Consider the following 57,436-nt stretch of genomic DNA (forward strand, 5'->3'; position numbering starts at 1 on the left):
AGCGGTTGGCGGCCGAGGGTCGCACGGTGCTGGTGTCGAGTCACCTTCTCTCGGAGATGGCGTTGACGGCGGAGCAGTTGGTGGTGATCGGTCGGGGTCGGTTGATCTCGGATTCGACGGTGGCGGAGTTCGTGGATCGTTCGTCGGAGTCGACGGTGCGCGTGCGTAGCCCACAGCTCGATGCGTTGCGCAGTGTGCTGCTCTCGCAGGGGTTGACGGTGCGTGAGGACGGTTCCGGTGTTGCGCCTGCGTTGGTGGTCGTTGATTCGACGACCGATGTGATCGGTGGTCTGGCTGGTTCGCAGGGAATCGTGTTGTACGAGTTGGCGTCTCAGCAGGGGTCGCTCGAGGATGCGTTCATGAAGTTGACCGGAGACGATGTCCAGTACCACGCATCCGGTGTCGATCCGGGTGCCGGAGCCCACCACGCAAACACACAGCAGGCTATGGGAGGTGCACTGTAATGGCTGTTCTCAGTGCTGAACGTATCAAGATCACCACGACCAAGTCCCCGCTGTGGTGCACGGTCATCATCATCGTGCTCGCTCTCGGCTTCGCGGCCATCATGGGCGCCGTTGCCAAGTCGGCTCTGACATCCTCGGACGTCCAGGGAGCACCTGACCTCGACACCGCCGTCGCCACGGCCGGGATCTCGGGTTTCGGGATCATGGTTCTCATGATCATGGCGGCCCTCGCGGTCACCAGTGAGTACCGCTTCGGGACAATCCGAACCACATTCCAGGCAGTTCCCAACCGTGCCTCGGTTCTGATCGCCAAAGCCGGCCTCATCGGTGCCTTCGGCGCGGTGCTGACCTTTGCCCTCGCCTTCGGGTCATATGCGGTGGCCAAGGCCATGGCCGGTACCGACGCCAGCACGGGGCTGACCCTGTCGACTGGTGACGACTGGCGTGCGATCTACGGCATCCCGATCTACGCGTTCCTGTGCGTGATCCTCGCTGTCGGCGTGGGATCGATCATCCGCCAGTCGGCCGGCGCTATTGCGTTGCTCCTGCTCTGGCCGCTGCTCATCGAGAGCCTGTTCGGACTGTTCGGCAGTGTTGGTGAAAAGATCACCCCGTTCCTGCCGTTCGCGAATGCAAACCACTTCCTCAGCCCGGGCGGCGGAAGCCTTGATTTCCACTGGGGTCCCTGGGGCAGCCTGATCTACTTCGCGGTCTTCGTTCTGGTGATTTTCGGAGCAAGTATTGTCATCGTGAATCGTCGCGACGCCTGATCTTGTCGCTCCCTCGGTAGGTGTTGTCGGGAGACCTACCGAGAACGAGGAGTGACAGCAGAGTAGGGACCCAGTACGAAAAACCATTCGTACTGGGTCCCTTTCCTGTGCTTCGGCCGATATCCTCCGAAGATGAGACTCTTCGGTGTGGTTGTGGTCGCAATGGCTGGAGCACTCGTGGTGGGTGGGTGCTCGTCGGGAAGTCAAGCAGCCGTCCCGACAGACCCGGTGGCATTCTCCGAGACCGTCACGGTCGACGCCGTGACCGGGCATCTGGAGCAACTCGAGAAGATCGCCGGTAACAACGACGGCAATCGATCGGCCGGAACCCCCGGCTACGACGCCAGCGTCGACTACGTGGCAAACCTCCTCGAAGACAAGGGTTTCGACGTCACTACCCCGGAATTCGACTTCAGCTCCTTCGATCCCGGCACCGAATCCCTGAAAGCTGCTGACGGCTCCGATGTTCCGGTGCGAGCGTTGACGTATTCCACGTCCACGGGACCGACCGGAATCACGGCACGCCTGGTGGCGATTCCCGCCGACGAGACACCAGGGTGCGAGGCCACCGATTACGACGGACGCGACGTGAACGGTGCCATCGTGCTGGTCACCCGCGGAGTGTGCCCGTTCGGCGACAAGCAGAAGATCGCCGCGGACCGCGGCGCGGCAGCGTTGTTGGTTGCCAACAACGAGGACGCAATGCTGGGCGGGGCTACCTTGGGTGAACCCGAAGACGCCCGAATCCCGACCGGCGGCGTGAGCAAGGCGTCGGGCGAGGCTCTTGCCGCAGCGCCCGGAGATCTCACGCTGATTCTCGACACGTCGACGGAAACGACGAAGTCGCGCAACGTGATTGCGCAGACCAAGACCGGCGCGACCGACAATGTGGTCGTCGTGGGCGCCCACCTCGACAGCGTGCCGGAAGGCCCCGGAATCAACGACAACGGAAGCGGCACCGCAGCCGTGCTGGAAACCGCGCTGCAGATGGGAAGCTCACCGAGCATCGAGAATGCCGTGCGCTTCGCGTTCTGGGGAGCGGAAGAAGTGGGGTTGGTCGGCTCCACCCGCTATGTGGAAGGTCTGAGCGATCAGGAACGGGCCGACATCGCCCTGTACCTGAACTTCGACATGCTCGGTTCGCCCAATGCCGGATACCTGGCCTACGACGGCGACAACTCGGATGCCGTAGGGGAGGGGCCGGGTCCCGAGGGTTCGGCGGGCATCGAGCGCACCTTCGTCGACTTTCTCGCCGGTCGGGGGATTGCGGCGGACGGAACGGACTTCGACGGACGCTCCGACTACGGCCCCTTCATCGAGATCGGAATCCCTGCGGGCGGTGTGTTCAGCGGCGCGGACGAGCGCAAGACACCGGCTCAGGCCGAGAAGTGGGGCGGCGAAGCGGAGGCGACCTTCGACCCGAATTACCACAGTGCCCAGGACAACCTCGCGAACATCGATCGCGACGCGCTCGCTGCCAACGCTTCTGCAGTAGCCTTCGGAGTTGCGACGTATGCCCAGGATTTGAGTGGGCCGAACGGGGTTCCCGTCGGCGATGCCCGAACACAGGCGAGAACCGAATGATCGACTGACCGAATGATCGACTGACGAGCGACCAGGAGGCCACTGTGCGAGAACCGCGGCAGCACACTGTCTGTAACTCTGAGTTACGCTTGAGTTATGGCTGATCTGTCCCCGGAGGACACCGACACGGCAGGTGCCTCTTCCTCCTCCGTTCGAGGCGTCGTCGACGTCGTCTTGAACTCTGCGGCAGAACTGAACCGTCGGCAGCAACTGATCGACGCGCTACGACGGCTGAGGCGGGCACTACCCGGTGATCCGGGATTCGGAGATCCGCTCTCGCTCGCCGGCCCCGGCGGTGCCCGCGCCGTGGCCCGCGTCGCTGACAGATTGCTCGATCAGAAGCCGGCAGCCACTCGCGAAGTGAGTCTCGGAGCACTGCAGGTATGGCAGGCAGCGCTGGAAAAGATGGGCCGCGGGCGCGGTGATCAAGAACTGACCATCGTCTTCACCGATTTGGTGGGCTTCTCCACCTGGTCGCTCGAAGCCGGTGACGGCGCCACACTGACACTCCTGCGTGCGGTGGCGCAGGCCGTGGAAACCCCGATCACCGACAACGGCGGACACGTCGTCAAACGGATGGGTGACGGTCTGATGGCCGTGTTCATTCGCCCGGACGCGGCCTTGAAGGCGGTGTTCACCGCGCAGGACGCGCTCGCGGAAGTCGACCTCGACGGATACACCCCACGCATGCGCGTCGGCCTCCACACCGGTACCCCGCGCCAGATCGGCGACGACTGGCTCGGCGTCGACGTGACCATCGCCGCCCGGATGATGGGCCTGGGCGGCGACGGCAACATCATGATGTCGGCGACAACGCTCGAAGAACTCGAGGCCGGCACCCTCGAGGATCTCGATCTCACGATCCGGCCGTGGCGGCGAGGGTTCTTCGCGACCACACCCAACGGGGTCCCAGTCGATCTGGGTATCTGGCGCGTACGCCGGAACTAGCGCACTAAACCTGAAGCCGCCAGAGCGGGGACACCGGACCATGGCCCGCGCCGAGGTCGTACGACGCCTCAAGGCACTTGGTCACCCACTCCTTGCCGAACGCCACCGCGTCCGGAACGGAATAGCCATGTGCGAGAGCGCAAGTGATCGCAGCGGCCAGCGTGTCTCCGCCGCCGTGATCGTTGCCGGTGTCGATCCGGGCACTGCTGAATTCGAGGAAACGGTCGCCGTCGAACAGCAGGTCGGTCGACAGCTCCGAGGTACGAAGGTGACCGCCCTTGACGACGGACCATTGAGCGCCGAGCGCATGCAGCGCTTCTGCTGCTTGGCGGGCGCTCTTGTCGTCGACGACCTCGATGCCGGTGATCAACCGGACCTCGTCGAGGTTCGGAGTGACCACCGTGGCAGCCGGAATCAAGGTGTTGCGGACCGCGTCGAGAGCTTCTTCGTGCAGCAGCGGATCACCGTGCATCGACGCGCATACCGGGTCGACCACGAGCGGGATCGGTCGGTCGCGGCCGATTCCCACCTCGGCGGCGACTGCGGCTACCGCTTCGATGATCGTCGTCGACGCCAGCATTCCTGTCTTCGCCGCACCGACGCCGATGTCCGAGACCACGACGCGCACCTGGTCGGCGACGATCTCCGGCGGAATCTCGTGGAATCCGCTGACTCCCACCGAATTCTGGACCGTCACAGCGGCGACGGCCACGCAGGCGTGCACTCCACACATCGCCATCGTGCGGGAATCGGCTTGAATACCGGCTCCACCGCCGGAATCGGTTCCGGCGATGGTCAATGCCCGAATCGGGGTCTGTCCGGCGGGGGTCAGGGGCAGCAGCTTCACGACGACGAGCCTACCGATCGGACCTGGGGAAACGGCATCTCGGCCCCACCCCTCGCGCAAACGACCTCGCGAACTGCGATTGCGATCCGGTCGCTTCCGGTGCAAAAATTGGTCGAATCCGGGACAGCGTCGTCGGTAGCTGATTCTATGAGTGGCATGGATCACAGTTATGGAGAGCGTGCGAGCGCAGCTGTCGCCGATCGCGCAGGTGCACATCGTGCCGTGGAGGTCGCCGCAATGAACGACACCGAACACTCGAAGGCCGGAACCTCACCGGAAGTCACGCTCGTGGACAACCCGTCGCACGAACGATTCGAACTGCTCTCCGGCGACGAGTTGGTCGGCATCCTCGGATACCGCGACGAGGACGAGATCCTGGGCAGCGGAGCCGAAGCCGGCGACGTGGTCGCCTACATGCACACCGTCGTCAAGGAAGAGTACGGCGGGCAGGGACTGGCAGCCGTACTCGTACAGTTCGCGATGGACTGTGCCCGTGAACGTGAATGGTCGGTACGGCCCGTGTGCACCTACGTTCAGCGGTACCTCGGCGAGCATCCCGAGTACCTGGAATTGCTCGTCGAGGACTAGCCGCCGGCAACTACGAACAGACGATCAGGCTCCGAGATTCACGATCACCGGAGCGTGATCGCTGGCGCCCTTGCCTTTTCGCTCGTTTCGATCGATCTCGGCAGCTTCGACGCGGGCTGCGAATGCCGGTGAGCCGAGGATGAAGTCGATTCGCATGCCCTGCTTTTTCGGGAAGCGAAGCTGCGTGTAGTCCCAGTACGTGTACACGCCGGGACCGGGGGTGTACGGGCGAACGACGTCCGCGAACCCGGACTCGGTGAACGCCGTGAACGCTGCTCGCTCCGGCTCGGACGTGTGGGTCTTGCCTTCGAAGAACGCGGGATCCCAGACGTCGTCGTCCGTGGGAGCGACGTTCCAGTCGCCGACCAGGGCGATCTGCGCATCGGGATCCTGCTTGAGCCAGCCCTCCGCGTCGTCGCGCAGCTTGGCCAGCCAATCCAACTTGTAAGCGTAATGCGGGTCTTCCAGCTCACGGCCGTTAGGGACGTACAGGCTCCACACCCGCACACCGCCGCAGGTGGCACCGATCGCACGTGCCTCGCGGACCGGGTCGGCCTCGGGATCCTTGTCGAACCCGGGCTGATCCTCGAAGCCGATCTGTACGTCGTCCAGGCCGACGCGCGAAGCGATGGCGACACCGTTCCACTGGCTCAAGCCGACGTGAGCGACCTCGTAGCCGATTTCCTTGAAGCGCTCGTACGGAAACTGCTCGTCCTTGCACTTGGTTTCCTGCATTGCCAGGACGTCGACGTCGGATCGACCGAGCCAGTCGATGATCCGGTCGGTACGGGCACGGACGGAGTTGACGTTCCAAGTAGCGATGCGCACGAGGGCAAGCCTAGCGTCAGCCGCCGACAGGATCGGTGGCGTATCGGTAGCGGTGGTGTTCGACGAATCCGAGCCGCTCGTAGAGCGCGATCGCCGCGGAGTTCTCGACCGAAACCTGGAGGTAGGCGTGCGTCGCACCGTTCCCGCGACCCCAGGAGAGCAGATCTCCGCAGATCAGCGACCCGATTCCGTGGCGTCGGTGTTCGGGGGCGACGTGAATGCCGGTGAGTCCGACCCAGCGCTTGTGGTCGGGCGCCTCGGTGAGCGCAGCGCGCCCGATGGCAAGCGTCGTATCGGTGTTTCCGATCGCGCCGAAAGTTGCACTGCCCACGACAGCAGTCAGGACCGCCTCGACGTGCGCCGGGTCGCCGTGGGCGTCGTACGTCGACAGCCAGTTGTGGTCGGGACGGTCGGCAAACGAGGTGACCGGAGGGCCGAGGGGCAGCGTGACATTGCCCAGATCGGCGGCCATCACGATGGTTTCCTTCTCACTGGTCCACCCGTCCGGAGAGGTGCCGAGGCGATCGGGGAGGAGCAGCAGGGTCGGCAGGCCGCGGTCACCGAACCACTGGCGTATCCGTTCGACAGTGCTCGCGTCGAAGCCGGCAACCGTCCCCGCACCACCGAGCGGCAAAGCCGAATTGGCGCGGCCGGTGAAACCGTGACCGGCGCGTAGCAACCAACCGTCGATCCACGCCTGTTCGACCCCCGGCCATGCCGCAGCGGCCGCCGTTTCGAGGTTTCGAATCTCACCGATGCGAATCGGGCGGGCCGAGAGAGTCTTCAGTGCGATCACCTGATCGGCGGAGACCTGGACCAGTCGACCGTCGCCGGCGCGGACGGCGATGGGATCGGCACCTTCGAGGATGCCGATGACGTCGGTCATGGGATGCGAATAGCCGGGTGGGAGCTTGTATCGCAAAACCACCCGGCTACCGACCGAAATGTTGCCGTTCAGAGCAGAATTCTCAGTCTTCGTAATCGTCGTCGTCGTGACCGAACGGATCGTCGACGGTGCCCGGCGTCCAGGTCAGACCGGGCTTGCCCCAACCGGACCGCTTGATGATCTTCTTGGCGGCGCGTGCATTACGGCCGATCAGCACGTCCGTGTACAGGAATCCGTCGAGATGGCCCGTCTCGTGCTGGAGCATCCGCGCGAAGAATCCGGTGCCCTCGACCTCGATCGGGTTGCCGTCGGCGTCGGTGCCGGTGACCTTCGCCCAATCGGCGCGGCCAGTCGGGAACTGCTCGCCGGGAACGGAAAGGCAACCCTCGAAGTCTTCGTCCGGGTCAGGCATCGTCTGCGGGATTTCGGAGGTCTCGAGTACCGGGTTCACCACGACGCCGCGTCGACGCTCGCTGGTGCGGTCGTCACCGGGGCAGTCGTAGACGAAGACTCGGAGGGGAACACCGACCTGATTTGCCGCCAGACCGACGCCGTTGGCAGCGTCCATCGTCTCGTACATGTCTGCGATCAGTTCGGCGATCTCGGCCGGGGACTGAGTGACCGGCTCTGTCGCCTTGTGCAGTACCGGGTCGCCGACGATTCGGATGGGGAGGATAGCCATGCGGACAAGGATAGTGCGGCGCGCCCGCGTAGTTATCACGGCCCGCACACTCGATCATGGTTCAATGGTTGCTGAAGAACAGCGATGTAATTCGTTGCTCGGTCGGAACGTGGGCCGCGGGGGAAATTGTGAGTTACCTTCGGGGTCAGGGGACCGGGTAGCTCACGGCCGCGAGAATATCGGTCGGAAAAGAACACCGGGCATACGAGTCTCGCTGACGCCGAGCACAGCAGTCGAGGAGTGACATGGACGGCGCAACCGCGCGTAGTCGGAACCAGTCCGAAGGCACTGGCGCCGACGATTCGGTAGTAGATACAGCTGGCATGCACGAGGTCGGCGAAGACGGCCTCACCCGCCGCGAACACGACATTCTCTCCTTCGAGCGCCAGTGGTGGAAGTACGCGGGCGCGAAGGAAGAAGCCATCAAGGAGTTGTTCGACATGTCGGCAACCCGCTACTACCAGGTTCTCAATGCGTTGGTCGATCGCCCCGAATCCTTGGCGGCTGATCCCATGCTGGTCAAGCGCCTGCGTCGTCTGCGTGCCAGCCGTCAGAAGGCCAGGGCCGCCCGTCGCCTCGGCTTCGAGGTCACCTGAATCACGCGTACAGATGAGCGGGCTGTCCACGCACTGGCGATAAGGTCGACATCGTGAGTACCCCGAAAGAGCAGCCGTCCGGACCTCCGCTTCGCGCAATCGCCATGGTGTTGATCGCTCTGGCGATCGTGTTCATCGGTCTCGGAGCAGCCTCTCTGGGTGGATCGAGCGACGGTGGATCGGGCGACGAGAACACTGCAGCAGAGCAGACCGAATCCTCGGCGCCTGCCACGACGAGCGCCCCCGCTCCGGCCCCTGCCACCTCCAAGCCGGCAGCGACGACGCAACCCGCTTCGGGCGAGACCACCACCACGGCGTCACGGCCCTCGGGAGCTGCGACGACCACGAGTTCCAGCTCTGCGAGCGGCACCGACACGTCGAATGTCAGCGTTCGAGTACTCAACAACAGCACCGTCTCCGGGCTGGCAGCAGGCACCGCCGAGGAATTGACGGCAGCAGGTTGGAACGTCGAGGAGACGGGTAACTACAGCGAGGGCACCGTCAGTACGACGACGGTGTACTACGGATCGTCCGCGGCGGAGAAGGCAGCGGCACAGAAGATCGCAGCTGAACTCGGAGTCACCGCAGAGCCACGATTCGCCGGCATTGCGAACGCGTCACCTGGCGTGATCGTGATCGTGACCTCCAACTGACCGGTCGTGAAGGTGGAACTGACCCGTCGGTTCCAGCTACTACACGCGCCGTTATGATCAGAAGCACTTTCTCGCCACCTCAAAGGAGCGGTTCGATGGCCCCCAGCAGCACCCGGCGTATGTCCTGGCGCGTCGTTGCCCCTGTAGTCGCGATTGCCGCTTTCGGCTTGACCGCTTGCAGTAACAGCGAAGAGCCCAGCAGCGTCCCCGGCACGACTCCTCCGGTGTGGACCGGTGCAGCCGATCCCAGCGCGCACGAAAGCGCGGGCGGCCACGGTTCGGAGACGGCGCACGCCGGCGCTTCTGCCGAGACGGTCACCGCGACGCTGAACGGCACCGACGGCGCCAAGGTCGGAACGGTCACGTTCGCCCAGGAAGGCAGCGACGTCAAGGTCACCCTCGACGCCAAGGGCCTGACCCCCGGATTCCACGGATTCCACGTCCACCAGGTCGCCAAGTGCGAGACCAATTCCGTAGCTCCCAGCGGCGGAGAGCCGGGTAACTTCCTCTCGGCAGGCGGACACTTCCAGGCTGAGGGCCACACGGGCCATCCGGCCAGCGGCGACCTCACTTCGGTTCAGGTACTCGAAGACGGCACCGCCACGCTGGTCACCACGACCGATGCATTCACCGTCGACGAACTGGTCGCCAACGGTGGAACATCCGTCATGATCCATGCCGGTGCAGACAACTTCGGCAACATCCCGACGCGTTACGCGCCGGCACCGGATCAGCAGACCCTCGACACCGGTGACGCCGGCGGACGCGTCGCTTGCGGTGTCATCACCAAGAGCTGACAAACTCACCTGAGTTTTGCATCACTTCAGGCGACTACCACGCAGTAGCCAGCACGGTGTTTTCACCGACACTGTGATTGGATTCTCTGCGTGGTAGTTCCATTTCCAGGTTCGCCGCGCCCGACGCTGGGCGTGGAGTGGGAGATCGCGCTGGTCGATCGCAAGACCAGAGATCTCTCCAACACAGCAGCCGAGGTGTTTTCGGCGGTCGAAGAGCTTGCCGGCTCCGAAACCCCGCACATCACCAAGGAACTACTGCGAAATACCGTCGAACTCGTCACGGGTATTCACTCGACGGTCGGCGAGGCGATGAGTGATCTCGACAGATCACTGGATCTGCTTCGCCGCGCTGCGAATCCGCTCGGCGTCGACCTCATCAGCGCGGGCACGCATCCGTTCGCGCAATGGTCGACGCAGTTGGTGACCCGGACGCCCGACTACGACGAACTCATCGAACGCACGCAGTGGTGGGGTCGGCAGATGCTGATCTGGGGCGTGCACGTTCACGTGGGTGTCTCGTCCGCGGACCGCGTTTTCCCCATCATCAATGCACTGCTGCAGCGCTATCCGCACCTTCTGGCGCTGTCGGCGTCCTCGCCGATGTGGGCCGGAGTGGACACGGGCTATGCGTCCAATCGCGCGTTGATGTTCCAGCAGTTACCCACCGCAGGTCTTCCGTACCAGTTCGAGAACTGGGCCGAGTACGAATCGTTCATCGACGACCAGATGAAGACCGGTGTGATCACCAAGATCGGTGGCATGCACTGGGACATCCGTCCCGCACCGAAGTGGGGAACCATCGAGGTCCGGGTGTTCGACGGCGTCTCGACGCGCGCAGAACTGGGTGCACTGGTTGCGCTGGTCCACTGCCTCATCGTCGATCTGGATCGCCGATTGAGTGCCGGTGAGACTCTGCCGAACATGCAGCCGTGGCACGTCAAGGAAAACAAGTGGCGCGCAGCAAGATACGGACTGGACGCCGAGATCATTCTCGACTCCGACGCGAACGAGTGCCTCGTCACTGACGATCTGGATCGCCTGCTCGACGATTTGGCACCGATCGCGGTGTCGCTCGGCTGCGCGGACGAGTTGGCATCGGTGGCGGACATTCCCCGTCGTGGTGCGTCCTACCAGCGTCAACGCCGCGTTGCGGAAGCGACCGGTGGCGATCTTGTCGCGGTCGTCGACGCCTTGGTCGCAGAGCTGGGCACCTAGCAGGCTCACCGCGGGAAGGGCAGTTTCGCGGACTGAAAATCCGGGCATACCAACCGTTTGTCCAGTGGGTGTCCATATTCGGTTCACATGCCGTTTACTATTGTCCGGTGTTGATAGACAGTTGGTCCCAACGAGGGGACGCACCCGGACAATCTGATCGTTCGTGGTCGAGTTCTCATCGACTCCTTCTGATCGGCACAGCAGCATTGACCGCCCTGGTTCTGGGCGTGCAGGCGTTCGCGTCGTACAAGGGTTATCTCGGTCCGGTGGAAAGCCTCTTCGGTGACTACTTCCTCGTTCCCCGTTCGGCGACGATGCCGTGGGTCGGCCTCGCTCTCGCGCTGGTCGGGCTGAACAACAAAGAACGCATCTACGCGGTATCCGCGGCCGTCGTCATCGACGTGGTCGTCGGCGCGATCCGCTGGTTCTCGGGTGGACCGCTGACGATGGGCACCGGCGGCACCTGGGTTCTGACAGCCATCGCGGTGTACGCGGTGTGGAAGTTGTCCGGCGAGCGTCGACTCAGCGTTCTGCACGGCGTCGCTCTGGGCGCGTTGCTCATCATCGCGGCCAAGGTTGCCGAAACGTGGCTGGAGATCACCATTCTCGTCGGCACCGATGTCTGGGACGAGTACGTATTCCTCGCCGACCAGGCTCTCGGGAACCCGTCGTGGGTGATGGGTCAGATCGTCGACGCCATGGGCCCCGTCGGTGCCGCAGCGCTCGACTGGATCTACGTCGAACTACCCGTCGCAGTGATCGTGGTTGCTCTCTATCAAGTACGCAAGGGATGGCCGTCGCATCACCTGCTGCGAACGTTCCTGCTCATCGGGCTGATCGGCCCGATCTTCTACGTCCTGTTCCCGGTGGTCGGGCCGGTGTTCGCCTTCGGTCCGCGTGGTTTCGGATTCCAGATCGGTGACTACTGGCCGAATATCGTGCCCAACTTCGACTTCGCGTCGCCGTCGTCGCTGCCGTTCGATGACGCCGCACCGCGAAACTGCATGCCGAGCCTGCACACCGCGTGGGCGGTCGCGTTGTTCATCCATTCGCGCAGCGGACCGTGGTGGATTCGCAGCCTGGGATCGTTCTGGCTCGTCGCGACCCTGACGGCGACGCTCGGATTCGGCTTCCACTACGGCGTCGACCTCATTGCCGGTGCGGTTCTGTGCCTGACGCTCGATGCGGCGCTGCGGGATCCGGAGCGAGGTTGGGGTTGGTTCCGAGTGCGCCTGTTGATCGGCGGCTCGGCACTGCTCGCGGGATTGTTGCTCTCGTACCGGTTCGCTGCAGTGCAGATGGCCGAGTACCCGGCGATCTTCGGGCCGCTGCTGATGGCTGTCCTGGTTCTCATGTCGGTGGCGTACTTCGCCACCTTCTTCGCCCGCCCCGGCACCGCTCTTGCAGTGTGGGGCGAGCGCGACGGTGAGTGGGATGCCGCTACAGGAGAGAGTCCGGGTCTTCCAGCTCGTTGATCTTCATGAGGTCGTCCTCTTCACGCTGTTCGCGGTAGGCGACGCGTCCGACGCTGTGCGCGATGACGGGCGCGGTCAGCAACGTGAAGATGCCGACCAGTACCAGCATCCAGATGTCGACGCTGCCACGAAGCAGGAACACCGCACCCATCAGAACCAGAACAAGTCCGACCACCTGAGGCTTGGTGGCCGCGTGCATACGACGCAGGGTGTCGGGGAAGCGAACGATTCCCACCGCGGCGGTCAGTGCGAGCAGCGCGCCGAGGAAGATGGAGACGGCCCCGATCGTGTCGAGGATGTTGCCGATCACTGGTCACTCACCCGGAAGCGCGCGACGGACACGGAACCGATGAAGCCGACCAGCGCCAGCGCCACGATGGCGGGAACGATGGTCGTGTCTTTGCTGTACGCGGCCCAGACCGCGAGTCCACACATCGAGACCGCGATGATCGTGTCCAGAGCGACGAGGCGGTCGAGTGAGCTCGGACCGTCGAGCAGTCGGAACGTGGTCAGTACTGCGGCGATCAGGAGAATCACTCCGGAAATGATCAAGATCGTGGTGATGAACCCGTTCATGGTTGGTCCTCCTGCCGGGGTGCATCGAATTCGTAGTCGCGCTGGTGCCAGGGGCTGGGCTGCCAGTCCGAATCACGTTCGAACGACGCGATGAACAACCGCTCGAGATCCTCCACCGAGCGGTAGAACGCACTGACGGCTTTCTGCGATCCGACGTCGAGCACATGGACGTAGACGATGCGTCGGTTCTGGTCGATCTCGAGAACCATGGTGCCCGGGATCAGGTTCAGAACGTCGATGCACAGCGTGAGAACCAGGTCCGACTTGATTCCGAGTTGGTACCGCAGAACTCCGGTGACCGGCGGCGGCGACGGACGGATCGCCAGCCAGGCGACCTGGATACTCGACACGATCGCGTAGTACACGATCATCCACAGCAGACGCAGAATCGACAGCAGATGCACCCGGCCCTCGACCGGTACGCGGGGGAGGGGAAGCAGGACCATGATGATCAGGCCGACGGCGAGTCCGCCGAAGATGTTGCCGAAGCTGATGTTGCCCCACAACAGGATCCACACGACCATCAGCCACAGCAGGATCCCGACGCGGAGTACCTGTTCGCGTTTCATCGCGGAGCCTCCTCGGTATTCGGGACATCAGTGTTCGGGACATCGGTGTTCGGGACGGCTGCAGGGTCGTCTGCAGCGACGGGAGCTCCGTCCACCGGCACGGGTCGGTGGTTGCCGAGAACCGCGTCGATGTAGATGGACCGGTCCTGCAGATCCTTCGCCGCTCTGTCGCTGATGTCGATGATCCGGCCCGCGAACACCGTCAGCGCCAGGCCGACGATGACGAGACCGACCGTCGGGATCAGCATGAAGAGCGGAATCTTGCCGACGTCCTCGCGGTCGACGAACGCGATGTCCTCTTCGGATTCGTCGATCAACGCTGACGGGCTGACGTCGGCGAGGTCACCTTCGGGTGCGTCGGCGCGGGCTCGCCAGAATGCCTTGGTCCACACGCGGGCGACGGCGTAGAGCGTCAGCAAGCTGGTGATCGTGCCGCCGGCGACGAGGATCCAGGCCAACGCGCTGGCGTCGGACGCACCGGCTTGCAGGAGTGCGACCTTGCCGATGAAGCCCGAGAACGGCGGAATACCACCGAGGTTCAGGGCCGGGATCAGGAAGACGATCGCCAGGATCGGGCTGGCCGCCGCCAGACCGCCGAGACGGCGCAGCGACGACGACCCGGCTTGTCGTTCGATCAGACCCACGACGAGGAAGAGCGTCGTCTGCACGATGATGTGGTGGGCAACGTAGTAGATCGCGCCGGAGAGCCCGGACGTCGTGGACAGCGCGATACCGAAGATCATGTAACCGATATGGCTGACCAGTGTGAACGAGAGCAGACGTTTGATGTCGCTCTGCGCGATGGCACCCATGATGCCGACCACCATCGTGAGCAGGCCGCACACCATCAGTACGTTGTCGAGTTCTCCCTGCGGGAACAGCAACGAGTGCGCGCGGATGATCGCGTACACACCGACCTTGGTGAGCAACCCCGCGAAGACGGCGGTGATCGGTGCGGGCGCGGTCGGATACGAGTCGGGTAGCCACGCCGAGAGCGGGAAGACCGCGGCCTTGATTCCGAACGCCACGAGCAGGACACCGAAGATGGCCGTTCGTGTGCCCGGCGGAATGTTGTCGAAGCGCAGGGCCATGTCGGCCATGTTGAGGGTGCCGGTCGCCGCATAGGCGAAGGCGATGCCCGCCAGGAAGATCAGCGAAGACACCATCGAGACCATCACGTACGAGATACCGGCCCGGACGCGGTCGGCGCTGGCACCGAGCGTCAGGAGCACGAAACTCGCGGCAAGCAGAACCTCGAACCCGACGTACAGGTTGAAGAGGTCACCGGCGAGGAACGCGTTGGAGATACCGGCAGTCAACGCCAGATAGGTCGGCAGGAAGATCGAGACCGGCTGGGCCTCGCTGCCGTCGCGAATACCCTGACCGATCGCGTAGATCATGACGGCGAGCAGCACCACCGACGAGACCACCAGCATCATCGCCGATAGACGGTCGACGACGAGTGTGATGCCGATGGGCGAATCCCAGCCACCGACCTGAACAGCGGTCGTCCCGTCGCGGTCGGCGAGGTAGAGCAGCAGGCCGGACACAGCAACGACGCCGACCAGCGCGATCAGGGTGATCACACGCTGGAAGCGAGGCCGCCGACCGACGACCAGCGTCGCGGCTGCGGCCAGCATCGGGATCAGGACGGGTAGGGGCGCAAGGGCTCCCATCAGGTTGTCCGAGATGGTCATGCGCCTCCACCTCCTTCGATCTCGGTCTGGCGAGCGTCTTTACGCCGCTTCTCGGTTTCCTTCTTACGAGCCAGGTCGGTGGCCCAGTCGGGTACCGGTTCGTCCTCGAAGTCGCCGTCGTGGAGGTCGTCGTAGCATTCGATGTCCTCGAGGTTGACCAGTTGTTCGAGGGGAATAGGGTTTCCGTCCTTGTCGAATGCGTCGCCGCCGATGCTCGGGGCACCGGTGACCGGGTCGTCGGAGCGGTCGTGGTCGGGAGCGTCGGCCGGCAGGCGACGCTTGAGAACCTTGGTGTCCTCGGGATCGTCCTCGACGGCGTCGGCGGTGTTGATCTTGTAAGACCGGTACGCCAGTGCCAGAACGAAGCCGGCGATTCCCATCGTGATCACGATCGCCGTCAGGATCATGCCCTGGGCGAGCGGATCCGCTATCTCCTCGTGGACCGAATCTCGGCCGACGATGGGCGGATTCCCGTCCGATCCACCGACGGTCAGGATCAAGAGGTTGATGGCGTTGCCGAACAGGAGCAGACCCAGGAGCATCCGGGTGATGCTTCGTTCGATCAGCAGGTAGACACCGGCCGACGTGAGGACGCCGATCAGGATCAGCATTCCGATGTTTGCGCTCATGGTGCTTTCACCTCGATTTCTGCGTCGAGGCGGGCGCCGAGACTTCGGAGTACGTCCAGGACCAGGCCGACCACGATGAGGTAGACGCCCAGGTCGAAGAACAGTGCGGTGACCAGTTTGACGTGGCCGATCAGTGGGAGCGTGAACTCGAAGACGGCCGACGAGAGTGCCGGAGCTCCGAAGAACAGCGACACCAGGGCGGTACCTGCGGAGAGCGCCAGGCCGAGGCCGAGGATCTTGCCCGCGTCGATGGGTACTGCTTCACCGAGTTCGTAGCGGCCACCGGCGAGGTAACGCAGCACGAGGGCGAGGCCCGCCGTCAGGCCTCCGGCGAAACCTCCGCCGGGAGCGTTGTGACCGGAGAAGAAGAAGTAGATCGACAACACCATGATGGCCGGGAAGATCAACCTCGTGGTGACCTCGAGAACCAGTGAACGGTGCCGCGGATCGATCAGGTCTCCGCCGCGCAGCCACGTCGTATCGGAGTTGGCGGCAGCTTTGTCCACGATGACGGAGGGAGCGTCGGCGACGCGCGGCGCGATACCGAAGCGGCGGTTGCGGAACACGAGGCTGGCGACGCCGGTCGCTGCGACCAGCAGCACGGAGATCTCACCGAGCGTGTCCCATGCGCGGATGTCGACGAGTAGGACGTTGACGACGTTCTTGCCGTTGCCCAGGTCGTAGGCCGCGTCGGGAAGCAGTTCGTAGATCGGACGAGTGTTCCGGGCGTTGGTGGCGAATGCCGCGATGGTGGTGACGGTGATTCCGACGGCGACGGCGAGTGCGGCACGCGGCCACTTGAAGCCGATCGCCTTGCTTTCGTCGACTTCGGCGGGGAACTTCCGAAGTACGAGCACGAAGATCACCAGCGTCAGTGTTTCGACGAGGAACTGGGTCAGAGCCAGGTCGGGCGCACCGTGCAGCGCGAACAACACACCGCAGCCGTAGCCGGTGAGTCCGACGAGGATGACGCTCGCGAGTCGGTTGCGCATCAGCGTTGCAGCGATGGCGGCCGAGATCATCATCAGCGCGATCGTGAACTGGATCGGCGAATCCCACATCCGTAGGTCGACGCCGGCGTCCTTGGTGTCGATGATCAGCAGGAACAGCGGCACGACGACCAGCGTCGCGAGAATCGTCGACTGCGTGCGGGGGAGCGAACCACGCTGAGTGGCGCCGGTCAGGCGCATCGAGATGGTGTCCATGCCACGCAGGGTCGCGTCGTAGATACGGTCGGCGTTGCCCAGCGGCGGGTGCTCGAAGTGCAGTCGGCTGATCTGACGCTGTGCGATGTAGAGCGCGACACCGCCGGCGATGACGATGCACGTGAGCAGCAGCGGAGTGTTGAATCCGTGCCACAGCGCGAGGTGGTAATCGGCGTGCGGGCCAGGGGCCAGCGTGGTGGAGTACGGCGTCAGCAACTTCTCGAGTTGCGGCGAGAGAATGCCGGCGGCCAGACCGAGAACGGCGAGCAAGCCGGGCGCGAACAGGAACAGCCAGCCCGGCTTGTGCATCTTGCTGACGGCCGGGCTGGGCTTGCTCAGGGTCTTGCGTCCGAAGGCGCCCCAGATGAACCGGACGCTGTAGCCGACGGTCAGGATCGAGCCCAACACGATCACCGTGACGACGGCGATGGACGACCAGTGGCCGAGCGCGTTCGTTTCGAGAACCGATTCGAGTGCGGCTTCCTTGCCGACGAATCCGAGTAGCGGTGGCAGACCGGCCATGCTGGCGGCAGCGAGGCTCGCGATGATCGCCAGAGCGGGTGCCGCCTTACCCAGGTGAGCAAGTTTGCGCAGGTCACGGGTGCCGGTGGTGTGATCGATGATGCCCACCACCATGAAGAGTGCGGCCTTGAACATCGCGTGCGCCACGACCATCGTCATGCCGGCCAGGGCGGCGTCACGCGTACCGATGCCGACCAGGACCATCATGAAGCCGAGTTGGCTGACGGTTCCGAAGGCGAGGACGAGTTTGAGGTCGTATGCGCGCATGGCTCGCCAACCGGCGAGGATCATCGACAGCAGACCCAAACTGATGATGGTGATGCGCCACGGCGGCGAATCGGCGTACCCGGGAGCCAGGCGCGCGACGAGGTAGATACCGGCCTTGACCATCGCTGCAGCGTGTAGATAGCCGCTGACGGGGGTAGGCGCGGCCATCGCACCGGGCAGCCAGAAGTGCAGGGGCACGATCGCCGATTTGGAGAGCGCGCCGATCAGGATCAAGACGATCGCGACGGACGGGAGCCACCCCGTCGGCGGGTTCGCGACCAGTTCGGAGAGGTTGTAGCTACCGCCGACCTGGCCGAGGATGATCATGCCGACCAACATCGCGAGACCACCGGCGGTGGTCACGAGCAGTGCCTGGGTCGCGGCGCGGCGACTGGTGGCGCGTTCGGCGTAGTGACCGACCAGCAGGAACGACAGAACCGTCGTCAGTTCCCAGAACACGTAGAGAAGTAGCATGTTGTCGCTGGTCACGAGCCCGAACATGGCGCCGGCAAAGGCGACCATCTCGGCGGCGAAGATGCCGAGTCGAGGTTCGTCGTCGTTGAAGTAGCGGGCGCAGTAGATCAGGATCAGCGTGCCGACACCCAGGACGAGCACGGCCATGATGGCCGAGAGCGCGTCGAATCTGAAGTCGATGTCCATCGACAGGCCGGGAACCCAGGTGATGTGCAGCGACTCGACGGTGCCCCATTTGTCGATGACCCAGCCGAGGCCGGCGAGGGGGACTATCGCGAGGGGGAAGAAGCCGTTTCGCCCTAACCTGCGCACCACAAGCGGAGCCAAGAGGGCGGCAACGGCATGGGCAAGCAAGATAGCGAGCAAAAGGCACTCCGTCGTGTTGTCAGCGGGCGGCGGGGTGTCCGAACAAAATCGAACCTATCGGAATAACGAGACAATTCACCTAGTCGGAGAGGTTGTCTTTGCGTACATATTACCGGGCGTGGCAGTTTCGATGTGCAGCGAGTCGATTCGGACATCATCGGCGCTCGCTGATACACGTAGGTTGGACGACGTGAATTCGTCTACTCCCACCACGATCATCCGTACCGCTGCCCTTGCGCACATTCGCGATCGCAAGCTGATCCAGACCCGCTCCGTGGGCAAGACCGCGTTCTACATGGCCGGCGGGAAGATCGACCCGGGCGAGACGCCCGAGCAGGCGCTGCACCGAGAAATCAGGGAGGAACTCGACGTCGATCTGGTCGACGGAACGGTCACGTTCCTCGACGTTTTCGAGGCTCACGCCTTCGGTCATTCCGCGGACACCGGCCTGCACATGAGCTGCTATCTGGCGGAGATGGCCGGAGACCCGCACCCGACAAGTGAGATCGCCGAGTTCCGCTACTTCACGCTCTCCGAATACGCGGCGATGGACGAGGTGGCGCCGGGATCGCTCAAAGTGTTCCATCGTCTGGCGTCGATGGATCTGATCGACTGATCGGCGGAGGAACGGACCGACTGATCCGGCCCAGGCGCAGACTCGTGTAGGCGCAGACGGCCACGATGATCAGCGCCACGGCGTCGAGTATCAGGATGTCGGTCGAGATTTCGAACGGACCGACCGTCGTGATGCCGTTGAAAGGCTTGTTCTCGTCCAGCGGGGTGTACGCCGTCCATCCGTAGTCGAACTGCGGGTAGACGAGCAGTGCCAGCGCCGTCGGGCCGAAGATGACACCCAGTCCGACAAGGGCTCGCGACGCTCCGGTCCGCGGTGGCTCTCGGTACATCGCGCTGGCGATCGCATACGTGACTACCGCTGCAGTGAAGGCGACAAGAAGATCGCTGATCGTGAGAACGTCACCGATCTTCGGCGACGGCGACGTGGCGTAGCTGACGATCCCGGCGACCGTCACCGTCAGGAGCAATCCGTAGCCGACGACCCGCGAGGGAGCGATCGCGCCGATTGCTGCCGCGGCGACGATGACGACTCCGATCACGACGGCGGTGGAGGCGGGGGTCTTCGACCACTCCATCGCCTCGGTTGCGGGACGGTTCGCCGACACCGCCGCCAGAGTTGCGACGGCTGCGGTACACATCAGCAGGATTCGACTGCCGTCGCCCAACACCCGCGCGCAGATCACCGTGATCACCAGCGCGACGAGCAGGAGGGGTACCGCTGCTGAGACTGTGCTGATCTCGAACCACCAATTCGCCGCGACGCCGAAGAGCGTGAGCACCGCCGCGATCGTCACGGGCCGAACGGCCATCCGTTCCTTGGGGTGGTCCTTGTCGAAGTCGTGGAACCAGAACGCGGCGACGCAGGCGGCTGCCAATGCAAGCGCGAGCAGTGTCGCTCCCACTACGGGTGGTTGAAACTGGTTTGTGTTGTCGGCGATGTAGTCCGCGTATCGCCGAGGAATTGCGTCCTCGTCGAGCAAGGAATCCGAGACATGCACGGCGACAATCGTTCCCGCGACCGAAGCGGCTCGGACCCGCGGAGCGGCGGCAACCGTGACCGCGCCGACGGCGACTCCCGCACCGACGGGCGAGAGTGCCTCGAAGTTGTGATCGTAGAGCCCGGGCAGTTCGAGGAGGAGCCCACCGACGACCGTCATGGCCGCGGTCCGCAACCGGCAGCGGGCCATCATCGCGGCTGTCCCGACCGCGACCACAGCCAGAACGCCGGCGCCGATGGTCGAGATCGACCAGAAGCGATCGCCCGTCGAAATCGACGTCGACTGGCTGTTCACGAACGGTGCCAAAGCGACGACGGTGACGACGAATGCCGTCACACCACTCAGAGCGACGAGCAGCGTCCTGCGGGCGATGGGCACTGCTCCAAAATAGTCAATCCGGTACCAGTTGCACCGCAATAGCAGGTCTCAGTCCGGTGACGGTGTGTCAGTCGACTGGCTCCGGTTCGATCCGAGATTCCGCAGTGTCGACGGGAGGGTGGGCTCGTCGGAGGATCGCCGCGCCGCAGAAGCCGATGATCAGGGTGAACAGAACCGCCGCGCCAACGGTCTGAGCGGTGACGTAGTCGACGGTGATGCCGACGCCGCGTCCGAATAGTCCTCCGTCGCCGTGAGGAGGGACCGCATCGATGTCGAGTTGGCCTTGGATGTATATCGACGTCATCATCGGTAGGAAAGAGAGTTGATCGGTGAGGATGGCGATCGACGAGAAGGTCATCGCGGCAAAGGGAATCGCGAGTCCGAGCGTGGCGTCGACCAGGCTGCCGGGAGCCAGGGAACCGAACAGCAATCCGGCAGCGAGGCCCAGTGCGGCGATCTTCAGTGCGATTGACCATGTTCCGTGCGCGGAATCGAAGGGCAGTAGTTCCGACAGCGGAACCGCAACCAGGACGACGATGGCCACGAGCCGAGGAACTCGCTTGTGCAGTCGCAATCCGACGGCGACCGGAAGGGCCGCGAAAAGCACCATCACCCAGGGGGACTTCAGCTGACCCCAGTGACCGGATCCCTTCGCGATGTCGACGAACAACGGAGCGGACGCAGCGGCCAGTGCGGTTGCCGCCCAGAGGAACTTGCCACCAGCACCGGAGGTGTCGCCGAGACGGTACGCAGCGATCCACGTCAACGCGAGCGCAGCGCCTGCCGCCAAAACCATGACGAACCAGGCGGTTGCCTCGGATGCGTACTGCTGGCGGTCGACCACGGCGCCGATCACGCGATGCCCGATTGCCAGCGCTGCGATCACCACCAATGCGATGCGAATTTCGCCCGTGTCGGGTTTCCGGATCCGGAAGCCGGCCTGTGCGGTGACTGCGCAGGCGACCGCTGCTGCGGCTGCGGCACCGATCAGCCACCACGACGGCTCACCCACCGAAGACGTACTCATCCGGCCTGTTCCACCGGCGAAGGTGCGAACCGCCAGGAAGGTGGCAAGCACACCGAGGAGTACGGCGTTCTTCGTGGCAGTGCGATCCCAACTGACGGCAACTGCGCAACCCAGAATCGCGCCGGCTGCAACACTTTTGACGATGATCAAGGCAATCAGCAGGTCCAGCGACGCGACCTCGGGTACGACTGCCCGAACGATCGCGATGACGGCGACGCCGACGGCGATCGCGATCCAGGCTGCCCGACGGGAACCGCGACGCTGAGAGAGGGCGCACGCGAGCACGGCAACCACGGCGCCGAGTCCGACGGCAGTCGGTCCACTGCTGATCCAACGATCCACTTCCGACGGGGAGGCCACGATGGCCCAGTCGCGAAGAACGGGATTGGTCAGGGCCAGCGCCGCGAGTATCCCGGACAAGAGTGCGGCGACGGTGGTGAGGATCGCTCGAAGGTCGAGTGGCATCGGGCCAACCTATCGCGGCGCCGCAACATCGGTTGTGGGTGGCGTGAGTGCCGGAAACCAGATGTCGGTGAGAACGTCTGCTGCGACGTCCGCACCCGCGGTGATTGCGCCCTGTTCCGCCCAGCGAATGAAGAAGCGCTCGACTTGCGTGAGCAGGAGTTCGACTCGGAGCTTCGCCTCGTCGTGTCGATTCTGCGGCCACCGGGCGAGGTACGACGGCATCGCGTTGGGCAGCGCGGAGATGCCTTCACGTGCCAGTGTCCGGAATTCGGGTTCGAGGACCATGGCCTCGTCCCACGCCCGCATCATGTGGTGGTGATCGCGGCACCAGTCGAGAGCGCGGTTGATCCAGCCGGCGAATTCTTCGCGCGAACCGGAATCGAGTACGTGGTCGAGATCCTGGAATATCGCGAGCGTGCTGGATACGACAGTGTTCGAGCCGAGGGCCTTGAGTATGTCGATCTTGCCGGGGAAGTGCAGGTAGAAGGTGGCTCGGCTGCAACCGACCCGGCCGGCGATGTCCTCGACGGTGACAGCCGCGTATCCGCGTTCGGTGAAGAGCGCGCCGGCGGCATCCACGAGGTCTGCGCGGGTTCGCTGCTTCTGCTTCTCTCGCAGCGTCAGTCTGCCGGAGGTATCTGTCATTACCGGGATCCTAGTGCCGCGGGGGCTCTTGCGGGACGGTTGCACGAGACTGGCCGTCTTTCACTTGACAGGCCGTTAGTGAAAGCTACTCTGTGGTGTAGCGCACAATCGACCGATCAGAGGACGCCATGACCATTTCGGACACAACACGCACACCTGACCTGCCGGCCGGATTCGACGTCACCGATCCTGCTGTCCTCGGGGAGCGGATCCCTTTCGAGGAGTTCGCCGAACTGCGTCGCAACGCACCCGTGTGGTGGTGTGAGCAGCCGCCGACGGTCGGCGGATTCCAGGACGAGGGCTACTGGGTGGTCTCGCGTCACGCTGACGTCAAAGAGGTCAGCCAGCGCAGTGATGTGTTCTCGAGCTGGGAGAACACCGCGATCGCGCGTTTCGCCGACGACATGCCTCGCGAGGCCGTCGAGATGCTCCGCCATCTTCTGCTCAACAAGGATGCGCCGGAGCACACCAAGCTCCGCAAGCTGATTTCGAAGCTGTTCACGCCGCGCGCGATCAACGGCATGCGCGACGAATTGGATCGTCGTGCGCGCAGCATCGTCGACACCGCTGTGAGCGAAGGCCCGGGCGACTTCGTGAAGCAGGTTGCCAGCGAGCTGCCGCTCCAGGCGATCGCGGATCTGATCGGTGTACCGCAGGACGATCGGGACAAGCTGTTCAAGTGGTCCAACGAGATGATGGGCTACGACGACCCGGAATACCAAGGTGATCCGGCAGTCGCGTCCACCGAGGTCCTCGGATACGCGTACCAAATGGCAGACGCGCGTCGTACCTGCCCGGCAGATGACATCGTCACGACTCTGGTCCAGGCCGACATCGACGGCGACGCTTTGAGCCCGGAAGAGTTCGGGTTCTTCGTGCTGATTCTGGCGGTCGCGGGGAACGAGACCACCCGCAACGCCATCACACACGGCATGATCGCGTTCCTGGACAACCCTGAGCAGTGGGAGCTGTACAAGAAGGAGCGTCCCAAGACGACAGCCGACGAGATCGTCCGTTGGGCGACACCCGTCACCGCATTCCAGCGCACCGCGCTCGAGGACACGGAATTGGCAGGAGTGTCGATCAAGAAGGGTCAGCGCGTGGTGATGCTGTACAGCTCCGCGAACTTCGACGAGGACGTGTTCGAGAACCCGATGACGTTCGACATCACTCGTAACCCCAATCCGCACTTGGGCTTCGGTGGAACGGGCGCGCACTTCTGCATCGGTGCCAACCTCGCTCGCATGGAGATCGACTTGATGTTCAACGCGATTGCCGACAACGTCCCGGACATCACCAAGATCGGTGATCCGCGCCGTCTGCGCTCGGGTTGGATCAACGGCATCAAGGAGTTCCAGGTCGATTACAAGAGCACAGGCTGCCCGGTCGCTCACTAGAGTCGGTAGGTGAGAGGTACACCCCACGATCTCGAGGAGCCACCGCATGACTTCGATCAACGACAAGGCAACTGCTCTACTGGCGTTGCACCAGCCAGGCAACCCGGTCATTCTCCCGACGGTGTGGGACGCGTGGTCGGCGAATCTTGCGGTGGCTGCCGGTTTTGCAGCCCTGACGGTGGGCAGCCACCCGGTTTCCGATTCCATCGGCAAGCCGGACAACGAGGGCATCACCTTCGAGGAGCTTCTCCACCGGATCAAGCAGATCACCGGTGCGGTCGACGCCCCGATCTCGGTGGACATCGAGGGTGGTTACGGGCTCGAGCCGGCAGTTCTCATCGACGGGTTGATCGATGCCGGCGCTGTCGGACTCAACATCGAGGACACCGTCCACAGTGAAGGCGGACGCTTGCGTGAGGCGCAGGAGCACGCCGACTTCGTGGGTGGGCTTCGCCAGGCCGCCGACGCCGCCGGAGTTCACGTCGTCGTCAACGCACGCACCGACCTGTTCGTGAAGCAGGTCGGAGACGAGTCCGATCGCGTCGATCGCGCCATTGCCCGCCTGAAGTTGGCAGCCGACGCCGGTGCCGACGTTCTTTACCCCGTCGGGCGGCATGACGACGCGACCCAGCGCCGCCTGACGTCCGAACTTCCACTTCCGATCAATGCGATCGGAATTCCGGACCAGGATGACCCGGCAAGTTTCGGGCCGCTCGGAGTGGCGCGTGTGAGCTTCGGTCCGTTCTTCCAGATGGCATTGGCCAACCGTGCGAACGAGATCTTGGGACGCTGGAAGTAAGAATGCAGACACTGATGTCGCCCGGCCCGCTTCTCGACGATCGCGGACATTTGGTCGAGACGGGTTGGGCCCCATCGGAAATTCGCAAGTATCGACGCTCTGCGATCACCGCTCCCAAGTTCCGGATCAAGGAGTGGGACTACTACTGCGTTCTCACTGCGGATTACGGCATCGCGTTGACCGTCGCCGACAACGGGTACATGGGCTTGCTCGGAGTCTCCTGGCTCGATTTCCGAACACCACACGAGATCACCGAAAACGTGATGCTGCCGTTCCCGATGGGAAGGCTCGGTCTGCCCGAAAGCGCGGACGACGGTGATGTGGTGGTGTCGAAAGGTAAAGCTCGCTTCGAGTTTCGCCATGTGGACGGTGGGCGCCACCTGATCGTCGACTACCCGGCTTTCGACGGTGGGCGAGGTCTTCATGCTGATTTGTTCCTGGCGAGTCCTGCCGATGACCGGATGGTGATCGCCACACCGTTTCCGAAGGCGTCCCGATCGTTTTACTACAACCAGAAGATCAACTGCCTGCCCGCTGCCGGGACCGTGCGAATCGGGATCGACGACTTCACATTTCGCTCGGAAGACTCATTCGGCGTTCTCGATTGGGGCAGGGGAGTCTGGACTTACGACAACACCTGGTACTGGGGTTCTGCATCCGGACTGGTGAACGGTGAGCGGTTCGGATTCAACATCGGGTACGGCTTCGGGGATACCAGGGCAGCCAGCGAGAACATCGTGTTTGTCGGAGGACGGGCGCACAAACTGGACAGTATCGACTTCGATATCCCGCAGGGAACGTACGACGGCGCTCCGTGGAACTTCTCGAGCAACGATGGTCGCTTCGAGATGACTTTCGAGCCGATCATCGATCGTGCCGCGACTTTCGACGTCGGGGTGCTGCGTTCGATTCAGCATCAGGTGTTCGGAAAGTTCTCCGGCACAGTGATCCTCGACGACGGTATCTCCGTGGTGCTTCGAGATCTCCTCGGATTTGCCGAGGAGGTTCGGAACCGCTGGTAAGGCTTACGTCTCCGCGAAGGCGCCAGAACACAGCACGAGCACCGAGGCATGGAGGTGCCTCGGTGCTCGCGTCTTCAGTTGGTTCAGTTCAGGCCGCTGTGGGTGGGCTGTTCCCGCCGATCGGCTGCTGATACGGGTCGATCGACATCGGCGGATAGAACACCGACTTCCGATCCGGACTGATCTCCACCCTCCACTCGGTGTGGTGCAGCGTCCGATGATGATGACCGCACAACAAGATCAGATTGTCGAGATCCGTTGGGCCACCATCGTTCCAATGAACGATATGGTGGGCATCGCACCACCCCGACGGTGTCCCGCATCCCGGAAACGCGCACCCACCATCTCGAACTGCCAACGCCCGCCGCTGCGGCACCGTCGCTGTTCTCGCTTCCTTACCGCAGTCGAGCGGAACACCGTTCTCGTCCAACAAGATCCGGGTGACGGTGCAGTCGCAGGCCAGCATCCGGGCGGTGTCGATACTGATCGGGCCCACCCAATCAGCCCACGCGAACCCGAGTTCCTCGGTCGACGGCAACAGATCTTTCAGAGCTTTGAGATCCGTCATGTCTTTCGCACTGGCGGTGACCGTGATGTGCGGTTTCACCCCGCCCTCGATCGGACCCAGCCCCGCCCGCTCGTACCGGCGCAGTAGTTCACAGAACCCGTCCGCACGCCGTAGCGCCGGCGTGCGAGAGTCCTTGACACCGTCCTTCTCCGGCGTCGGAGCCGACAGGCTCGACAACAACGTGATCAACCGTGCCCCGTTCACCGCATCCAAGTCACCCTTCACCGTCACCCGCCCGTACAGGCCTTTCGAGGCATAGAACTCATTGCGCTCAGAGTCTTCCCCGACCGGAACACCGTCCTCACGGTTTCCGTACTGCTTCTCGATCCGCCGGATCGCCGCCCGCACCGCATCACAATCCGCGATGTTCTTCGACGCCAATCCCAACAGGATCCCGCGAGCCTTGTCCACATCGGCCGGGGTCATGTTCTTCGGCGGATGCTGACAAAACGACGCCACCTGACGGGCCTTCAACGCATCCACATCACCGCGATGAAACGCATCGCCCACCACGGGTTCGAGCATCAACAACCGCGCCAACCCGACCAGCAGACTGCACTCACCGATCTCCAGATTCGTCGAACCATGTAACCACTGCGCGATCGCCCGAAAACCCTTCCCACCGAGAACCTCACGGGAAAACATCTCCCCGATCAGCAACACCATCCGCGACTGCAACTCGTGTCGGGCGCGCACCAGATCGAGAACCTCACCTTTGAGGTCCTCGCCATCCAGCTGCCATGCTTCCCGACTGTCCATGCCCAAATTCTAATCGAACAAAGTTTCGAATACAAGACTTCTATCTCGAAAACTGTTCCTATGCAATAATTTTCGACAATTACGATTTTTGGGACTTTTCGGATCTTCATTCGATGTGCGGCAGTCACGGCGAAGGAGGTCTGGATGTGTCGCGGTCGGTGATGCGGACGGACATTGTCGGCACTGTGCGACTGTTGTCTTCTTCATGACTTCTTGATCGCCGGAATGTGCGGGAGTGGTTTGCTCATGTCATGAAGATTCGGAAGTTGCACATAGAGGAACCAGACATCGATGTTGCGTTGGTGCGGCGATTGCTCTCGAGTCAGATGCCACAGTGGGCCAATCTGCCGTTGCGCTTAGTGGAGTCGATCGGCACCGACAACGTCATGATCAGATTAGGCGATTTGCTGGTAATCCGTATGCCCCGCACCCCAGGTGCGGCAGAGGGAATCACAAAGGAGCAACAGTTGGTGCCACATCTGGCTCCGTACCTACCGGTCCCCGTGCCCGTTCCAGTAGGTGTGGGTGAGGCGGCCTTCGGATACCCGTGGCAATGGTCGGTGCACCCGTGGGTGCCAGGGCGAAACCCTGTGCCCGGCATAGTCGATGACCACCTGGCCATCCAACTCGCAGACCTCGTCAACAGTCTACGTCGCATCGACACACTCGGATTGCGCCCACAGGGATCGCTGCATTCCTACCGGGCCGACCCGATTGAGCGACGAGATTCAGCGACTCGGGCGAGTATTGCAGCCTGTGGCGACCTGCTGAACGGAGCGCTGACGGAGGTGGCGTGGGAAAAGGCGCGCCACGTCATCGACTACGCAGGCCCAGCGGTGTGGATGCACTCGGATCTGCACCCGGGAAACATCCTGGTGAGCGACCGCAGCCTTTCGGCCGTGATCGATTGGGGTGGACTCGCTCTCGGAGACCCGGCAATCGACTGCCTGATTGCATGGACTCTGCTGACGCCGAGCACTCGGCATACATTCCGGCTTCGTGTTGACGTGGACGACGACACTTGGACGCGTGGCCGCGCATGGGCTCTGTCGATTGCATTGGTTGCCTTGCCGTACTACCGCGACACGAACGAGCAGATCACGATCTGGGCGAAACATGCGATTGCCCAGGTCATTGACGACATCCGCACTGAACCCTGAGACCACTTGCGCCGTCTCCGTTCTCGCAACGATCCTTGGAAATCGAGCAGAGAAGGTTTACGGCCTTTGTCCACGGCGTTCGGCGACCGATCAGCCGATCGCGCTCAGATCCCCGTACACCGTCCGGCCCTCCAGGAAGGTGGCGAGCACCGTGATCTCGGCCAGCTCGGTCGGCTCGACTTCGAGGGGATTCGCCGACAGCACAACAAGATCCGCGTAGGCACCGGGGAAGATGGACCCGATGTGATCTTCGCTGAACAGCTGCCATGCGGCGTTGACCGTATGGGCGCGCACGGCGGCGTCCACGGGGATCCGCTCCTGAGGCGCGACTACTCGGCCGCTGGGCGAAAGTCTGGTGACGGCGTCCTGCATATTCCGTAGCGGATTGGCGGGGGTGACGGGTCCGTCGTTGTGGAAGGTGAACCGCTGTCCGGCAGCGAGTGCAGATCCTGCTGCGGCCCAAACGGATCCGTATTCGGGGCCGAACAGGTCATCCACCAGAACGTCGCCCCAGTAGTGCAGGTGGTCGATGAAGATGCTGACCGTGACGCCCAGTTCCGCTGCGCGGACGAACTGATCCGGACGCATCGCGCCGACGTGTTCGAGACGCAACCGGTGATCGGGCCGGGGGTGCTCCTTCAGTAGCTGCTCCCACGCATCGAGAACCATGGTGATCGCGTCGTCGCCGTGGGCGTGGCATGCCATCTGCCACCCGTTGGCGAAGTAGGCGGAACTGATGTCGTGGATCTGTTCGCCGGTGTAGTTGGCGTGCCCGTGTGCGCAGGCGATCCCGAGCGCGCGGGTGGCTTCGGTATCGAGATACGGGAAGCTGGTGGCGATGTTGCCGACCCACGGCGAACCGTCGGACCAGACCTTGATGCCGATCTGGCGCACCAGGTCGTTTCCGTCGCCCGGCGACGCCTCGGTAGTGCGTGCGTCGTTGGACATTTCGTAGAGCCGCAGGCGGGTGGTGAGCAGTCCGGCGTCGGCTATTGCGGCCAGGGCGGGCCGCATCTTGGGGTCGAACGACAATTCGGCGATGGTGGTGATTCCGGCGGCGTTCAGTCGGGCGCATTCGGCCGCCACCAGTGCGGGGAAGTCGTCACCGATGGTGACTGCGTGGCCCGCGACTGCGAACACCGCAGGCATTTCGTACGCGGATCCGTCGAGTGCTCCCGTCGCGTCGTGGCCGTACGATCCGCCGATCGGATCGGGGGTATCGCGGGTGATGCCGGCCTGCACTGCTGCCGCCGTGTTGAAATACGCGACGTGACCCGAGTTGTGCATGATCACGAGGGGGTGCTCCGGCGCGACGGAGTCCAGCCAGTCGATGGTCGGGTCGGGTAGGCCCTTCTGCAGCAACGGGTCCCAACCATTCAGAGAAGCACCGGCAGCGCCTCGCGAACGAACAGTGTCGACGACGGCAGCAACTACGGCATCCGCCTCGGCGATCGTCACAGGCCGGATGTCGACGACGTCAGGCCCGAGCACGATCGCTTCTTCGAGGGGGTGACCGTGCGGCTCGATGAACCCCGGCAGAACAGTGGCACCTCCGACGTCGACGACGCGGGTATCCGGCCCCACCAGTTCCTCGACGTCCGTGCGCGCGCCGACGGCCGTGATCCGGCCGCCCGTCACGGCGAGCGCCTGGGCGCGTGGTGCTTCCTCGTGCATGGTCACGATGTCGCCGTACAGAACCAGATCAGCAGCCATGGTCAGTCCTTATCGGTTGTCCGCGTACGCCTGTAGGTGTGCCACCTGCTCGGGATCGAGTGAGGGACGTACCTTCTCACGGGCGGTTGCCACGTCCGCGGCCGTCACGTCGGCCGCGTCCATGCTCCGACGCATGGCGGCGAGTGCAGCCTCACGCAGGAGAGCCGAGCAGTCTGCTGCCGAGTATCCCTCGAGATCGACGGCCAGAATGTCCAAATCGACATCTTCGGCGAGCGGTACCGACTTGCCGGAAGCACGCAGAATCGCTTTGCGAGCCTCCGCATCCGGCGGCGGTACGAATACGAGTCGTTCGAGTCTGCCGGGCCGCAGGAGGGCTGGGTCGATCAGATCCGGTCGGTTGGTGGCGCCCAACACCACGACGTCGCGTAGCGGCTCGACGCCGTCGAGTTCGGTCAGCAACGCGGCCACGACGCGATCCGACACCCCGGAGTCGGAGCTTTGACCACGACGCGGGGCAAGGGCGTCGATCTCGTCGAGGAAGATCAGCGAGGGCGCCGAATCGCGTGCGCGCTGGAACAACTCGCGTACGGCCTTTTCGGAGGCGCCGACCCACTTGTCCATCAGCTCCGCACCTTTCACGGCATGAACGCTGAGGTGGCCCGAGCTGGCAAGGGCGCGAACGAGATACGTCTTGCCGCAGCCGGGAGGGCCGTAGAGGAGCACACCGCGAGGCGGGTCGACACCGAGGCGTGCGAAGGAGTCGGGGTGCTGCAGCGGCCACAGAACTGCTTCGGTGAGCGCCTGTTTGGTTTCGACCATGTCGCCGACGTCGTCGAGGGTGACGCTGCCGATCGACAGTTCTTCGGTGCTCGAACGAGACAGTGGCCGAATCACTTCGAGGGCACCGACAAGATCTTCCTGCGTGATCTCCGGAGAATCACCGGATTTGGAGGCCCGCGTCGCCGCCCGCAATGCAGCTTCACGGCAGAGCGCCGCGAGGTCGGCGACCACGAATCCGGGTGCGCGCGAGGCGATGGCGTCGAGTTCGAGAGTTCCGGTGGGCACGCGGCGGAGCAGGAGTTCGAGCAACGCCTTGCGAGTTGCGCCGTCCGGCAGGGTAAGTGCGAGTTCCCGGTCGCAGAGATCCTGGCCGCGAAGGCGCGCGTCGACGGTCTCCGGATGGGCGGAGGTCGCGACGAATGCCACGCCCGGGGTGGCGACGGCGCTGCGCAGTTGTTCGAGGATCAGTGCGGACACCGGTTCTGCGGTGGCCGGAAGCAGAGCGTCGATGTCACTGATCAGCAGTACACCACCGCCGCGCACGGCAGCAACGGCGTCGACGATTCGCTGCAGGCGGGTATTCGCCTCGGTGGCACCGACTCCCGGGCCGTCGAGTTCGACCAGTTTGCGCGAGGACAGGACCGAGCGGGCCAACGTGGCTTTGCCCACGCCGGCGGGGCCCGTGATGAGGACGCCGAGGTGCGGGGAGGCGCCGAGCGTACGGAGCAGTTCTGGTTCGTCGAGTGCCAGGCCGAGCCACTCGGTCAGCTTGGCCGCCTGCGCCTGCGCGCCGACGAGGTGATCCAGCGGGACCGATGGCGCGGGTTCGATCGCGACTGTCGCGGGACTGGAGACAAGCGCACTCGGTGTCAGCGCACCCGCTGAACCGGAACCCCAGTTGACCGCCGAATTCGGCTGGACGCTGACCGGACCACCGGCAGGTTCGACGGCCGTGACGGTGAGCAGTTCGGATGTCCACGCGACGCCGAAGGTGCGGGAAAGTGCTTGGGTGGCTTCGGAAGTACTTGTACCCGGGCCGAGATCGCGGGGGAGGAGCGAGACCGTGTCGCCGACGCTGACGACCTTGCCCAGAAGGGCTTGTCGCAGAACCGTCGAGCTGATCGAATTTGTCGCCATGGACGAGCCGGTGACGGAGACGGATCGCGCTCCGTACACTGTCACCGGACCGACCACGACGGATGAGTTCTCGGTCAGGCCGACGTTCGACATGGTGACGTCGTCGAGAAGGATCGTGCCTGCCGGGGTTCCGGTGGGCGCACGGCCCGCGACGGTCGCGGTGCCGCGGGCTCCCATGAGTGCGATGGCATCCCATTCGCGGATGCCCAACGCCGCCAACGCTTCGGGGTGCAAGCGCACGACCCCGCGGCGTAGGTCGGCGGCAGAGGTGTTGAGTCGAACGGTGAGGGCGAGTTCCGGCGAAGTCACCTCTCGAGAGTACGTCGTGGACTAGCGGGGTCGCCGCAATCCGAGACGAGCGGCCGAGCGGCGGCCACCGACGTTGGGTTGGCGTCGGATCGCGCGGCGTTCGGAAGGCTTGATGTCCCAGGTTTCGGGACGTGCTGCCACCCACCGCTTCGAGTGCACGGCAAACGGGATGTGCACCAGGTAGATCGCGATGAGAACGATCAGCAGGATGTACGGGTAGGTGATGAGTGCGGCCGCAGCCAACGTCACCAGGACGAGCAGGCCGGCCGCCATGTGCGGCGGCACGGATACCGACTTCATCGCCAGCGTCGGGATGCGGCTGACGATCAGTGCAGCCGAGAAGAGCGTCCACACGATGACGACGAAGTGCGAAGACCACCAGCCGTCACCCCACTGAGCCGTCGCGGCCAGGGGAGTGAGGGCGATGAGTGCGCCGGCCGGAGCCGGAACGCCGACGAAGTACTCACGTGCGTACGCGGGGACGTCGTCGTCGTCGAGCAGGGTGTTGAAACGTGCAAGTCGCAACACGATGCTGACCGCGTAGATCAACGCGATGATCCAGCCGATGCTGGTGCCGTCCAGCAAGGTCACGTACAGGACCAGGGCCGGGGCGACGCCGAAGGAGATGGAGTCGGCCAGCGAGTCGAGTTCGGCGCCGATCTTGCTGGTGGCGTCGAGCAGTCGCGCAATGCGGCCGTCGAGTGAATCGAGGACGGCAGCGGCGCCGATCATCGCGAGCGAGGTACCGGGTTGTCCATCGAGAGCGAATTTGACGGCGGACAGCCCGGCGCACAGCGCCAGGATGGTGATGACGGACGGCAGCAACCGCACCGCCTGGGTGCGCTTGGGCATCTTCGCGCCGGGTTGGGCTGCTCCCGGCTTCTTCACGGCTGACTTCATCTTCGGCGTCTTCACGGCAGTTGCGCGATAACTGTTTCAGCACCGATCGTGCGTTGCCCCGGCTCGACCAGGAGTGTGGTTCCGGCGGGGAAATACGTGTCGACGCGTGAGCCGAAACGGATCAGTCCGTACGTGTCGCCGATCGGCAGGACGTCACCGACACCGGCGTAGCAGACGATGCGGCGCGCGAGCAGTCCCGCGATCTGGACAACTGCCACGTCGTGACCGTCGGCGGTTTCGATGAGCATGCTGTTGCGCTCGTTGACCTCGCTGGCGTCGGCGAGATCTGCGGAGAGGAACTTGCCTGCCTGGTGAACGACCTCTTTGACCGTTCCACCGACAGGGCTGCGCTGGACATGCACGTCGAGAACCGACAGGAAGATGCTGACGCGCGGGCGCGGCTCGCTTCCGAGATTGAGCTCGGCCGGCGGAACGGCGTTGTCGACCAGCGCCACCTCGCCGTCGGCGGGTGCGACGACGACGCCGATGCGGTTCGGCGGCACCCGGTGCGGGTGACGGAAGAACGTGGCGCATGCGGCGGCGGTGGTCAGACCGGCTCGGCGCACCCACTTACGGTTGCGGCCCAGAGCTGCAACTCCCAGCGGGGCCAGCACGAACGGCAGGCCGGCGGGATGAAGTGGCGGAATCGCATGGCGAACCAGATCGACGATATGTCCGATCCCGGTGGGTTGCGGGGTTCCGGGGGGTGTGGGTCGGCGTGCCACAGGCTCCTCTAACTACTCGGTAGGTCTTCTGCTGGTCGCACTGACAGTACGGGGTGGTAGAGCATCCATAGATTACGTGAATGCGTTCTCCCCTACGGGCTAGTGCCACATCATGCACGTCCCTGCAGTGGCATCATGCACGTCCCTGCAGCGGCATCAAGTACGAGTAGTACCCGACACAGTCGCCCGTGCGTATCGCCAGCGGGAGCGTCGCACCGCTTACTCGGATCACCAGTTGCCGCCCCGGTTGGGCTGCGGCGGCGTCGCGCAGCCGCTGTCGGTCGACCAGTACGCGGAACCTCTCACGGGGATCCATTCCGCCCGGATCCACCCGCGCACCACCGTCTTCGCCGACGCTGACGACGGCACTGTCCCCGGTGCCGTTGAGCAGGGCGGCAAGGTGGTCGCCGCTCAGTTCGACGGCGTCGTGGTGCTCGCGCAGGATTCGGTGATCGGGGAACTCGCCGTCCTCGATCAGCGGGCTGGACACCTCACCTCCCGGATACGACGCACTCACCGTGCGCGCGGAGAAAGTCAGTGTCACGACGCCGGCGACATCGCGAAACAATCGCGCGAAGGCCACGGGAACGACAGCGGACACCGTCAGAGCGGAGTGAACTTTCACCTCGGCGACTGCGAGCCGGAACTGATCAGTGGTGACAAACGCAGCGACGCCGTCGTGAATGTCGAGGTGGACGCCGCGAAGTATCGGGAACTCCGATTCCTCGTTCACGGCGAACAGCACGGCGTCGAGTGCGCGTCGTAGATCCCACGAGTCGATGTCCACGCCGCCGGAGGCAGGTAGCGAGTCGATCAGGCGGTGGATTCGTCCCAGTTCGGCGCGGGCGTCGGCGAGACCGTCCTCGAGGTTGCGCAGATGGGCGTCCAGGCACGAATGGGGTTCCGGCCCGGTCAGGACGGCCATCATGTCGCGGATCGGAACACCGACGCGTCGCATACCGGCGATCACACGTGCGTTGCGGAGCTGATCGTCGGTGTACCAGCGGTAACCGGTGTTCGGATCGACGGAATGCGGGACGAGCACGCCTTCCTTGTCGTAGAACCGCAGGGCGCTGATCGGGAGCGCCGACGCCCGGGACATCTCGCCGATCGTCAGGAGAGCGGAACTAGTGGTCACGGATCAATTCTGCCCGCAGTCGCTCGATAGCGCCCCTGATCATCCGGCCGTAACCGTCGTCGGCGAGTGTGCCGACCGACGCCTCGGCCTTCGTCAGATGCTCGACGGCCTCGGTGTCTCGTCCGAGTTTGCGGTAGTCGGCAGCCAGGTTGAGGTGCAGCGACGGATAGAAACCGGCGACCTGCAGCGATGCGTGGTGTTCCTGGGCTCGCGCGTCGGTCAACGAATCGGCAGCGTCGAGGGCGCGCAGGTCCCAGCAGAGCTCTTGAGCCGGATCGTCTTGAACGTCGGCCATGTAGTGCGCGAGGGAGACGATGTGGAGCGCATCGGGGGCGGCGCTGATCTCTTCCCACACCTTCTCGAACGCAGAGCGAGCCCCGGCTCGATCGCCGGAGCTCGCCAATTCTTGTGCCTGCGCTATCTGTGTCATCACGGGATCCATGGAACGGATCCTGATGCCTCGACCAGGTCGAGGGTCAAGCAGAGGTGCGTGCAGCCGCCTCGGCCTCGCTCTTCACACGCTTCAAGGTGGCATTCATGCCTTCGACGAGCTCGACCTCGAAGTCGGCGTTTCCGCCCAGGACGGTCTTGACGAGGAACTGCGAGACCTTCGACGTTCCGGTGGGAGCCTCGCGACGCTCGGTCACTTTGGTGCCGGTAGCGGTCGGCTCGAGTTCGTAGGACCAGATCGTGCGGTTCTCCGCGATGCGGAACGCCACCGACTTGTTGGGTTCGAAACGAACGACCTTCGACGACGTCGGCCAGACCAGCAGGCCCTTGCGGTTGACGTTGATCGTCTTGGCACCCTCACGCACGGTCCCGCCGATTACCTTCATCACCTTGCACTGGGGGCTCCATTCGCCCATGCGCTGCAGGTCGGCGACGATTGCCCACACGTCCTGCGGTGATGCGTCGATGTCGATGCTTGCTTCGAGGGTGTTGGACACAGTCTCTCCAGTCGAGTTGATGCTACGTAAAGTTACAAACACTTTTGTCGATCGTAAGCGATCCGTCAATGGACCATGTGTGTCAGGTCACTGTACGGCCGTCCAACAGGGTCGTGCGGGAACACGCGCGGTGGTAGCGGACAATGGTTCGCGCACGTATGACGATCCATCCGACTGGAGTACCGAGAAGTGAACAGCGACGCCGCGACGCAGGATGGCCTCAAGCGAGGGCTGACAGCGCGCCATATCCGCTTCATCGCCCTCGGATCAGCCATCGGAACCGGACTGTTCTACGGCAGCGCCGAGGCCATCAAACGAGCTGGCCCGTCGGTGCTCCTGGCCTACCTGATCGGCGGTATCGCGGTCTACCTGGTGTTGCGAGCGCTCGGCGAGATGGCGGTCCGTAACCCGGTTTCCGGTTCGTTCAGCGAGTACGCGAACAAGCACCTCGGACCACTCGCCGGTTTCATGACCGGGTGGACGTACACGTTCGAGATGGTGATCGTGTGCCTTGCCGACGTCACCGCCTTCGGCCTGTACATGCAATTCTGGTTCCCGGACGTACCGAGATGGATCTGGGTTCTGGCTGTGGTCTTCTTCATCGGCGCGATAAACCTGTTGAGCGTCAAGGTTTTCGGCGAACTGGAATTCTGGTTCACGCTCGTGAAAATCACCGCCATCATCGCGATGATCGCCGGCGGCATCGCGATCATCGTGTTCGGATTCGGCGTTCACGACACCGATGCCGGAATCAGCCACCTCTGGTCGGACGGCGGGTTCTTCGCGACGGGCTTCGGCGGATTCGTCGCGTGTTTCGCGATCGTCATGTTCGCGTTCGGTGGCACCGAGATCATCGGTATCACCGCGGGCGAAGCCGAGGATCCGGCGCAGACCATCAGGAAAGCCGTCAACACGGTCCCGGTGCGCATCATTCTCTTCTACATCTGCACCCTCGCCGTCATCATGGCGATCATTCCGTGGCAGACCATCAACTCCGACAACAGCCCGTTCGTCCAGATCTTCGAGAACCTCGGATTGGGAACGGCCGCATCGATCCTCAACATCGTCGTCATCACCGCAGCCCTGTCGGCCATCAACAGCGACGTTTTCGGTGCGGGTCGCATGATGTTCGGAATGTCGCATGCCGGCCAGGCCCCGCAGGTGATGAAGAGAGTCTCCGCCAACGGCGTTCCGTGGATGACCGTTGTCATCATGACCGTTGCCCTGTTGGTGGGAGTAGTGCTCAACTACCTGATCCCGGACCAGGTGTTCCTCGTCATCGCCTCGCTGGCGACCTTCGCCACCATTTTCGTCTGGATCATGATCCTGCTCTCGCAGTTCCGTTCCCGCGCTCAGATGAGTGCAGACGAAACAGCGGCACTGAAGTTTCCAGTGCCGCTGTGGCCGTACGGTCAGATCTTCGCGATCGTGTTCCTGGCTTTTGTCATCGTGTTGCTCGGCGTCATCGCCGATACCCGAGTTGCGCTGCTCGTCGGCGCCGGATGGCTGGTTCTGCTGACGGGCGCATACTACAAGTGGGTGAAACCGGCTGTCAGCGCAGCGGATCGAAGTGACTCATGACGGTCGGCGTCTGAGCACCGGTCATCGAGTCGGCCACCATCTTTCCCGTCAACGGACCCAGGGCGATTCCCCACATCCCGTGACCACCGGCGACGTGCACGCGCGGCGAGCGCGTGGCTCCGATCAACGGCAAGCCGTCGGTAGTGCACGGCCGTGATCCCACCCATTCCTCTTCCCGCGCAGTCCAGTCGATGCCGCTGAGCATCGGCTTGGCCGCATCGATGATCGCCTGCACGCGGCGCGGATCCAGCGGCGCGTCAGGGCTGCGGAATTCCATCATTCCGGCCACTCGGAAGCGATCGTGCAACGGAGTGCATGCGACGCGCTGGGTGGGGAAATACACAGGGTTCTTGGGGAGGTGCTCGGGCTTGACACTGAAGCTGTATCCGCGTCCGGCTTGCACCAGTTTGCGCACACCGAACGGTGCGGCGAGCTTGTTCAAACGGGCACCGCTCGAGATGACCACGGCGTCACCGTCGCGTGAATCACCGTGTGCACTGCGAACACTGACTCCGCCGACATGATCGTCGATCTGCGTGACGTCGAAACCGCTGACGATTTCTCCACCGCGTTCACGAACCGCGTCCGCCAACGAGTTCACGAACAACGGGGGATCGATGAAACGCTGATTGCGCAGGCGTAAACCGGCTTTCACACCCTGGCCGAGTGAAGGCTCGAGCGAATGAATCGCGTCGTAGTCGAGGAGGTCGAAGTCGACTTCTCCGCCGGCAGCTTCGACGTGGTGGAACTCGTCCACCAAGGTCTGTCGGTCCTTCTCGGACGCAAACGCGGCGAGGAAAGGATCGGCCAGGCGGGTCAGCTCTTTGACGCCACCGTCGGCGAGTTCGTCGTACGCGCCCAAGGCTGTTCGGTTGACCTCGGTGTAGACCGACATCGCTTCCTGCCACTTCGACGGCGTGCAGTGGCGCGCGAACCCGACCAGGAACCGAATCAGCTTCAGATCGGTGGTCAGTGGCACGTACACCGGGGACGACGGGCTGAGCATCGCGCGCAAGCCGTATTGGAGCACTGCGGGTTCGGGCAGCGGAAGCGTCAATGCGGGGGCAAGCCAACCGGCGTTGCCCCAGCTCGCGTCGGCTGCGACGCCGTCGCGATCGACGACGGTGACCTCGACTCCACGTTCCTGCAAGAACCAGGCCGTCGACAATCCGACAACACCCGCACCGACCACGACCACACGATCGGGGCTCTGACGAGTTCCCATGACGCACTCCTTCTACAGACTCTGCTCGAACCGAGACGCCGGTCACATCCGGCTCTTCTCTCAAGCATGAATCGCGGGGGCGGCAAAAGGACTGGCCGTTCGGCCATCGTCGGAGCTACCTCGTTGTGGATTCGCACAACGCACCGCCGCGCCTGCTCAGCGACCGAGTTTGAACTGCAGCATCAGAATCAAGCGGGTGTCGGCGTCGGTCAGGTCGACGCCGCACATCTCCTTGCCTCGACGCAGGCGGTTGCGGAGCGTGTTGGGGTGAACATGCAGTGCGGCAGAAGAATTCGCCACGTCACCGCCGTGCTCGAGAAAGGCCTTTGCCGTCGCGACCAGATCGCTGCCGTGCTGAGAGTCGTGGCGTTCGAGGCTTCCGAGTGGTGTGGAGTCGCCGAGTCCGTCGATGATGTCGGCGACGTGCAGGGCGAGAACGGAGGCCAACGTGTCCCTCATTCCCGCGACGGTTCCGCCGGACCGGCCATGACGAAGCGCTCCGAGAACATGGTCGGCGTCCGAGCGTGAAAGATGTGATTCGCTTGCAGACTTCACTGTCCGACCGACGGCCACTGCCAGGAATTCGCGGCCACGGGCGCGGGTGAGGAAGTCGGCGGACAATCGGCGAGCGTTGGTCTCGTCGGTCGCGATGACAAGGTAGATGGTCTCGGACAGTTGAGCGGCAACGGCGTCGACGGCCAGAGTGTCGAGGTACAAGCTCAAAGAGGCGACCAACCCCGCCGGCAGTGGTCCCGCTACTGTTCCGACGGCGACGACGGTGAGCGGGCCTGCCAACCGCAAGTCGTCTGCGGCGCGGAATGCGGGTTCGCCACCGCCGATCAGAGCTTGGACGCGCTGGGATTGGCGACGGCGTGTGCTGTCGACCCGGTCACGCTCCGAGGCGATTCTCTCGGCCACGACGGATACCGCGGATCGAAGTATCGATTCCTGTGTGGGCGTCGGTGTTCCGGCGAGTGCGACCCAGATCGAGCCGACGGGGTGATCGTTCTCGCGAACTGCGATGACCAGTCGCGGCGTGATCGCAGGGTCTTCGAGGTCGACGTAGATTGGGTCGCTCTCTCGGTGGAGGCGATCGAATACTCCTGCATCGGAGAGTAATTGGCGGAATCGACTGGGTACTTGCCGGCCGAGGATCGTGCCGATGCGAGCTTCGTCCACGGCCTGCTCGCCGCCGGAGTACGCGAGGACAGTCGAGTTCTCGTCCTCGATCGTGACGGGAGCGCCGAGCAATTCGGCCAGAGAACCGGCAACGGAGAAGAGGTCGTCGTCGCGCAGGTCCATGGGTGGGAGCCTACTGAGCGATCGACGGATTTCGGGTTACGACGCCTCGGCAGGACCTCGATGGCGAATATAGGCTGGTGCAATGGCCGACATCGAAGGTGTTCTGTTCGATATCGACGGAGTCCTGCTCACGTCCTGGCAGCCGATCGAGGGAGCAGGGGAAGCAGTACGCGAAGTTCGGCGGCGCGGATTGGCCTGTGGGTTTCTGACCAACACAACCTCGCGCAGTTCGACGCTCATCGCGCAGGGATTGTGCGATGCGGGTATCGAGGTCGAGGCGAGCCAGATAGTGACCGCCGCCAGGCTCACGGGGGAGTACGTGCGGGCGACGTACCCGGACGCGCGGGCGTGGGTCCTCAATCACGGTGACGTGTCTGCCGATCTCGAGGGAATCGAATTCGACGACGCCGATCCGGAGGTCGTGATTCTCGGCGGCGCCGGCCCGGAGTTCACCCACGAGGCGCTGAGCCGAGTGCTCGAACTTCTGCTCGCCGGTGTGCCCGTCGTCGCGATGCACCGCGGCATGATGTGGGAGACCGTAGACGGCCTTCGGATCGATACAGGAACGTACTTGCCGGGCTTCGAGGAAGTGGCAGGTGTAAATATCGCCGCAGTGGGTAAACCGTCTCTCACGGGGTTCCTGACAGCCACGGAGCTGATGCATGTCGAACCGGAGGCGACGGTGATGGTCGGCGACGATCTGATCGGGGACGTCCTTTCCTCCCAACGAGTCGGCTTGACCGGAGTTCTGGTGCGCACAGGCAAGTTTCGGCAAACAGTGCTCGACCTGTCGGTTCAGAAGCCTGATCATGTCATCGATTCGGTCGCGGATCTTCCGGCCCTTCTCGGGGTCGTCCTCGAGGCTTGACCAGGCGGGGGTGACGGACTTCACTCGAGCGGGTACTCTCGCGCCCGAATCCAATGAACTTGTTCCACGAAGGAGTTTTCTATGCCCTTGATCTCGTCAGTCTGGTTCCGTCGCTCATCCTCTCGAGTCAGCGGAATTTCCAGTAGTCGGTTGGGGGGCCGCCTGGCGAGAACAGGGGCTGTGATGACTGTAGGTATGGGGCTCGCCGCCGGGCTGGCGCTGACCGGTGCGGGAGCTGCTTCGGCAGCCCCCGTCACGTGTGTCTCGCCGCCGTCGGCCAATGACATCCAGGTCTCCGGGACCGCGAGCTGCGGCGCGCAGTCCGTCGGAGCCGGCCGTTCGCAGGCCGGTGCTGCCGAGAGCGGTACCGCCGTGAGCGTCGCCGCCGACAACGGGTACTCCAATTCATATGCAAACGGCTTCGGAACCGCGCTGGGGGCTTCTCGCGGTAACGGTCAGGCGCAGGCATTTGCGCTCGGCGGCGGGATCGCGCGGGCCGGGGCGGCTGACGGCAACGTCACCTTCGCCATCGCCGGTTACGGAGCGGGCGCTACGGCCGATGCCAACGGCGTCGACTGCGTCGGAGTGCTCTCGTTTGCGGTCAATTTGAGTAACGGACAGTTCTGCATCGCGGGCTGAGGCTCAACCTTGCACTCGGCACGCTCGAGTGCTAAAAATGCAGTTGGCACTCGCGAACCGTGAGTGCCAGGTCGAGGCAGTGAGACCGGGAACCATAGACACCCCCGGTCGTCCGTCGCGGGCACTGACTAGACCACAGGCGTAGATGGGTGACCAGGCAAATCGGTCGCCCGTGTAACGAGGTGACTGGTCAAACGGTCGCCTTGTGCCGATGAGGTGACCCGACGAGCGGTCACCTTGTGTGTCACCCCCTATCCGGAGGATCACTTCGCAATGGCAAAGATCATCGCGTTCGACGAAGAGGCACGTCGTGGCCTCGAGCGAGGCCTCAACGCCCTCGCCGACGCTGTCAAGGTGACGTTGGGCCCCAAGGGTCGCAACGTCGTTCTCGAAAAGAAGTGGGGCGCCCCCACGATCACCAACGATGGTGTTTCCATCGCCAAGGAGATCGAACTCGACGACCCGTACGAGAAGATCGGCGCCGAGCTCGTCAAGGAGGTCGCCAAGAAGACTGACGACGTCGCTGGCGACGGCACCACCACCGCTACCGTTCTCGCACAGGCTCTGGTCCGTGAAGGCCTGCGCAACGTCGCAGCCGGCGCGAACCCGCTCGGCCTCAAGCGCGGCATCGAGAAGGCTGTCGAGGCTGTCACAGCTCGCCTGCTCGAGACCGCCAAGGAGATCGACACCAAGGAGCAGATCGCTGCTACCGCCGGTATTTCCGCCGGCGACCCGTCCATCGGTGAGCTCATCGCCGAGGCTATGGACAAGGTCGGCAAGGAAGGCGTCATCACGGTCGAGGAGTCCAACACCTTCGGCCTGCAGCTCGAGCTCACCGAGGGCATGCGCTTCGACAAGGGCTACATCTCGGCGTACTTCGCCACCGATGCAGAGCGTCAGGAAGCCGTCCTCGAAGACGCGTACATCCTGCTCGTCAGCTCCAAGATCTCCACGGTCAAGGACCTGCTGCCCCTGCTGGAGAAGGTCATCCAGTCCGGCAAGCCGCTCCTGATCATCGCCGAGGACGTCGAGGGCGAAGCTCTCTCCACCCTCGTGGTCAACAAGATCCGTGGCACCTTCAAGTCTGTTGCCGTCAAGGCTCCCGGCTTCGGTGACCGTCGTAAGGCTCAGCTCGCCGACATCGCCATCCTCACCGGTGGCGAGGTCATCAGCGAAGAGGTCGGACTCTCCTTGGAGACCGCAGGCCTCGAGCTCCTCGGCCAGGCACGCAAGGTCGTCATCACCAAGGACGAGACCACCATCGTCGAGGGTGCCGGCGACGCCGACGCAATCGCCGGTCGTGTCAGCCAGATCCGCGCCGAGATCGAGAACAGCGACTCGGATTACGACCGTGAGAAGCTGCAGGAACGTCTGGCCAAGCTGGCCGGCGGCGTTGCAGTCATCAAGGCCGGCGCTGCTACCGAGGTCGAGCTCAAGGAGCGCAAGCACCGCATCGAAGATGCAGTGCGTAACGCAAAGGCAGCCGTCGAAGAGGGCATCGTCGCCGGCGGTGGCGTTGCACTTCTCCAGGCAGCTCCCGCACTGGACGACCTCAAGCTCGAAGGTGACGAGGCAACCGGCGCGAACATCGTTCGCGTTGCGCTGTCCGCTCCGCTCAAGCAGATCGCATTCAACGCAGGCCTCGAGCCCGGCGTTGTTGCGGACAAGGTCTCCAACCTGCCCGCAGGTCACGGCCTCAACGCTGCGACCAACGAGTACGGCGACCTGCTCGCTGCAGGCATCAACGACCCGGTCAAGGTCACCCGCTCGGCACTGCAGAACGCAGCGTCCATCGCGGCTCTGTTCCTGACGACCGAAGCCGTTGTCGCTGACAAGCCCGAGAAGGCCGGAGCGCCTGCAGGCGATCCGACCGGCGGCATGGGCGGCATGGACTTCTGAGTCCATCTCCACCTAGCTCCTAGAGCCCGGCCCACCATTCGGTGGGCCGGGCTTTTGCTTGTCTGGAGATGAATGTGGGCATTTTTGTCCACTGCTGCGACGCGATCGCGGTTTCCCGTTGCACGCTCGATGCTGTGTGCGTTTACGCCCGCGCTTACGTCCGGTTGTGTCGGCGTCTTCGGACCACTGTGATGATTTCGTCCGCCACAGCGTCGAGATGGGCCATCGCGGTGGCGGCGGAGTAACGCAACACCATCCATCCGTCGAGAACGAGTGCGTTCTGACGCCGTCGATCGTTGTTGAAAGTTGCGGGGTCGGTATGGAATTCGCGCCCGTCGATCTCCACGATCACCCGGGCTCGCGTGTCGACCAGGTCGCCGAAGTAGGGTCCGACCCGAGCGTTGATCTCCAGGTGGACGTTGCGCGCAGTCAGCGCACGGGCGACTGCTCGCTCCGGTTCCGAACGAGTGAGCGGGCAACAGGTGCGGAGTTGTTCGCGTACGGCGAGGATCCCGTGCCTGCCGCGCCTCGCATCACACAGTTCGGCTATCGACTTCCACGGCACTCGGGTCGATACGGCCGCGTCGAAGAAGGCCTCGAGTTCCGGCCGTGGCAACGTGGTCGCGACGTCGATGAAGCACTGCTCGATCGGCACGATCGGTAAACCCATCCACTCATCCGACGAGACTCCTGTTCGTCGGTGAAGCCGTACCCACTGCGGACTGCCTGCTCGGACGCTGGGAGCCACGGTGGCCTCGACAAAGCGTGGTTCCTCCGGCAGGAGATCCCACAGCCAGGCCGCGCTGGTATGGCTGAGGACGGCCTCGGGCTTCCACAGTGTGACCGCGACGCAACGCTCGAAGTATCCAGGTTCTTCGGTGGAGTACACCGACGGCAGGATTCGATGGAGTCGCCCTGACCGCGTGGATCGAGAGATCGAACTGCTCGAGGTGCCCTGCTCGAGCAACTGGTTTCTCGTGACAACTTCCACGTATGCACTGTGGCGGCAAGGGCCTGACGACGCGGATTCAGAAGCCACTTTGTGGATGGCCGCGTGTGTGTGGACAACCTCATGGCGTAACAGGTGTATCGAGAAGGTGGGGAACGAGAAGCTTCATCTATCCGAATGTTGAAGGATGTTTGATATTTTCCGTCCCGATTGTTCGCCTCCGCTAACCTGTGAAGTGCGGATACCTCTAGTTCTTTTGGTGGATAATTCTGTTCTGAATACCCTCAAGTACTAGGCCTTTCGGATGACGTGCATTCCGGTTGCTATTCCATTTTGCTCGATTTTCAAGCGTCTTGGACGCTAGACCTGCGAATATGGAACAGGTTTCAGATCCATCTGAAATTCTTGGGCAAAAGGCACCCAAACCGGATCCTATTGCACTACCTTGATGTCAGTCACAGCCGCGGAAAGTGGGCACCCACCCCGGAGGATCTCGGTTTCATCGTTCGACAGAGATTCTTTAATTGCTACTTGGACCGGCTCTTTGTGGGCTGCATCAAGCATTCCAATGTAAATGTTCCGTGAGTATTCGCGGCCAATCGAAAGCGTGGGATTCAATATGATCGTCATGTTCCTGCAGACAACGGCGGCATTGTTCACCGACCTGCTGGGTAACGTCTGGTCCGGTTCGCTCATGCCGGGAATCGACGGGGTCACCGGATCGTTGGTTTCGGCAATCGACCTCAGTTGACGGCACCTGCAAGTTCTTCTTCCAATGTTTCTTGATGACAGGAGTGAATGATGGATCTGGGATCGATTGCGGATGTTCTCGAGGGCGAGGCCGGGGGGTTGATCAAAAACATTCTCGGGGTGGCTTTGTTTACCCCGTTTATGGCTTCGGTTGACTTCGGGTGGTTCCCGAACGTCGACTGAGAAGTGAATTGATTTACCCAGTGAACGAAATCAATCTCAAGGAGTGTGAAATACGGTGGACACAGCTAGTTTGATAGGTGCGCTCGCTAGCGTTGACGTCGGATCCCTGGTGGATCCACTGTTCTACTTGGTCAAGGTCGTTGACGGAATCTTCTTGTCGATCACCGGAAGCCTCAACATGGGCGGTGCGCTCGGTGAGGCTGCGGCAGGCAGCGTCCAATCGGTCCTCGGTTCCGTAGCCGGCCTGTAAAAGGAGAAGGAGAAAAGATGTTCGATCTCTTCCTGGACTACCTGTCCAAGATCGTCGATTTCGGATCGATCGATCTCGTAGGCACGTTTGTGAAGTATTTGAACGCGCTGTCGTCTTCCCCCACGCCATAGAAGAACGGAATCGGTCATGCTGCAAACTTATTTAACCGGAATGATCACGTGGGTATCGAGCATGCTTGGTCTAACTTCCGCTGGAAGCAAGATCATCAAGGATCCTCCACAAAAGCCGTGATCACTCCAGCGACTGCATCATATTGTTCGGTTGTCGAGGACAGCATCGTAGCGGAGCAGTCAGGCGAACCTGCACTTGCTTGAAACTATGGTCCCCGTAGCCCTGTGGCTTCGGGGACCATTGGTTTTGCAATCACCGGATTTATAGTCACAAGCTTTGCACTCAGGCGAATGTGCGGGCAACCAGCCGCGATACAAGGAGTTCAATGGGCGCGTCCAACACGTCAGGCGCAAGGATGGCGCAGCTGAACCCACGCGATGCCGAATTCATCTATCACGAGGGCGCTGGTCACCTGAACCATCTGATCGCTGTGTACTTCTTCGAGACATCGTTGCACCCAAGCGCGGAATTCACGGCAGAACAGGCAGTGGACTGGGTTACCGCACGCCTTGGATGTGATCGTATGTTCACTCAACGAGTCCAACGGACTCCGTTGGGACTGGACCATCCCTACTGGGTGACAGACCCTGACTTCGACGTGCGAAAGCACGTGTACGTCAACAAGATCGATGACACAGGATGGGCAGCACTGCAAAAGCCGTTGAGCGCGTTGTTGACGACGAAGATGGACCTGCGCCGTCCGCCGTGGGAACTGCACTTCTTCGTAGGTTTGGAGGGACTTGAAGAATTGCCGGGCCGACTGACGGCGGTGGTGCTCAAGTCTCACCACAGTGCAGCTGACGGTATCGCCATCAGGACGTTGGGCGAAACTATCTTTTCGGGCAATGTGCAGCAGGCTGGGTCCGAACCGTCTGTGCCGTTTGTGCGAGCGAGGATATTCACCAAGTCGCTACTGGGGTTTCCCGGCCGAATATATCGCTTCGCAAGGCAGGTACCAGGCAACCGACGCGCTCAGCGAGATGCTGACGCTGCGAAGAAGGCCGGAGAATGGGTGGAGAGCCTCAACGAAAGGCCTGCAATTCGATTCAACGGCAAGGTGAGTGGAGTGGCCTCTCTGGAACCGATGACAATGTCCGGGGAGCAGGTCCGTGCGATCAAGGATTCGGTGCCCGGTGCCACTGTCAACGACGTTCTGCTCGCCGTCGTCGGAGGCGCTCTGACGCGTTACCTCACGGAAAAAGATGAAACGCCAAGCGGTTCTTTGATTGCGATGGTTCCTCGCTCGGTACGCAAGGTCGAAGCGTGGGAATCGGCGAATCAGTTGGTGGCTCTGCTGGTGGATATGCACACCCAGGTCAAGTCCCCGTTGGAGAGGTTGGCGCTCATTTCGAGTTCGGCACGGTCGGAGAAGGCGCGTACGTCCCATCCCGCGGTCAGGCGTGCCGGGGCCGCAGTCGAGACCACGCCGGCGCCGTTGATGAGATTGATGGCGTATGCGCGCAAGCAGAACGATCACAGCCTCGATCGACCGCGTTACCAGCACACGATGGTGAGTAACATTCCACTCTCGGTCGAAGGGTTGACGCTTGCCGGCGCTCCGGGCGCGGCTGTGCTTGCAGTGCAAGCGCCCATCGACGGGGATGGGCTACGGCATTTCATGGTCGCCGCAGCAGGTGGGGGACTGACCCTCAACGTCATCGCGGATACCGCGACCATGCCCGATCTCCACCATTACATCGAACTACTGCGAGCAAGTTTCGATGATTTGGCGGCGGCAGCCGCGATGCAGACTGCGGATTCACCTGACCAAGAGGTTGCCTCCTGATCGATCGGAATCGCAGGCACCTTCTCCGATTGCTGGATTTGGTGATACCCAACGATTCCGAGCAGAACCCAGAGGATCTGCATGTCAGCTCGCTACAATTCGGACATTCGTTCAGCGTCGGAATTGAGGGGCATGCATGATCTTTCGGAACTCGTTGCCAGCCGCGGTATCTCAGATGGGACCGCGAGACGCGGAGTTCGTCTACAACGAGTCCGGCGGACATCTGAGCCACATGGTCTGCGCCTACTTCTTCGACACGACGGGCCATCCGCTCGCAGAGATGACGCACGCCGACGCGGTTCGGTGGATCACCGAAAGATTCGGGTACTGGCCACTGTTCACGAGTCGCCTCCAGCGAGTTCCGCTGGATCTGGACTATCCCTATTGGGTCCCGGCCGATTTCGACGTCGATGATCACGTGCACGTTCAGCGTGCCCCTGTTGCCGGGTGGACGCCGGTCCGTGAATTGCTCGGGCGCTCGCTCGGGGAGCCGATGGACCTGTCCCGGCCGCCCTGGGAGTTGCACGTCATGACCGGCGTGCACGGGATCGACGAGCTGCCGGGCAATCTGACGCTGATCATGCTCAAGACCCACCACGGGGCCGGTGACGGTCTGGCGATCCGCGATCTGACCAACCTTCTGTTCTCCGGTCCGCCGAAGCCGGAGACGAAGCGTGCCGGTTCGGGGCTTTCGTCGCTGGATTTGATCGGGCGCACGGTCGTCGGTTTGCCCGGCCAGGCGATCCGCTTCGGCCGGGGTCTGTCCGTGACAAAGGTTGCGGCCGAGACGGTTCGGGAGGCGGAAGAGGCCGGAGAGCTACCTACGTACTCGGCCGACCGCCTACCGACCCGATTCAACGGCGTGCTGGGTGGAGACATCACGATCGATTTCCTGACGCTGGACGGCGCAGACATCAAAGCGATCCGAGCGGCCGTTCCGGGCGTGACGGTCAACGACATCTTCCTGACCGTCGTCGCCGGTGCTCTCGACGTGTACCTGTCGGAGAAGGGCGAGAAGTCGGCCAGTGGATTGGCGGCGATGGTTCCCCGATCGATGCGACAGATCGCCGAATGGGAGTCGGCCAACCAACTGGCGCTGTTGACGGTCGATCTGCACACGGACGTCGAAGATCCGGTCGAGCGGCTGACACGGATCAGGGATTCGGCGCTGAGGGCCAAAGGGCGGAGTTCACACCCAGCCGTCCGTCGTTACGGCACACGCATCGAAACCTCGCCTGCGGCTCTGCTCAGACTCACCGGTCTCTCGCGCCGACTCAACAAGCTGGACCCTTCGCACAAGGTCATTCAGAACACGACGATCAGCAATGTCCCGGTATCGGTCGACGGCAATGTCTTCGAGGGTGCGCCGGCAGTGGCAGTACTCGGCGGGCAGGCGCCGGTCGACGGAGACATTCTGCGCCACTTCCTCATTGCCGCGCGTGGAGGTTCTCTGACGCTCAATGTCATCGTCTCGCGAGAGACGATGCCGGATATCGAGCACTACGTCGAATTGTTGCGGGTGGGGTTCACGACGCTTTTGCAGGCAGTTTCCGACCAAAATCGTGAGTTCGTCGAACGATAATCTCTCGACACCCTCAGCTTTACGCCGCCCGTCGTCCCCGAGTTTTCTGAACATCTTGGTTGGGCAGCGTCAGTGGCCTGGCCGTCAAAGGTCTCGAGGCCCTCGCTGCGCTCAGCGGTGGAGAGTTGAAGGCCGCCAAGTAGATTGTTGATTTCGGGGCCTGCTCGTGTTGGCGCGTAGGCCCCGAAATATCTTTTGTCGGCGCGTAATTCTCGCCATGTCAAGTGCCGGAATTCTCAACCTAACGGCATGAGCATCCAGGCGGCGAGATATACCAAAGCCGCGGTTCCACCCGTGCAAATAGCGGCGATAACGGCGAGTAGACGGACAAGATTTACGTCGGCGCCGAAGTAATCTGCAATTCCGCCGCACACTCCGGCGAACATTTTCTTGTCGTTGGAACGGGTGAAGGGGCGAGGTGTGTTGCTTTCGAATGTCATGGTTCAATTCTGAAGCGAGATGGCGCCGCGCACCATCGGGGACGACCCCCATCTGCACCCTGATCTTTTGAGGCCGCCGTGTCATACCCCGGTAGTTCATCCCAGCTTCACCGAACAGTCGCTGCGGGAGACTAACTTGTCGGCGGTGACCGATTTAGCAGAACGCCGACCGTTCCTCAGCGCCTTCGCGGATCTCTCGACTGCCGTCGATCTCGCCGACACCGCCGCCTTCACCGTCGACGACAATGACGACGACGATCCGGTGCTGCTGACGTCGCCGGACGGTTTCGAGGTCGACACCTGGCGGGAGGGCTACCCGTACGACGCACGGATGCCTCGGGACGAGTACGAAATGTCCAAGCGTCTGCTGCAGATCGAACTCCTCAAGCTGCAGAACTGGTCGAAAGAAACCGGCGCACGGCACGCCATCGTGTTCGAAGGACGCGACGCTGCCGGCAAGGGCGGAACGATCAAACGATTCATGGAGCACCTCAATCCTCGTGGCGCACGGGTCGTCGCATTGGAGAAGCCGTCGGCTCGCGAGTCGACGCAGTGGTACTTCCAGCGCTATGTGCAGCACCTTCCCGCCGCCGGGGAACTGGTGATGTTCGATCGGTCTTGGTACAACCGGGCCGGGGTCGAGCGGGTCATGGGCTTCTGCACCGACGAGGAGCACGAGCGTTTTCTGCGCCAGGTGCCGTTGTTCGAGCAGATGCTCGTCGACGACGGCATCAGCTTGATCAAGTTCTGGTTCTCGGTTTCGCCGCTGGAGCAGCGCACGCGGTTCGCGATCAGACAGGTCGATCCCGTTCGGCAGTGGAAGCTTTCGCCGATGGACATCGCTTCTCTGGACAAGTGGGATGCGTACACGGCGGCGAAGGAAGAGATGATCCGGTTCACCGATACCGACACCGCTCCGTGGACCGTCATCAAGAGCAATGACAAGAAACGCGCGCGGATAAACGCGATGCGTCACGTTCTCAGTCAGTTCGATTACGACAACAAGGATTACGAGATCGTGGGTACTCCGGATCCGCTGATCGTGGGAAGCCTCGAATAGTCGGCGCGTGGGCCCTGCCCATCCGCGGCGTGGGTGGTTAGTGTGAGTTGAATGGAGACCGTACCGATCCAACTCCCCGACGGCACCGTGACCCCGATCCGTCTGTTTCCCGGACCGAACGACGACGCACCCGTGGTGGTGATGTTGCCCGGGCTCGGAGTTCCCGCCGGGTTCTACGATCCGGTGGCGCAGGCCCTGGTCGAAGCCGGCTTCAATGCGGCCATCGGTGAACTGCGCGGCCAAGGTGACAGCAAACCGCGCCCGAGCGCGTCGAGTGTTTTCGGATATCAGGAACTGGTCTCGATCGATTGTCCGGCGACGTTCGAGGTGGTGCGTGAGCGGTTTCCGGCCAGCACACCATTTCTGATGGGGCACAGCATGGGCGGCCAGATCGGGGTCATGTACGCGTCCAGGATTCGGGGCCGGCTCGGCGGACTGATCCTGGTTGCCTCCGGATCGCCGTATCACCGCGGATTCCCCGGAATCCGTGCGCCCGGACTCTATCTGGGTTCGTCCGCGATGTCGGTGACAGCCAACATCGCCGGCTTCTGGCCGGGAGACCGGGTCAACGTCGGCGGCTTCGGTCGACAGTCGAAGGTACTGATCACCGATTGGGCCCGGTTCGCCAGGACCGGTCGCATGGAACCCGTCGGTGCGGATATCGACTACGAGGAGCGGATCGCTCGCCTGACCTTGCCGGTCCTGTCGATCACGATCGAAGGGGACGATCTCGCTCCGCGCCGGTCCGCAAAGAACCTGGTGGACAAGCTCTCCGGGGCCCAAGTGACGATGACGCACATCGACGAACCACTCGGTCACAACGGTTGGATACGCAATCCCACCGCTGTGAGCGAGCGCGTCGTCGCGTGGTTGCGCGACCGCTGAAAGATCAGCCGAGTTTCTGCCAGAGGAACTCGTAGGTCAGCGCAGTCTTGAAGGCCAGCTGAGCATTGTCCGCGGCGCCGCCGTGGCCACCCTCGATGTTCTCGAAATACAGCACCGGCTTGCCAAGCTCTTCCAGCCGTGCGGCCATCTTGCGGGCATGCGCGGGATGGACGCGGTCGTCGCGGGTGGACGTCGCGATCAGGATCGGTGGGTACGACGCGGCGGCGTCGATGTTCTGATACGGCGAGTACTCCGAGATGAATGCCCACTCCTCCGGGACATCGGGGTCACCGTATTCGGCCATCCACGAAGCGCCGGCCAGTAGGAGATGGAATCGACGCATGTCCAACAGCGGAACCTGGCAGACGATGGCGCCGAAGAGTTCGGGGTACTTGGTCAGCATGATGCCCATCAACAGGCCGCCGTTGCTTCCGCCCTGAGCTGCCAGAAGATCCGGGGTCGTGATTCCGCGATCGACGAGGTCTCTCGCGACGGCAGCGAAGTCTTCGTGCACCTTGTGGCGCCCGGCCTTGAGAACCTGTGTGTGCCAACCGGGTCCGTACTCGCCGCCACCACGAATGTTCGCAACCACATAGGTTCCGCCCTGCGTCAGCCATGCACGGCCCAGGGAACCGCTGTACGACGGTGTCAGCGAGATCTCGAATCCGCCGTACCCGTAGAGCAGGGTGGGGCCGGGCTCGCTACGCGGACTGCGCACCACGAAGTACGGAACCTGGGTGCCGTCGGCAGAGGTGGCGAAGAACTGCTCCGTGGTGATGCCCTCGGCGTCGAAGAACGAGGGAGCCTGCTTGAGGGCAGTGGGTTCGGTTTCGCCGATCACGCCGTGCAAAAGAGTTGCAGGGGAGGTGTATCCACTCGAATTGACGAAGTACTCGTTGCTGACATCAGGGTCGGTGTCGAGAATTTCGATACTGGTCAGTTCTGGAAGCCCTTCGAAAGGTCGATCCTCCCAGCCGTTTTCGCCCGGCGTCAGGATGCGCAGCGTCGTGCGCACGTCGGTCAGGACCACCAGAATCAGATGATCGCGTGTCCAGGTGTAGTGCTCGAGCGACGAATGTGCGTCGGGTTCGAAGATCGATGTCAGTGCGCGTGAGCCGGCTAGGAAATCGTCGTAACGGATGGCAAGCAGTGCGCCGGTCGGATATTCGGTGTCCTCGACGGCCCACACGGACTTGGTGCGGATCAACAACCACTCGTGGTGAATCGAGATCCCGGCGTCCTCGGGGACGTCCACGAGCACCAGTTCACCGTCGGGGCGAACTTCGAAATGCTGAGAGTTGTAGAAATCGACCGAGCGAGTGACGAAGTCTCGTTCGAACCCGGGCGTCGGATCGTGCGAAGCCGAGATGGCCACGTCCGTGGACTGGCCCTCGTAGACGGTCTCGGCGCTGGAGAGGGGAGTGCCGCGCTTCCACCGCTGGGCCAGACGGGGATATCCGGAATCGGTGAGCGACCCTGGTCCGATATCCGTTCCGACGTAGACGGTATCGATGTCGATCCAGTCGATGTCGGTCTTGGCCTCGGGAAGGTAGAAGCCGGGATTCTCGCCCTCGGGAGCGAGGAACTCACGCTTGTCGATGTCGAACTCGCGAACGACCGCCGCGTCTGCCCCGCCGCGGGAGAGGCTGATCAATGCACGGTTGCGGTGTGGCCGTAGAAGTTGCGTGCCCTTCCAGACCCAGTTCTCGCCCTCGGCCTCGGCCAGGGCGTCGAGGTCGACGAGGACGTCCCATTCCGGGTCGTCGGTGACGTACTGATCGAACGTCGTGCGTCGCCACAATCCGCGAACGTGGGTGCTGTCGCGCCAGAAGTTGTAGAGGAACTCACCTCGACGGCGGACGTAGGGGATTCGCGCGTCGGTATCGAGGATCTCGCGCACGTCGCTCTGCAGTCGATCGAAGCGCTCGTTGTCGGTGAGATGCTCCTCGGTCACGGCATTGTGCTGACGGACCCAATCGAGTGCAGACTCACCGGTCACGTCTTCGAGCCAGAGGTAGGGGTCGTCGCCGGTGGTGGGCTGCTGATCGGAAGTCATACGTCCATTCTTACTGCTCGCTCCCGACAGCACTCGACCCCGCTCCCGAAACACTGGAGCGGGGTCGAGTGAGAATGAATCGGGTCAGACGCCCAGGGAGTGAGCGAGCATCGGCCAGGAGTTGTGGAGATCGTCCTGCCAGTAGCCCCACGAGTGGGTGCCGGTCGGCTTGAAGTCGAAGGTGGCCGGGATCTTCAGGTCGCTCAGGCGGTAGGCGAGGTTGTGGGTGCAGTAGTTGACCGCTGCCTCGATGATGCCGCCGACGATCGCCTGGTTGGCGAGCGCACCGATCTGACCGTTGATCGCGGGATTGGCGAGAGTGTCGTGTGGGCCGGGGAGTCCGGAGCCGGTGGAGACGTAGAGCTCGGTGCCGCGGAGCTTCTCGGCGTTGAGGACCGGATCGTTGTCCTTCCAGCCCTGACCGTCGAGCGGGCCCCACATGTTGGTGATGTCAGCTCCGCCGCGGGTACCTGTGACAAGTTCGATCGCACTCTGACCGACGGGAGTACTGGTCTCGGCACATCCGCTGTACGCGCCGACGCCCTTGTAGAGGCCGGGAGCCGCGATGGCGAGGTTGAGGACCGAGGTCGCGGTCATGGAGATCGCGGAGATCGACTGGACCTTGTTGGTATTGAACTCGGCGTCGATGACGGGCGGGAGTTCCTTGGTCAGGAACGTCTGCCACTTCTGGCGACCGAGAACCGGATCGTCGTTCACCCAGTCGGTGTAATAGCTGAATGCGCCTTCGAGCGGTGTGACGACGTTGACGTTCTTGTCCTGGAAGAAGTTCATGACGTCGGTCTTGCGTTGCCAGGTCGCCGAGTCTTCGCCGCCGCCTGCACCGTTGAGTAGGTAGAGCGTCGGGCGGGGTTCGCTGTTGTCTGCGGGGAGGATGACCTCGAGCGGGATGTTGCGATCCATCGCCGGGGAGAAGACCGAGATGGTGACCTTGCGGTCGCCGGTCTTGGTGTTGCTCACGACGTGCGATCCGGACGTGTCACCGCCCGCAGAAGCTGTCGCCGGACTGATCAGCATCGGCAGCACCGTGGCCACTGCGAGAGCTGCGATCACACTGCCACGCTTGAAAATTCGAGCACGCATACGTTCGGATCCTCCACCTGAATGTCTTCGGATCCGGAACGGATCGAAGTGCCTGTGAGCCCTGACTGGAACAGGTTCACTTTTTGTTATGTGTCAGTAAAGCAGAGCAGCAGCAGAAAGTGACGCGATTTGCTTGCCTGACAATTGAATTGGCCCCGGAATTAACCCTCGAATTAGTTCTGAAAAGAACTCGACCCCGCTCCCGGAAGTGCAGGGAGCGGGGTCGAGCTGAAACGATTTCGGTCAGATGCCCATCGAGCGAGCGAGCATCGGCCAGGAGTTGTGGAGATCGTCTTCCCAGTAGCCCCACGAGTGGGTGCCGGTCGGCTTGAAGTCGAAGGTGGCCGGGATCTTCAGATCGTTGAGGCGGTAGGCGAGGTTGTGGGTGCAGTAGTTGACTGCTGCCTCGATGACACCGCCGACGATCACCTGGTTGGCGAGTGTGCCGACCTGTCCGTTGATCGCCTCGTTGTTGAGGGTGTCGTGCGGGCCGGGGAGTCCGGAGCCGGTGGAGATGAAGAGTTCGGTGCCGCGGAGCTTCTCGGCGTTGACGACGGGGTCGTTGTCGATCCAGCCCTGGCCGTCGAGGGGGCCCCACATGTTGGTCACGTCAGCGTCGCCGCGCATGCCCACAACCAGTTCGATGGAGGACTGGCCGACCGGTGTGCTGGTCTCGGCGCATCCGCTGTATGCACCGACGCCCTTGTAGAGGCCCGGAGCTGCGATGGCGAGGTTGAGGACCGAGGTCGCGGTCATCGAGATCGCGGAGATCGACTGGACGCCGTTGGTGTTGAACTCGGCGTCGATGACGGGCGGGAGTTCCTGGGTCAGGAACGTCTGCCACTTCTGACGGCCGAGGGACGGGTCGTCGTTCACCCAGTCGGTGTAGTAGCTGAATGCACCTTCGAGCGGGGTGACGACGTTGACGTTCTTGTCAGCGAAGAACTCGTTGACGTCGGTCTGACGCTGCCACGTCGCCCGGTCTTCGCCGCCGCCTGCACCGTTGAGCAGGTAGAGCGTCGGGCGGGGTTCGCTGCCGTCTGCCGGGAGGATGACCTCGAGCGGAATATCGCGTTCCATGGAAGGGGAGTACACCTTGATGGTGGCGATGCGCCCGTTGTCCGTGCGGCTCGAGAGCTTGGAACCCGTTGTGTTTGCCTTGGCTACAGTTGCCGTGGTGGTCGACGGATCTCCGCCTGCGGACGACACTGCAGGGCTGATCAGCATCGGCAGCACGGATACTGCGGCTACAGCGGCGACCAGACGGCCACGCTTGAAAGTGCGAGCACGCATACGTTCAGAAACCTCCACCTAAAATTCCTTCGAATCCGCCCAGGAGTGAACGGTCCTTTGTTGCTGTTCCCGTACGGGAATTCATGCTGGGTACATGCTCTGTCGATAGGTACAGGGCGTGTGAGTCTTGTAAGTTCTACCGCATCGGTGCGTTATCCGCCAGTGAACCAGAGATTTGCTGAACGTACGACCAGTTTCAGGTGAATTTCCCTGATCATCGACGGGATTAGTGAGTGAACCGGACATATCCACTATGGGAACAACATTGTTGCCTACCTCTGCAGTCGAACGCGTCTGTCGAAGATCTTCTCCGATATCAGCGCCCAGCGGGGAGTTACGTTTCGGTGAACGTCGGTTACTCGCCGCAGACTCGCGCGGACTCGACGGCAATCGCCAAGAGTTTCGCGTGGCAGGCGCGGGTCGAGTTTCCGGAGATAACCCCTGTCTTCACCGTCGACGGCGTCGTCGAGATTCAGGAGTCCGGCGGAATCGCCCTGGCCTTCGACCTGGAGGACTCGAATCCGCTGGAGGGAGACCTGGCCAACGTCTCGTACTTCTACGACCTCGGAGTCCGCTCGATGTTGCCGACGTACAACTACATGAACGCTGCCGGCTGCGGATGCTTGGACCTGGCGGACACGGGGTTGAGTGGATACGGCCGTGACCTGGTTGCCGAGATGAATCGCGTCGGAATGACGGTCGACGGCTCACATTGTTCGGTACAGACGGGGTTGGACATCTCAGCTATCACCCAGCGAGCAATGATCTACAGCCACTCCAACCTCCGAAGGTTGTGGGAGCATCCGCGCAACATCACCGACGATCAGGCCAGAGCGTGTGCGGAGACCGGCGGCGTCATCGGGATCAACGGCGTGGGCATATTCCTCGGCGTCAACGGACCGGATGACGACCAGGCTCGGCTGTCCGCGATGGCCGACCACATCGAAGAGGCTGTCGGACTCGTCGGCATCGATCACGTCGGGATCGGCTCCGACTTCTCCTTCGACGCCGACGACTTCCGCGAAGAGATCGAGCAGAACCCGTCGTCGTTCTCCGAGGCGTACACCGCGTGGGGGCCACTGCAGTGGACTCCACCGGAGGACGTGCTGACACTTGATCAGGTATTGCGTGAGCGGGGCTTCGACGAGCCGTCGATCGAGGCCGTGTACGGCGGAAATTTCGCCCGAGTTGCCCGAGAAGTGTGGGCTACCGACGGGTAATGCGACCATCTGGGGACAGCGAAACGATGCAGGACTACCCTGGTGAATCGTGACCTCACACTATGACGTCGTTGTCCTCGGAGCCGGCCCCGGTGGGTACGTCGCTGCTATCCGCGCGGCACAACTGGGCCTGAGCACCGCCATCATCGAGCAGAAGTACTGGGGCGGTGTATGCCTGAATGTCGGCTGCATT

54 protein-coding genes and 1 pseudogene (1 of these 55 only partly in view) are annotated in these 57,436 nt (G+C 62.9%); 27 read left to right on the forward strand and 28 right to left on the reverse strand.

The annotated features are described in order from the left end of the window. The 4 genes and pseudogenes from DBV08_RS14495 to DBV08_RS14510 form a co-directional block, all read left to right on the forward strand. Positions 1–464 (forward strand): annotated as a pseudogene (locus tag DBV08_RS14495) (ABC transporter ATP-binding protein); the annotation flags it as partial. Then, positions 464–1,234, forward strand: a complete 771-nt coding sequence (locus DBV08_RS14500) for an ABC transporter permease (RefSeq protein ID WP_124567863.1) — start codon at positions 464–466, stop codon at positions 1,232–1,234. The pseudogene DBV08_RS14495 and the gene DBV08_RS14500, both read left to right, overlap by 1 nt. A gap of 132 nt (positions 1,235–1,366) precedes the next feature. Continuing rightward, complete coding sequence (locus DBV08_RS14505; protein ID WP_185564631.1) at positions 1,367–2,818, forward strand: M20/M25/M40 family metallo-hydrolase; 1,452 nt, start codon at positions 1,367–1,369, stop codon at positions 2,816–2,818. 96 nt (positions 2,819–2,914) lie between these two features. After that, positions 2,915–3,766 carry an adenylate/guanylate cyclase domain-containing protein gene (locus DBV08_RS14510; RefSeq protein WP_124567864.1) on the forward strand — a complete coding sequence of 284 codons (852 nt, stop codon included), beginning with the start codon at positions 2,915–2,917 and terminating at the stop codon, positions 3,764–3,766. 4 nt (positions 3,767–3,770) lie between these two features. On the opposite strand, the gene thiD is transcribed toward DBV08_RS14510, so the two are convergent. Beyond that, on the reverse strand, positions 3,771–4,613 hold the full coding sequence (gene thiD / locus DBV08_RS14515; RefSeq protein ID WP_124567865.1) for a bifunctional hydroxymethylpyrimidine kinase/phosphomethylpyrimidine kinase: 843 nt from the start codon (positions 4,611–4,613) through the stop codon (positions 3,771–3,773). A 156-nt stretch (positions 4,614–4,769) separates the two neighbouring features. Here thiD and DBV08_RS14520 point away from each other — a divergent pair, with 156 nt between their 5' ends. Further along, positions 4,770–5,201: a GNAT family N-acetyltransferase gene (locus tag DBV08_RS14520; RefSeq protein WP_234036814.1), complete on the forward strand. Its 432-nt coding sequence runs from the start codon at positions 4,770–4,772 to the stop codon at positions 5,199–5,201. A 24-nt stretch (positions 5,202–5,225) separates the two neighbouring features. On the opposite strand, the gene DBV08_RS14525 is transcribed toward DBV08_RS14520, so the two are convergent. Genes DBV08_RS14525 through DBV08_RS14535 form a run of 3 tightly spaced genes read right to left on the reverse strand, consistent with a single transcriptional unit; the run spans position 5,226 to position 7,597 of the window. Continuing rightward, on the reverse strand, positions 5,226–6,029 hold the full coding sequence (locus DBV08_RS14525; RefSeq protein WP_095970462.1) for an exodeoxyribonuclease III: 804 nt from the start codon (positions 6,027–6,029) through the stop codon (positions 5,226–5,228). Between the two features lie 16 nt (positions 6,030–6,045). Beyond that, positions 6,046–6,957, reverse strand: a complete 912-nt coding sequence (locus DBV08_RS14530; protein WP_124567867.1) for an N-acetyltransferase — start codon at positions 6,955–6,957, stop codon at positions 6,046–6,048. A 40-nt stretch (positions 6,958–6,997) separates the two neighbouring features. Then, positions 6,998–7,597, reverse strand: coding sequence for a peptide deformylase (locus DBV08_RS14535; protein ID WP_050655096.1), 600 nt, complete (start codon positions 7,595–7,597; stop codon positions 6,998–7,000). 245 nt (positions 7,598–7,842) lie between these two features. Here DBV08_RS14535 and DBV08_RS14540 point away from each other — a divergent pair, with 245 nt between their 5' ends. The 5 genes from DBV08_RS14540 (at position 7,843) to DBV08_RS14560 (ending at position 12,333) form a co-directional block, all read left to right on the forward strand. Further along, positions 7,843–8,193: a DUF3263 domain-containing protein gene (locus tag DBV08_RS14540; RefSeq protein ID WP_007730120.1), complete on the forward strand. Its 351-nt coding sequence runs from the start codon at positions 7,843–7,845 to the stop codon at positions 8,191–8,193. Between the two features lie 53 nt (positions 8,194–8,246). Beyond that, entirely contained in the window at positions 8,247–8,846 is a 600-nt protein-coding gene (locus DBV08_RS14545) for a LytR C-terminal domain-containing protein (protein WP_095970460.1), read from the forward strand. A 95-nt stretch (positions 8,847–8,941) separates the two neighbouring features. Continuing rightward, positions 8,942–9,643 carry a superoxide dismutase[Cu-Zn] gene (sodC, locus tag DBV08_RS14550; protein WP_007730117.1) on the forward strand — a complete coding sequence of 234 codons (702 nt, stop codon included), beginning with the start codon at positions 8,942–8,944 and terminating at the stop codon, positions 9,641–9,643. 90 nt (positions 9,644–9,733) lie between these two features. Then, entirely contained in the window at positions 9,734–10,858 is a 1,125-nt protein-coding gene (locus tag DBV08_RS14555) for a glutamate--cysteine ligase (protein ID WP_003945034.1), read from the forward strand. A 107-nt stretch (positions 10,859–10,965) separates the two neighbouring features. Then, positions 10,966–12,333: a phosphatase PAP2 family protein gene (locus DBV08_RS14560; protein WP_095970458.1), complete on the forward strand. Its 1,368-nt coding sequence runs from the start codon at positions 10,966–10,968 to the stop codon at positions 12,331–12,333. Here DBV08_RS14560 and mnhG read toward each other — a convergent pair. Genes mnhG through DBV08_RS14590 form a run of 6 tightly spaced genes read right to left on the reverse strand, consistent with a single transcriptional unit; the run spans position 12,299 to position 18,638 of the window. Then, on the reverse strand, positions 12,299–12,643 hold the full coding sequence (gene mnhG, locus DBV08_RS14565) for a monovalent cation/H(+) antiporter subunit G (protein WP_372581417.1): 345 nt from the start codon (positions 12,641–12,643) through the stop codon (positions 12,299–12,301). The genes DBV08_RS14560 and mnhG overlap by 35 nt on opposite strands. Further along, positions 12,640–12,909, reverse strand: coding sequence for a monovalent cation/H+ antiporter complex subunit F (locus DBV08_RS14570; protein WP_003945061.1), 270 nt, complete (start codon positions 12,907–12,909; stop codon positions 12,640–12,642). The genes mnhG and DBV08_RS14570 overlap by 4 nt, the downstream gene beginning before the upstream one ends. Next, a complete protein-coding gene (locus tag DBV08_RS14575) occupies positions 12,906–13,478 on the reverse strand; it encodes a Na+/H+ antiporter subunit E (protein ID WP_095970457.1) in 573 nt (190 codons plus the stop codon). Before DBV08_RS14575 ends, DBV08_RS14570 begins: the two co-directional genes overlap by 4 nt. Further along, positions 13,475–15,175, reverse strand: a complete 1,701-nt coding sequence (locus DBV08_RS14580; protein ID WP_124567868.1) for a Na+/H+ antiporter subunit D — start codon at positions 15,173–15,175, stop codon at positions 13,475–13,477. Before DBV08_RS14580 ends, DBV08_RS14575 begins: the two co-directional genes overlap by 4 nt. Next, on the reverse strand, positions 15,172–15,804 hold the full coding sequence (locus tag DBV08_RS14585; protein ID WP_095970455.1) for a Na(+)/H(+) antiporter subunit C: 633 nt from the start codon (positions 15,802–15,804) through the stop codon (positions 15,172–15,174). The genes DBV08_RS14580 and DBV08_RS14585 overlap by 4 nt, the downstream gene beginning before the upstream one ends. Next, positions 15,801–18,638: a Na+/H+ antiporter subunit A gene (locus DBV08_RS14590; RefSeq protein ID WP_124567869.1), complete on the reverse strand. Its 2,838-nt coding sequence runs from the start codon at positions 18,636–18,638 to the stop codon at positions 15,801–15,803. The genes DBV08_RS14585 and DBV08_RS14590 overlap by 4 nt, the downstream gene beginning before the upstream one ends. A gap of 190 nt (positions 18,639–18,828) precedes the next feature. Here DBV08_RS14590 and DBV08_RS14595 point away from each other — a divergent pair, with 190 nt between their 5' ends. After that, on the forward strand, positions 18,829–19,254 hold the full coding sequence (locus DBV08_RS14595) for an NUDIX domain-containing protein (protein ID WP_095970494.1): 426 nt from the start codon (positions 18,829–18,831) through the stop codon (positions 19,252–19,254). Here the strand turns inward: DBV08_RS14595 and DBV08_RS14600 are convergent. The 3 genes from DBV08_RS14600 to DBV08_RS14615 all read right to left on the reverse strand — a co-directional run bounded on the left by DBV08_RS14600 (position 19,211) and on the right by DBV08_RS14615 (position 22,727). After that, positions 19,211–20,590 carry a hypothetical protein gene (locus DBV08_RS14600; protein WP_260395594.1) on the reverse strand — a complete coding sequence of 460 codons (1,380 nt, stop codon included), beginning with the start codon at positions 20,588–20,590 and terminating at the stop codon, positions 19,211–19,213. The two genes, DBV08_RS14595 and DBV08_RS14600, sit on opposite strands and share 44 nt — an antisense overlap. Before the next feature lie 67 nt (positions 20,591–20,657). Continuing rightward, a complete protein-coding gene (locus tag DBV08_RS14610; protein WP_124567871.1) occupies positions 20,658–22,082 on the reverse strand; it encodes a hypothetical protein in 1,425 nt (474 codons plus the stop codon). A gap of 9 nt (positions 22,083–22,091) precedes the next feature. Continuing rightward, a complete protein-coding gene (locus tag DBV08_RS14615; protein WP_003945046.1) occupies positions 22,092–22,727 on the reverse strand; it encodes a TetR/AcrR family transcriptional regulator in 636 nt (211 codons plus the stop codon). Between the two features lie 128 nt (positions 22,728–22,855). Here DBV08_RS14615 and DBV08_RS14620 point away from each other — a divergent pair, with 128 nt between their 5' ends. The 3 genes from DBV08_RS14620 to DBV08_RS14630 are packed head-to-tail and all read left to right on the forward strand — an operon-like array spanning position 22,856 to position 25,945. Continuing rightward, positions 22,856–24,124 (forward strand): cytochrome P450, encoded by a 1,269-nt coding sequence (locus tag DBV08_RS14620; protein WP_095970450.1) that lies wholly within the window; start codon positions 22,856–22,858, stop codon positions 24,122–24,124. 46 nt (positions 24,125–24,170) lie between these two features. Then, the gene (locus DBV08_RS14625; protein WP_124567872.1) at positions 24,171–24,923 is read left to right on the forward strand and encodes an isocitrate lyase/phosphoenolpyruvate mutase family protein; all 753 of its coding nucleotides are present in this window, start codon (positions 24,171–24,173) and stop codon (positions 24,921–24,923) included. 2 nt (positions 24,924–24,925) lie between these two features. Beyond that, entirely contained in the window at positions 24,926–25,945 is a 1,020-nt protein-coding gene (locus DBV08_RS14630; protein WP_124567873.1) for a DUF2804 domain-containing protein, read from the forward strand. An 88-nt stretch (positions 25,946–26,033) separates the two neighbouring features. On the opposite strand, the gene DBV08_RS14635 is transcribed toward DBV08_RS14630, so the two are convergent. Then, on the reverse strand, positions 26,034–27,272 hold the full coding sequence (locus DBV08_RS14635; protein ID WP_124567874.1) for an HNH endonuclease signature motif containing protein: 1,239 nt from the start codon (positions 27,270–27,272) through the stop codon (positions 26,034–26,036). A 251-nt stretch (positions 27,273–27,523) separates the two neighbouring features. Here DBV08_RS14635 and DBV08_RS14640 point away from each other — a divergent pair, with 251 nt between their 5' ends. Further along, positions 27,524–28,432, forward strand: a complete 909-nt coding sequence (locus DBV08_RS14640; RefSeq protein WP_221621597.1) for an aminoglycoside phosphotransferase family protein — start codon at positions 27,524–27,526, stop codon at positions 28,430–28,432. 90 nt (positions 28,433–28,522) lie between these two features. Here DBV08_RS14640 and DBV08_RS14645 read toward each other — a convergent pair whose 3' ends face one another. The 7 genes from DBV08_RS14645 to DBV08_RS14675 form a co-directional block, all read right to left on the reverse strand. After that, on the reverse strand, positions 28,523–30,145 hold the full coding sequence (locus DBV08_RS14645) for an amidohydrolase (RefSeq protein WP_124567875.1): 1,623 nt from the start codon (positions 30,143–30,145) through the stop codon (positions 28,523–28,525). Positions 30,146–30,154: 9 nt separating this feature from the next. Continuing rightward, positions 30,155–32,332, reverse strand: coding sequence for an AAA family ATPase (locus tag DBV08_RS14650; RefSeq protein ID WP_124567876.1), 2,178 nt, complete (start codon positions 32,330–32,332; stop codon positions 30,155–30,157). A gap of 21 nt (positions 32,333–32,353) precedes the next feature. Beyond that, positions 32,354–33,184, reverse strand: coding sequence for a phosphatidylcholine/phosphatidylserine synthase (locus tag DBV08_RS14655; RefSeq protein WP_029254795.1), 831 nt, complete (start codon positions 33,182–33,184; stop codon positions 32,354–32,356). Positions 33,185–33,243: 59 nt separating this feature from the next. Next, entirely contained in the window at positions 33,244–33,957 is a 714-nt protein-coding gene (locus DBV08_RS14660) for a phosphatidylserine decarboxylase (protein ID WP_003941540.1), read from the reverse strand. Between the two features lie 133 nt (positions 33,958–34,090). Continuing rightward, entirely contained in the window at positions 34,091–35,095 is a 1,005-nt protein-coding gene (locus tag DBV08_RS14665; protein ID WP_124567877.1) for a MerR family transcriptional regulator, read from the reverse strand. Beyond that, complete coding sequence (locus tag DBV08_RS14670) at positions 35,085–35,537, reverse strand: hypothetical protein (RefSeq protein WP_003941524.1); 453 nt, start codon at positions 35,535–35,537, stop codon at positions 35,085–35,087. Before DBV08_RS14670 ends, DBV08_RS14665 begins: the two co-directional genes overlap by 11 nt. A 34-nt stretch (positions 35,538–35,571) precedes the next feature. Continuing rightward, a complete protein-coding gene (locus DBV08_RS14675; protein ID WP_003941500.1) occupies positions 35,572–36,042 on the reverse strand; it encodes an SRPBCC family protein in 471 nt (156 codons plus the stop codon). A 189-nt stretch (positions 36,043–36,231) separates the two neighbouring features. Between DBV08_RS14675 and DBV08_RS14680 the strand changes: the two genes are divergently transcribed. After that, complete coding sequence (locus DBV08_RS14680; RefSeq protein ID WP_021333985.1) at positions 36,232–37,623, forward strand: amino acid permease; 1,392 nt, start codon at positions 36,232–36,234, stop codon at positions 37,621–37,623. Here the strand turns inward: DBV08_RS14680 and DBV08_RS14685 are convergent. Together DBV08_RS14685 and DBV08_RS14690 are read right to left on the reverse strand one after the other, a co-directional pair. Further along, positions 37,595–38,848 carry an FAD-binding oxidoreductase gene (locus DBV08_RS14685; RefSeq protein WP_124567878.1) on the reverse strand — a complete coding sequence of 418 codons (1,254 nt, stop codon included), beginning with the start codon at positions 38,846–38,848 and terminating at the stop codon, positions 37,595–37,597. The genes DBV08_RS14680 and DBV08_RS14685 overlap by 29 nt on opposite strands. A 156-nt stretch (positions 38,849–39,004) precedes the next feature. After that, positions 39,005–40,150, reverse strand: a complete 1,146-nt coding sequence (locus tag DBV08_RS14690; protein ID WP_021343354.1) for a CdaR family transcriptional regulator — start codon at positions 40,148–40,150, stop codon at positions 39,005–39,007. A gap of 82 nt (positions 40,151–40,232) precedes the next feature. On the opposite strand from DBV08_RS14690, the gene DBV08_RS14695 reads away from it, so the two are divergent. From DBV08_RS14695 to groL, 3 genes are all read left to right on the forward strand, one after another. Then, a complete protein-coding gene (locus DBV08_RS14695; protein ID WP_003941506.1) occupies positions 40,233–41,018 on the forward strand; it encodes an HAD-IIA family hydrolase in 786 nt (261 codons plus the stop codon). Between the two features lie 81 nt (positions 41,019–41,099). Beyond that, positions 41,100–41,657 carry a DUF6764 family protein gene (locus DBV08_RS14700; RefSeq protein WP_124567879.1) on the forward strand — a complete coding sequence of 186 codons (558 nt, stop codon included), beginning with the start codon at positions 41,100–41,102 and terminating at the stop codon, positions 41,655–41,657. Between the two features lie 273 nt (positions 41,658–41,930). Next, positions 41,931–43,556: a chaperonin GroEL gene (gene groL / locus DBV08_RS14705; RefSeq protein ID WP_003941476.1), complete on the forward strand. Its 1,626-nt coding sequence runs from the start codon at positions 41,931–41,933 to the stop codon at positions 43,554–43,556. 154 nt (positions 43,557–43,710) lie between these two features. Here the strand turns inward: groL and DBV08_RS14710 are convergent, their stop codons facing one another. Continuing rightward, positions 43,711–44,547, reverse strand: coding sequence for a DUF559 domain-containing protein (locus DBV08_RS14710; RefSeq protein WP_166810646.1), 837 nt, complete (start codon positions 44,545–44,547; stop codon positions 43,711–43,713). A gap of 565 nt (positions 44,548–45,112) precedes the next feature. On the opposite strand from DBV08_RS14710, the gene DBV08_RS32300 reads away from it, so the two are divergent. The 4 genes from DBV08_RS32300 to DBV08_RS14725 all read left to right on the forward strand — a co-directional run bounded on the left by DBV08_RS32300 (position 45,113) and on the right by DBV08_RS14725 (position 49,188). Then, positions 45,113–45,256 (forward strand): hypothetical protein, encoded by a 144-nt coding sequence (locus tag DBV08_RS32300; RefSeq protein WP_153212751.1) that lies wholly within the window; start codon positions 45,113–45,115, stop codon positions 45,254–45,256. Positions 45,257–45,493: 237 nt separating this feature from the next. Then, on the forward strand, positions 45,494–45,688 hold the full coding sequence (locus DBV08_RS14715) for a hypothetical protein (RefSeq protein ID WP_054825594.1): 195 nt from the start codon (positions 45,494–45,496) through the stop codon (positions 45,686–45,688). Positions 45,689–46,145: 457 nt separating this feature from the next. Next, on the forward strand, positions 46,146–47,606 hold the full coding sequence (locus DBV08_RS14720) for a wax ester/triacylglycerol synthase domain-containing protein (protein WP_124567880.1): 1,461 nt from the start codon (positions 46,146–46,148) through the stop codon (positions 47,604–47,606). Positions 47,607–47,742: 136 nt separating this feature from the next. Then, the gene (locus tag DBV08_RS14725) at positions 47,743–49,188 is read left to right on the forward strand and encodes a wax ester/triacylglycerol synthase domain-containing protein (protein ID WP_124567881.1); all 1,446 of its coding nucleotides are present in this window, start codon (positions 47,743–47,745) and stop codon (positions 49,186–49,188) included. A gap of 236 nt (positions 49,189–49,424) precedes the next feature. On the opposite strand, the gene DBV08_RS14730 is transcribed toward DBV08_RS14725, so the two are convergent. After that, complete coding sequence (locus DBV08_RS14730; RefSeq protein WP_003941534.1) at positions 49,425–49,628, reverse strand: PspC domain-containing protein; 204 nt, start codon at positions 49,626–49,628, stop codon at positions 49,425–49,427. Positions 49,629–49,773: 145 nt separating this feature from the next. On the opposite strand from DBV08_RS14730, the gene ppk2 reads away from it, so the two are divergent. Together ppk2 and DBV08_RS14740 are read left to right on the forward strand one after the other, a co-directional pair. Further along, positions 49,774–50,688 carry a polyphosphate kinase 2 gene (gene ppk2 / locus DBV08_RS14735; protein ID WP_024487730.1) on the forward strand — a complete coding sequence of 305 codons (915 nt, stop codon included), beginning with the start codon at positions 49,774–49,776 and terminating at the stop codon, positions 50,686–50,688. A 51-nt stretch (positions 50,689–50,739) separates the two neighbouring features. After that, positions 50,740–51,573: an alpha/beta fold hydrolase gene (locus tag DBV08_RS14740; RefSeq protein ID WP_020906717.1), complete on the forward strand. Its 834-nt coding sequence runs from the start codon at positions 50,740–50,742 to the stop codon at positions 51,571–51,573. 4 nt (positions 51,574–51,577) lie between these two features. On the opposite strand, the gene DBV08_RS14745 is transcribed toward DBV08_RS14740, so the two are convergent. From DBV08_RS14745 to DBV08_RS14755, 3 genes are all read right to left on the reverse strand, one after another. Further along, positions 51,578–53,629 carry a prolyl oligopeptidase family protein gene (locus tag DBV08_RS14745; protein ID WP_124567882.1) on the reverse strand — a complete coding sequence of 684 codons (2,052 nt, stop codon included), beginning with the start codon at positions 53,627–53,629 and terminating at the stop codon, positions 51,578–51,580. An 84-nt stretch (positions 53,630–53,713) separates the two neighbouring features. Beyond that, positions 53,714–54,730, reverse strand: a complete 1,017-nt coding sequence (locus DBV08_RS14750) for an alpha/beta hydrolase family protein (RefSeq protein ID WP_124567883.1) — start codon at positions 54,728–54,730, stop codon at positions 53,714–53,716. 243 nt (positions 54,731–54,973) lie between these two features. Further along, entirely contained in the window at positions 54,974–56,023 is a 1,050-nt protein-coding gene (locus tag DBV08_RS14755) for an alpha/beta hydrolase family protein (protein ID WP_007733735.1), read from the reverse strand. Positions 56,024–56,256: 233 nt separating this feature from the next. On the opposite strand from DBV08_RS14755, the gene DBV08_RS14760 reads away from it, so the two are divergent. Together DBV08_RS14760 and lpdA are read left to right on the forward strand one after the other, a co-directional pair. Further along, entirely contained in the window at positions 56,257–57,243 is a 987-nt protein-coding gene (locus DBV08_RS14760) for a dipeptidase (RefSeq protein ID WP_060939301.1), read from the forward strand. A 49-nt stretch (positions 57,244–57,292) separates the two neighbouring features. After that, positions 57,293–57,436: the 5' portion of a dihydrolipoyl dehydrogenase gene (gene lpdA, locus DBV08_RS14765; protein ID WP_003941477.1), read on the forward strand. It continues 1,260 nt past the right edge of the window; 144 of the gene's 1,404 nt are visible here — the first part of the coding sequence; the start codon lies at positions 57,293–57,295; its stop codon lies off the right edge, out of view.

Origin of the sequence: Rhodococcus sp. KBW08 (assembly GCF_003852455.1) — a bacterium.
Lineage (GTDB): Bacteria > Actinomycetota > Actinomycetes > Mycobacteriales > Mycobacteriaceae > Rhodococcus_F > Rhodococcus_F baikonurensis.

Excerpts from the sequence above, each read along its gene's own strand:
- DBV08_RS14500 (WP_124567863.1), top strand. The coding sequence starts at position 464 with ATGGCTGTTCTCAGTGCTGAACGTATCAAGATCACCACGACCAAGTCC.
- DBV08_RS14505 (WP_185564631.1), top strand. The coding sequence starts at position 1,367 with ATGAGACTCTTCGGTGTGGTTGTGGTCGCAATGGCTGGAGCACTCGTG.
- DBV08_RS14510 (WP_124567864.1), top strand. The coding sequence starts at position 2,915 with ATGGCTGATCTGTCCCCGGAGGACACCGACACGGCAGGTGCCTCTTCC.
- DBV08_RS14520 (WP_234036814.1), top strand. The coding sequence starts at position 4,770 with ATGGATCACAGTTATGGAGAGCGTGCGAGCGCAGCTGTCGCCGATCGC.
- DBV08_RS14535 (WP_050655096.1), bottom strand. The coding sequence starts at position 7,597 with ATGGCTATCCTCCCCATCCGAATCGTCGGCGACCCGGTACTGCACAAG.
- DBV08_RS14540 (WP_007730120.1), top strand. The coding sequence starts at position 7,843 with ATGGACGGCGCAACCGCGCGTAGTCGGAACCAGTCCGAAGGCACTGGC.
- sodC (WP_007730117.1), top strand. The coding sequence starts at position 8,942 with ATGGCCCCCAGCAGCACCCGGCGTATGTCCTGGCGCGTCGTTGCCCCT.
- DBV08_RS14570 (WP_003945061.1), bottom strand. The coding sequence starts at position 12,909 with ATGAACGGGTTCATCACCACGATCTTGATCATTTCCGGAGTGATTCTC.
- DBV08_RS14575 (WP_095970457.1), bottom strand. The coding sequence starts at position 13,478 with ATGAAACGCGAACAGGTACTCCGCGTCGGGATCCTGCTGTGGCTGATG.
- DBV08_RS14580 (WP_124567868.1), bottom strand. The coding sequence starts at position 15,175 with ATGACCATCTCGGACAACCTGATGGGAGCCCTTGCGCCCCTACCCGTC.
- DBV08_RS14585 (WP_095970455.1), bottom strand. The coding sequence starts at position 15,804 with ATGAGCGCAAACATCGGAATGCTGATCCTGATCGGCGTCCTCACGTCG.
- DBV08_RS14610 (WP_124567871.1), bottom strand. The coding sequence starts at position 22,082 with ATGCCACTCGACCTTCGAGCGATCCTCACCACCGTCGCCGCACTCTTG.
- DBV08_RS14615 (WP_003945046.1), bottom strand. The coding sequence starts at position 22,727 with ATGACAGATACCTCCGGCAGACTGACGCTGCGAGAGAAGCAGAAGCAG.
- DBV08_RS14620 (WP_095970450.1), top strand. The coding sequence starts at position 22,856 with ATGACCATTTCGGACACAACACGCACACCTGACCTGCCGGCCGGATTC.
- DBV08_RS14625 (WP_124567872.1), top strand. The coding sequence starts at position 24,171 with ATGACTTCGATCAACGACAAGGCAACTGCTCTACTGGCGTTGCACCAG.
- DBV08_RS14630 (WP_124567873.1), top strand. The coding sequence starts at position 24,926 with ATGCAGACACTGATGTCGCCCGGCCCGCTTCTCGACGATCGCGGACAT.
- DBV08_RS14635 (WP_124567874.1), bottom strand. The coding sequence starts at position 27,272 with ATGGACAGTCGGGAAGCATGGCAGCTGGATGGCGAGGACCTCAAAGGT.
- DBV08_RS14640 (WP_221621597.1), top strand. The coding sequence starts at position 27,524 with ATGAAGATTCGGAAGTTGCACATAGAGGAACCAGACATCGATGTTGCG.
- DBV08_RS14645 (WP_124567875.1), bottom strand. The coding sequence starts at position 30,145 with ATGGCTGCTGATCTGGTTCTGTACGGCGACATCGTGACCATGCACGAG.
- DBV08_RS14655 (WP_029254795.1), bottom strand. The coding sequence starts at position 33,184 with ATGCCCAAGCGCACCCAGGCGGTGCGGTTGCTGCCGTCCGTCATCACC.
- DBV08_RS14670 (WP_003941524.1), bottom strand. The coding sequence starts at position 35,537 with ATGGATCCCGTGATGACACAGATAGCGCAGGCACAAGAATTGGCGAGC.
- DBV08_RS14685 (WP_124567878.1), bottom strand. The coding sequence starts at position 38,848 with ATGGGAACTCGTCAGAGCCCCGATCGTGTGGTCGTGGTCGGTGCGGGT.
- DBV08_RS14690 (WP_021343354.1), bottom strand. The coding sequence starts at position 40,150 with ATGGACCTGCGCGACGACGACCTCTTCTCCGTTGCCGGTTCTCTGGCC.
- DBV08_RS14695 (WP_003941506.1), top strand. The coding sequence starts at position 40,233 with ATGGCCGACATCGAAGGTGTTCTGTTCGATATCGACGGAGTCCTGCTC.
- DBV08_RS14700 (WP_124567879.1), top strand. The coding sequence starts at position 41,100 with ATGCCCTTGATCTCGTCAGTCTGGTTCCGTCGCTCATCCTCTCGAGTC.
- groL (WP_003941476.1), top strand. The coding sequence starts at position 41,931 with ATGGCAAAGATCATCGCGTTCGACGAAGAGGCACGTCGTGGCCTCGAG.
- DBV08_RS14720 (WP_124567880.1), top strand. The coding sequence starts at position 46,146 with ATGGGCGCGTCCAACACGTCAGGCGCAAGGATGGCGCAGCTGAACCCA.
- DBV08_RS14725 (WP_124567881.1), top strand. The coding sequence starts at position 47,743 with ATGATCTTTCGGAACTCGTTGCCAGCCGCGGTATCTCAGATGGGACCG.
- DBV08_RS14730 (WP_003941534.1), bottom strand. The coding sequence starts at position 49,628 with ATGACATTCGAAAGCAACACACCTCGCCCCTTCACCCGTTCCAACGAC.
- DBV08_RS14740 (WP_020906717.1), top strand. The coding sequence starts at position 50,740 with ATGGAGACCGTACCGATCCAACTCCCCGACGGCACCGTGACCCCGATC.
- DBV08_RS14745 (WP_124567882.1), bottom strand. The coding sequence starts at position 53,629 with ATGACTTCCGATCAGCAGCCCACCACCGGCGACGACCCCTACCTCTGG.
- DBV08_RS14750 (WP_124567883.1), bottom strand. The coding sequence starts at position 54,730 with ATGCGTGCTCGAATTTTCAAGCGTGGCAGTGTGATCGCAGCTCTCGCA.
- DBV08_RS14755 (WP_007733735.1), bottom strand. The coding sequence starts at position 56,023 with ATGCGTGCTCGCACTTTCAAGCGTGGCCGTCTGGTCGCCGCTGTAGCC.